67 protein-coding genes, 1 tRNA gene and 1 pseudogene (2 of these 69 only partly in view) are annotated in these 53,927 nt (G+C 53.5%); 23 read left to right on the forward strand and 46 right to left on the reverse strand.

The annotated features are described in order from the left end of the window. The 20 genes from RT120_RS04750 to RT120_RS04845 form a co-directional block, all read right to left on the reverse strand. Positions 1-59, reverse strand: partial view of a hypothetical protein gene (locus tag RT120_RS04750; RefSeq protein ID WP_312980068.1) — the 5' end (the start) only. 109 nt of this gene lie to the left of the window's left edge; the window shows 59 of its 168 coding nt (coding positions 1-59); the start codon lies at positions 57-59; the stop codon falls past the left edge of the window. A gap of 14 nt (positions 60-73) precedes the next feature. Continuing rightward, positions 74-727: a DUF6246 family protein gene (locus RT120_RS04755; protein ID WP_312980070.1), complete on the reverse strand. Its 654-nt coding sequence runs from the start codon at positions 725-727 to the stop codon at positions 74-76. Positions 728-758: 31 nt separating this feature from the next. Beyond that, the gene (locus RT120_RS04760; RefSeq protein WP_312980072.1) at positions 759-1,493 is read right to left on the reverse strand and encodes a phage tail tube protein; all 735 of its coding nucleotides are present in this window, start codon (positions 1,491-1,493) and stop codon (positions 759-761) included. 15 nt (positions 1,494-1,508) lie between these two features. Then, the gene (locus RT120_RS04765) at positions 1,509-1,895 is read right to left on the reverse strand and encodes a hypothetical protein (RefSeq protein WP_312980074.1); all 387 of its coding nucleotides are present in this window, start codon (positions 1,893-1,895) and stop codon (positions 1,509-1,511) included. Next, positions 1,892-2,287, reverse strand: coding sequence for a hypothetical protein (locus RT120_RS04770; protein ID WP_312980076.1), 396 nt, complete (start codon positions 2,285-2,287; stop codon positions 1,892-1,894). Before RT120_RS04770 ends, RT120_RS04765 begins: the two co-directional genes overlap by 4 nt. Before the next feature lie 20 nt (positions 2,288-2,307). Beyond that, on the reverse strand, positions 2,308-2,694 hold the full coding sequence (locus RT120_RS04775) for a hypothetical protein (RefSeq protein WP_312980078.1): 387 nt from the start codon (positions 2,692-2,694) through the stop codon (positions 2,308-2,310). After that, on the reverse strand, positions 2,691-2,864 hold the full coding sequence (locus RT120_RS04780) for a hypothetical protein (RefSeq protein WP_167509321.1): 174 nt from the start codon (positions 2,862-2,864) through the stop codon (positions 2,691-2,693). Before RT120_RS04780 ends, RT120_RS04775 begins: the two co-directional genes overlap by 4 nt. Continuing rightward, entirely contained in the window at positions 2,864-3,268 is a 405-nt protein-coding gene (locus tag RT120_RS04785) for a hypothetical protein (RefSeq protein WP_312980080.1), read from the reverse strand. Before RT120_RS04785 ends, RT120_RS04780 begins: the two co-directional genes overlap by 1 nt. A gap of 63 nt (positions 3,269-3,331) precedes the next feature. Beyond that, positions 3,332-3,625 (reverse strand): hypothetical protein, encoded by a 294-nt coding sequence (locus RT120_RS04790; protein ID WP_312980082.1) that lies wholly within the window; start codon positions 3,623-3,625, stop codon positions 3,332-3,334. Positions 3,626-3,634: 9 nt separating this feature from the next. Beyond that, positions 3,635-4,738: a major capsid protein gene (locus RT120_RS04795; protein ID WP_312980084.1), complete on the reverse strand. Its 1,104-nt coding sequence runs from the start codon at positions 4,736-4,738 to the stop codon at positions 3,635-3,637. Between the two features lie 11 nt (positions 4,739-4,749). Then, a complete protein-coding gene (locus RT120_RS04800) occupies positions 4,750-5,190 on the reverse strand; it encodes a hypothetical protein (protein WP_312980086.1) in 441 nt (146 codons plus the stop codon). Between the two features lie 11 nt (positions 5,191-5,201). Beyond that, entirely contained in the window at positions 5,202-6,467 is a 1,266-nt protein-coding gene (locus RT120_RS04805) for a hypothetical protein (protein ID WP_312980088.1), read from the reverse strand. Positions 6,468-6,482: 15 nt separating this feature from the next. Further along, entirely contained in the window at positions 6,483-7,436 is a 954-nt protein-coding gene (locus RT120_RS04810) for a phage minor head protein (RefSeq protein ID WP_312980091.1), read from the reverse strand. Further along, positions 7,390-8,739, reverse strand: a complete 1,350-nt coding sequence (locus tag RT120_RS04815; protein WP_312980093.1) for an anti-CBASS protein Acb1 family protein — start codon at positions 8,737-8,739, stop codon at positions 7,390-7,392. The genes RT120_RS04810 and RT120_RS04815 overlap by 47 nt, the downstream gene beginning before the upstream one ends. Before the next feature lie 14 nt (positions 8,740-8,753). Continuing rightward, positions 8,754-10,232, reverse strand: a complete 1,479-nt coding sequence (locus RT120_RS04820; protein ID WP_312980096.1) for a DNA-packaging protein — start codon at positions 10,230-10,232, stop codon at positions 8,754-8,756. Next, complete coding sequence (locus RT120_RS04825) at positions 10,219-10,698, reverse strand: DUF2280 domain-containing protein (RefSeq protein WP_312980099.1); 480 nt, start codon at positions 10,696-10,698, stop codon at positions 10,219-10,221. The genes RT120_RS04820 and RT120_RS04825 overlap by 14 nt, the downstream gene beginning before the upstream one ends. Positions 10,699-10,730: 32 nt before the next feature. After that, complete coding sequence (locus RT120_RS04830; RefSeq protein ID WP_312980102.1) at positions 10,731-11,369, reverse strand: putative metallopeptidase; 639 nt, start codon at positions 11,367-11,369, stop codon at positions 10,731-10,733. Between the two features lie 3 nt (positions 11,370-11,372). Next, complete coding sequence (locus RT120_RS04835; protein WP_312980105.1) at positions 11,373-11,561, reverse strand: hypothetical protein; 189 nt, start codon at positions 11,559-11,561, stop codon at positions 11,373-11,375. An 80-nt stretch (positions 11,562-11,641) separates the two neighbouring features. Further along, positions 11,642-11,887 (reverse strand): hypothetical protein, encoded by a 246-nt coding sequence (locus tag RT120_RS04840; protein WP_312980107.1) that lies wholly within the window; start codon positions 11,885-11,887, stop codon positions 11,642-11,644. Positions 11,888-12,002: 115 nt separating this feature from the next. Next, on the reverse strand, positions 12,003-12,146 hold the full coding sequence (locus RT120_RS04845; RefSeq protein ID WP_312980109.1) for a hypothetical protein: 144 nt from the start codon (positions 12,144-12,146) through the stop codon (positions 12,003-12,005). Positions 12,147-12,963: 817 nt separating this feature from the next. Here RT120_RS04845 and RT120_RS04850 point away from each other — a divergent pair. Further along, complete coding sequence (locus RT120_RS04850) at positions 12,964-13,167, forward strand: glycogen synthesis protein GlgS (protein WP_312980110.1); 204 nt, start codon at positions 12,964-12,966, stop codon at positions 13,165-13,167. Between the two features lie 153 nt (positions 13,168-13,320). On the opposite strand, the gene RT120_RS04855 is transcribed toward RT120_RS04850, so the two are convergent. The 10 genes from RT120_RS04855 to RT120_RS04900 all read right to left on the reverse strand — a co-directional run bounded on the left by RT120_RS04855 (position 13,321) and on the right by RT120_RS04900 (position 18,707). Further along, complete coding sequence (locus tag RT120_RS04855) at positions 13,321-13,671, reverse strand: hypothetical protein (protein ID WP_312980112.1); 351 nt, start codon at positions 13,669-13,671, stop codon at positions 13,321-13,323. Next, positions 13,668-14,294, reverse strand: a complete 627-nt coding sequence (locus RT120_RS04860) for a glycoside hydrolase family 19 protein (RefSeq protein WP_312980114.1) — start codon at positions 14,292-14,294, stop codon at positions 13,668-13,670. Before RT120_RS04860 ends, RT120_RS04855 begins: the two co-directional genes overlap by 4 nt. After that, positions 14,291-14,575 carry a phage holin family protein gene (locus RT120_RS04865; protein ID WP_312980115.1) on the reverse strand — a complete coding sequence of 95 codons (285 nt, stop codon included), beginning with the start codon at positions 14,573-14,575 and terminating at the stop codon, positions 14,291-14,293. Before RT120_RS04865 ends, RT120_RS04860 begins: the two co-directional genes overlap by 4 nt. After that, on the reverse strand, positions 14,565-14,942 hold the full coding sequence (locus RT120_RS04870; RefSeq protein WP_312980117.1) for a phage holin family protein: 378 nt from the start codon (positions 14,940-14,942) through the stop codon (positions 14,565-14,567). Before RT120_RS04870 ends, RT120_RS04865 begins: the two co-directional genes overlap by 11 nt. Before the next feature lie 99 nt (positions 14,943-15,041). After that, complete coding sequence (locus tag RT120_RS04875; protein ID WP_312980119.1) at positions 15,042-15,764, reverse strand: hypothetical protein; 723 nt, start codon at positions 15,762-15,764, stop codon at positions 15,042-15,044. Between the two features lie 168 nt (positions 15,765-15,932). Next, positions 15,933-16,730 (reverse strand): antitermination protein, encoded by a 798-nt coding sequence (locus tag RT120_RS04880; RefSeq protein WP_312980121.1) that lies wholly within the window; start codon positions 16,728-16,730, stop codon positions 15,933-15,935. Further along, positions 16,727-16,846 (reverse strand): YlcG family protein, encoded by a 120-nt coding sequence (locus RT120_RS04885; RefSeq protein ID WP_312318317.1) that lies wholly within the window; start codon positions 16,844-16,846, stop codon positions 16,727-16,729. Before RT120_RS04885 ends, RT120_RS04880 begins: the two co-directional genes overlap by 4 nt. 109 nt (positions 16,847-16,955) lie before the next feature. Next, complete coding sequence (locus RT120_RS04890; protein ID WP_312980124.1) at positions 16,956-17,555, reverse strand: recombination protein NinG; 600 nt, start codon at positions 17,553-17,555, stop codon at positions 16,956-16,958. A 2-nt stretch (positions 17,556-17,557) separates the two neighbouring features. Continuing rightward, positions 17,558-18,157, reverse strand: coding sequence for a DUF1367 family protein (locus RT120_RS04895; RefSeq protein ID WP_312980126.1), 600 nt, complete (start codon positions 18,155-18,157; stop codon positions 17,558-17,560). 325 nt (positions 18,158-18,482) lie between these two features. After that, complete coding sequence (locus RT120_RS04900; RefSeq protein ID WP_312980129.1) at positions 18,483-18,707, reverse strand: DinI-like family protein; 225 nt, start codon at positions 18,705-18,707, stop codon at positions 18,483-18,485. A 280-nt stretch (positions 18,708-18,987) separates the two neighbouring features. Between RT120_RS04900 and RT120_RS04905 the strand changes: the two genes are divergently transcribed. Further along, complete coding sequence (locus tag RT120_RS04905) at positions 18,988-19,167, forward strand: general stress protein (protein ID WP_125293529.1); 180 nt, start codon at positions 18,988-18,990, stop codon at positions 19,165-19,167. Between the two features lie 72 nt (positions 19,168-19,239). Here RT120_RS04905 and RT120_RS04910 read toward each other — a convergent pair whose 3' ends face one another. From RT120_RS04910 to RT120_RS04945, 8 genes and pseudogenes are all read right to left on the reverse strand, one after another. Continuing rightward, a complete protein-coding gene (locus tag RT120_RS04910) occupies positions 19,240-21,210 on the reverse strand; it encodes a DNA cytosine methyltransferase (protein ID WP_312980131.1) in 1,971 nt (656 codons plus the stop codon). Positions 21,211-21,488: 278 nt separating this feature from the next. Beyond that, positions 21,489-21,956: pseudogene (locus RT120_RS04915) on the reverse strand (class I SAM-dependent methyltransferase); the annotation flags it as partial. After that, positions 21,949-22,413: a hypothetical protein gene (locus RT120_RS04920; protein ID WP_312980133.1), complete on the reverse strand. Its 465-nt coding sequence runs from the start codon at positions 22,411-22,413 to the stop codon at positions 21,949-21,951. The pseudogene RT120_RS04915 and the gene RT120_RS04920, both read right to left, overlap by 8 nt. After that, positions 22,410-22,730: a hypothetical protein gene (locus tag RT120_RS04925; protein WP_312980135.1), complete on the reverse strand. Its 321-nt coding sequence runs from the start codon at positions 22,728-22,730 to the stop codon at positions 22,410-22,412. The genes RT120_RS04920 and RT120_RS04925 overlap by 4 nt, the downstream gene beginning before the upstream one ends. A 2-nt stretch (positions 22,731-22,732) precedes the next feature. After that, complete coding sequence (locus RT120_RS04930) at positions 22,733-23,476, reverse strand: replication protein P (RefSeq protein ID WP_312980137.1); 744 nt, start codon at positions 23,474-23,476, stop codon at positions 22,733-22,735. Continuing rightward, positions 23,460-24,440: a replication protein gene (locus RT120_RS04935; protein ID WP_312980405.1), complete on the reverse strand. Its 981-nt coding sequence runs from the start codon at positions 24,438-24,440 to the stop codon at positions 23,460-23,462. Before RT120_RS04935 ends, RT120_RS04930 begins: the two co-directional genes overlap by 17 nt. 187 nt (positions 24,441-24,627) lie before the next feature. Continuing rightward, positions 24,628-25,194: a hypothetical protein gene (locus tag RT120_RS04940; RefSeq protein ID WP_312980140.1), complete on the reverse strand. Its 567-nt coding sequence runs from the start codon at positions 25,192-25,194 to the stop codon at positions 24,628-24,630. 11 nt (positions 25,195-25,205) lie between these two features. Beyond that, the gene (locus RT120_RS04945) at positions 25,206-25,424 is read right to left on the reverse strand and encodes a YdaS family helix-turn-helix protein (protein WP_312980142.1); all 219 of its coding nucleotides are present in this window, start codon (positions 25,422-25,424) and stop codon (positions 25,206-25,208) included. Positions 25,425-25,496: 72 nt separating this feature from the next. Here RT120_RS04945 and RT120_RS04950 point away from each other — a divergent pair, with 72 nt between their 5' ends. The 3 genes from RT120_RS04950 to RT120_RS04960 all read left to right on the forward strand — a co-directional run bounded on the left by RT120_RS04950 (position 25,497) and on the right by RT120_RS04960 (position 27,574). Further along, positions 25,497-25,910 (forward strand): helix-turn-helix domain-containing protein, encoded by a 414-nt coding sequence (locus RT120_RS04950; RefSeq protein ID WP_312980145.1) that lies wholly within the window; start codon positions 25,497-25,499, stop codon positions 25,908-25,910. Positions 25,911-26,072: 162 nt separating this feature from the next. Next, positions 26,073-26,660 (forward strand): DUF6932 family protein, encoded by a 588-nt coding sequence (locus RT120_RS04955; protein WP_312980147.1) that lies wholly within the window; start codon positions 26,073-26,075, stop codon positions 26,658-26,660. After that, positions 26,657-27,574: a hypothetical protein gene (locus RT120_RS04960; protein ID WP_312980149.1), complete on the forward strand. Its 918-nt coding sequence runs from the start codon at positions 26,657-26,659 to the stop codon at positions 27,572-27,574. Before RT120_RS04955 ends, RT120_RS04960 begins: the two co-directional genes overlap by 4 nt. A 613-nt stretch (positions 27,575-28,187) precedes the next feature. On the opposite strand, the gene RT120_RS04965 is transcribed toward RT120_RS04960, so the two are convergent. After that, positions 28,188-28,481 (reverse strand): hypothetical protein, encoded by a 294-nt coding sequence (locus RT120_RS04965; protein ID WP_312980151.1) that lies wholly within the window; start codon positions 28,479-28,481, stop codon positions 28,188-28,190. A 282-nt stretch (positions 28,482-28,763) separates the two neighbouring features. Here RT120_RS04965 and RT120_RS04970 point away from each other — a divergent pair, with 282 nt between their 5' ends. The 7 genes from RT120_RS04970 to RT120_RS05000 all read left to right on the forward strand — a co-directional run bounded on the left by RT120_RS04970 (position 28,764) and on the right by RT120_RS05000 (position 35,658). After that, entirely contained in the window at positions 28,764-28,943 is a 180-nt protein-coding gene (locus tag RT120_RS04970; protein ID WP_312980408.1) for a YdaE family protein, read from the forward strand. Between the two features lie 136 nt (positions 28,944-29,079). Next, positions 29,080-32,511 (forward strand): RecE family exodeoxyribonuclease, encoded by a 3,432-nt coding sequence (locus RT120_RS04975; RefSeq protein ID WP_312980154.1) that lies wholly within the window; start codon positions 29,080-29,082, stop codon positions 32,509-32,511. Between the two features lie 12 nt (positions 32,512-32,523). Next, positions 32,524-33,600: a RecT family recombinase gene (locus RT120_RS04980; protein WP_312980157.1), complete on the forward strand. Its 1,077-nt coding sequence runs from the start codon at positions 32,524-32,526 to the stop codon at positions 33,598-33,600. A gap of 33 nt (positions 33,601-33,633) precedes the next feature. Further along, positions 33,634-33,894, forward strand: a complete 261-nt coding sequence (locus RT120_RS04985; RefSeq protein ID WP_312980159.1) for a DUF4060 family protein — start codon at positions 33,634-33,636, stop codon at positions 33,892-33,894. Continuing rightward, a complete protein-coding gene (locus RT120_RS04990; RefSeq protein WP_312980162.1) occupies positions 33,891-34,238 on the forward strand; it encodes a hypothetical protein in 348 nt (115 codons plus the stop codon). Before RT120_RS04985 ends, RT120_RS04990 begins: the two co-directional genes overlap by 4 nt. 44 nt (positions 34,239-34,282) lie before the next feature. Then, on the forward strand, positions 34,283-34,618 hold the full coding sequence (locus RT120_RS04995) for a helix-turn-helix domain-containing protein (RefSeq protein WP_312980165.1): 336 nt from the start codon (positions 34,283-34,285) through the stop codon (positions 34,616-34,618). Next, positions 34,501-35,658 carry a site-specific integrase gene (locus RT120_RS05000; protein ID WP_312980411.1) on the forward strand — a complete coding sequence of 386 codons (1,158 nt, stop codon included), beginning with the start codon at positions 34,501-34,503 and terminating at the stop codon, positions 35,656-35,658. Before RT120_RS04995 ends, RT120_RS05000 begins: the two co-directional genes overlap by 118 nt. A 15-nt stretch (positions 35,659-35,673) precedes the next feature. On the opposite strand, the gene RT120_RS05005 is transcribed toward RT120_RS05000, so the two are convergent. After that, positions 35,674-35,750, reverse strand: a tRNA-Arg gene (locus RT120_RS05005). A 214-nt stretch (positions 35,751-35,964) separates the two neighbouring features. Between RT120_RS05005 and folD the strand changes: the two genes are divergently transcribed. Then, on the forward strand, positions 35,965-36,831 hold the full coding sequence (folD, locus tag RT120_RS05010; RefSeq protein WP_312980168.1) for a bifunctional methylenetetrahydrofolate dehydrogenase/methenyltetrahydrofolate cyclohydrolase FolD: 867 nt from the start codon (positions 35,965-35,967) through the stop codon (positions 36,829-36,831). 1 nt (position 36,832) lies between these two features. Then, positions 36,833-37,045: a ribosome-associated protein YbcJ gene (ybcJ, locus tag RT120_RS05015; RefSeq protein ID WP_312980171.1), complete on the forward strand. Its 213-nt coding sequence runs from the start codon at positions 36,833-36,835 to the stop codon at positions 37,043-37,045. A gap of 41 nt (positions 37,046-37,086) precedes the next feature. Here the strand turns inward: ybcJ and RT120_RS05020 are convergent, their stop codons facing one another. Both RT120_RS05020 and RT120_RS05025 read right to left on the reverse strand, forming a co-directional pair. Then, positions 37,087-38,799: an FKBP-type peptidyl-prolyl cis-trans isomerase gene (locus tag RT120_RS05020; RefSeq protein ID WP_312980174.1), complete on the reverse strand. Its 1,713-nt coding sequence runs from the start codon at positions 38,797-38,799 to the stop codon at positions 37,087-37,089. 327 nt (positions 38,800-39,126) lie between these two features. Continuing rightward, entirely contained in the window at positions 39,127-39,627 is a 501-nt protein-coding gene (locus RT120_RS05025) for a hypothetical protein (RefSeq protein WP_312980176.1), read from the reverse strand. Between the two features lie 452 nt (positions 39,628-40,079). On the opposite strand from RT120_RS05025, the gene RT120_RS05030 reads away from it, so the two are divergent. Next, the gene (locus RT120_RS05030; RefSeq protein WP_312980179.1) at positions 40,080-41,579 is read left to right on the forward strand and encodes a PTS transporter subunit EIIC; all 1,500 of its coding nucleotides are present in this window, start codon (positions 40,080-40,082) and stop codon (positions 41,577-41,579) included. A gap of 81 nt (positions 41,580-41,660) precedes the next feature. Further along, positions 41,661-42,674 carry a substrate-binding domain-containing protein gene (locus RT120_RS05035; protein WP_312980181.1) on the forward strand — a complete coding sequence of 338 codons (1,014 nt, stop codon included), beginning with the start codon at positions 41,661-41,663 and terminating at the stop codon, positions 42,672-42,674. A 4-nt stretch (positions 42,675-42,678) separates the two neighbouring features. Here RT120_RS05035 and RT120_RS05040 read toward each other — a convergent pair whose 3' ends face one another. Further along, positions 42,679-43,443 (reverse strand): SDR family oxidoreductase, encoded by a 765-nt coding sequence (locus RT120_RS05040; protein ID WP_312980184.1) that lies wholly within the window; start codon positions 43,441-43,443, stop codon positions 42,679-42,681. Positions 43,444-43,707: 264 nt separating this feature from the next. On the opposite strand from RT120_RS05040, the gene RT120_RS05045 reads away from it, so the two are divergent. Further along, entirely contained in the window at positions 43,708-44,232 is a 525-nt protein-coding gene (locus RT120_RS05045) for a metal-dependent hydrolase (protein ID WP_312980413.1), read from the forward strand. Positions 44,233-44,276: 44 nt separating this feature from the next. On the opposite strand, the gene cysS is transcribed toward RT120_RS05045, so the two are convergent. Then, positions 44,277-45,662 carry a cysteine--tRNA ligase gene (gene cysS, locus RT120_RS05050; RefSeq protein WP_312980186.1) on the reverse strand — a complete coding sequence of 462 codons (1,386 nt, stop codon included), beginning with the start codon at positions 45,660-45,662 and terminating at the stop codon, positions 44,277-44,279. A gap of 177 nt (positions 45,663-45,839) precedes the next feature. On the opposite strand from cysS, the gene ppiB reads away from it, so the two are divergent. From ppiB to yahO, 3 genes are all read left to right on the forward strand, one after another. Beyond that, entirely contained in the window at positions 45,840-46,334 is a 495-nt protein-coding gene (ppiB, locus tag RT120_RS05055) for a peptidylprolyl isomerase B (protein WP_312980189.1), read from the forward strand. Positions 46,335-46,337: 3 nt separating this feature from the next. Further along, positions 46,338-47,060: a UDP-2,3-diacylglucosamine diphosphatase gene (gene lpxH / locus RT120_RS05060; RefSeq protein ID WP_312980193.1), complete on the forward strand. Its 723-nt coding sequence runs from the start codon at positions 46,338-46,340 to the stop codon at positions 47,058-47,060. A 159-nt stretch (positions 47,061-47,219) separates the two neighbouring features. Then, complete coding sequence (gene yahO, locus RT120_RS05065; RefSeq protein WP_312980195.1) at positions 47,220-47,495, forward strand: DUF1471 family periplasmic protein YahO; 276 nt, start codon at positions 47,220-47,222, stop codon at positions 47,493-47,495. 226 nt (positions 47,496-47,721) lie between these two features. Here yahO and RT120_RS05070 read toward each other — a convergent pair whose 3' ends face one another. After that, positions 47,722-49,698, reverse strand: coding sequence for an alkyl sulfatase dimerization domain-containing protein (locus RT120_RS05070; protein ID WP_312980198.1), 1,977 nt, complete (start codon positions 49,696-49,698; stop codon positions 47,722-47,724). Positions 49,699-50,039: 341 nt separating this feature from the next. On the opposite strand from RT120_RS05070, the gene purE reads away from it, so the two are divergent. From purE to mnmH, 3 genes are all read left to right on the forward strand, one after another. After that, complete coding sequence (gene purE / locus RT120_RS05075; protein WP_312980201.1) at positions 50,040-50,549, forward strand: 5-(carboxyamino)imidazole ribonucleotide mutase; 510 nt, start codon at positions 50,040-50,042, stop codon at positions 50,547-50,549. Next, positions 50,546-51,613 carry a 5-(carboxyamino)imidazole ribonucleotide synthase gene (gene purK, locus RT120_RS05080; protein WP_312980204.1) on the forward strand — a complete coding sequence of 356 codons (1,068 nt, stop codon included), beginning with the start codon at positions 50,546-50,548 and terminating at the stop codon, positions 51,611-51,613. The genes purE and purK overlap by 4 nt, the downstream gene beginning before the upstream one ends. A 129-nt stretch (positions 51,614-51,742) precedes the next feature. Continuing rightward, the gene (gene mnmH, locus RT120_RS05085) at positions 51,743-52,882 is read left to right on the forward strand and encodes a tRNA 2-selenouridine(34) synthase MnmH (protein WP_312980206.1); all 1,140 of its coding nucleotides are present in this window, start codon (positions 51,743-51,745) and stop codon (positions 52,880-52,882) included. Here mnmH and ybbP read toward each other — a convergent pair. After that, a protein-coding gene (ybbP, locus tag RT120_RS05090) for a putative ABC transporter permease subunit YbbP (protein ID WP_312980208.1) crosses the window boundary here: on the reverse strand, positions 52,869-53,927 show its end. The gene runs 1,359 nt beyond the window's last position; only the last 1,059 of its 2,418 coding nucleotides appear in the window; its start codon lies beyond the right edge, outside the window — the gene reads right to left on this strand; its stop codon occupies positions 52,869-52,871. The genes mnmH and ybbP overlap by 14 nt on opposite strands.

A 53,927-nucleotide genomic window follows, 5' to 3' on the forward strand; every position in this document is an offset into this window, starting at 1 on the left:
ATTGCAAGCGCATCCGCTGCAGCGTTTTGTACTGATTCTGGTAATTCATACATTTTCATTAAATTTTCCTCTGTTAATGCAGCCCGTTGCGCTGCGCATCGAGTGCGAACATCTTCTCTGCCCAGTCCATAGCCTCATCGTAATGCTGCTCGGTAGGGATTTTTGCGGCTTCCTTCTGCGGATATTTGGCGCTCATGGCCGCCCTGAAGCTGGTCATGGTCATGTTCCAGGCATCGGATTCACTCATGCCCAGGTGTGCCACCGCCAGATAAACGAAAGACCGGGCATCGAATTTTCCCGAGTATTCGCCCTCACCTTTGCTGGCGGCTTCCTGCGGCTGGTCGCCCACCACCCCATGGCGAATAAGATGCCGCGCCAGCTGGATAATGTGTGATACCGGCAGCAGGCCGGGACGATACGAAAGCTTGCCTTTCGGTGTCACAGAACAGACACCAATAACCTGGCGGAGATCATCATCACTGGCCGCCTGCACCACCTTCGCTGCGGTAGCAACCATGTCAGCAAAACAGCGCGCCTGGATGCTGCGCATCACTTCAACATCGCTGATCCGGTGCTCAGGGTAATGTCCGCCGTGCACCGTCACGAACGCCCCGACAATCTCTTCCGGCGTGCCAATCCGCGACATCGCAAGAAACGAAGGATTGAGGAATATTCTACGGCCACCGACGCGGATCTCCGCCTGGCCGATATCGGTAATTGCCTGCATAAAACCTCAAAGGGGCTTTCGCCCCTGTCAGTTAAGACGCGTTGACCACAACCGTTGCCGGGCTCGTGGTGACGGTACCGGCGGTGGGCGATGAAATCTGGCAGGTGTAAGAGCCGGCATCCCCCGCAACTGCGCTGGCTTTGGTGTAGGTAGCAGCCGTGGCGCCGCTGATATCCGTGCCGTTCTTCTTCCACTGATACGTCAGCGCTGAACCATCCGTCACGGTCGCCGCTGTGGTAAGCGTCAGCGTGCTGCCGGTGGTGATGGTGCGGTTCTGCGGCTGGGAGGTGATGTTAATGACCGCGCCGACGTCGCGGACATCCACCAGCCCGGCGCTGGAGGCTTCAATCGACCACGTGGCCACGTCATCATGCGGTGATTCATCCTGCCAGCTCGTTACCAGGAACGGGCCTTCCGTGATATCGAACGGCGAGATGATTTTCAGCCACACGTAAGGCTGGTTGCTGGTTTCCCCTGGCGGGTTATAAACATGGCGTTTCATTTCCTTCTGGCCGTAGATAGCTTCCTTGCGACTTACGCCGTCGCCGGAGAAGGATACGTTTTTATACGTGACCAGATTCTCCTGGGTATATGCCGCGCTCTGGTCAGCCGTGGCGTCTGCGGTTTCCCATTCAACGCCGGTTGTTTTGCCACGCATCATGCCGAGGCGCTTGTACTGGCTCAGCGTGGGCTGAACCTCCGGGCAACCAATCGCAAAATAAACGACGACGTCGCGCCCCGTGAATGCACCTGATTCACAAGTCATATGTGTTACTCCGTATTATCGGGAAATAATGGTCTGGAAGTTAATTTCGAAGGCGCAGCGGCCCTCTTCGGTGCGGAAGGCGGGAACGCCCCCGACTGGCTGCATTGAGATGATGCATTCGGTGTGGTGGTCATCGAGCATGGCCTGGCGGATGGCGTCGGCGGTGTTCTCCACCGCATCAACATCAGCGTCGTTCTGCCCGGTCAGCAGGATGAAGCGGAAGTAGTCACGAGTGATGGCTTCTTCTGCCGCGCCACCGCCCTGTTGCTGGATAACGAGATAGCGATCGTTCTGTGAATCTTCCACCTCGACCCAGAACCGCTTTTGTACGCGGTAGCCGGTATCAAAACCGTGGCCCTGCAGCCAGGCGCGTAACGCGTCAAAAACCTCGCTTCGCGTCATAATTTGTAGCCTCGTTGTATGGTGGCTTTGATGTCGGCTATGCCGTCGCGCTCAAACCCTTTACGCAGGAAATCTGGCTCAGCGTCCGGGTCCCAGTAATTACCGCTGCCGTCCGGGCGCGGTTTGCCTTTTAACGTGCCACCGGCCGCATTCACCCGCGCGGCATAATTCGCGGTATAGCCCACCCGTCCGGTCATTCCGCGTGGTTCTGGCTTCAGTTCGCGATACATGCTGTTCACCAGCGTGGAGGTGTGAATCGGGGTTATCTGCGCTGCGTAACCGGAGCCGACGATCATGACTTCGGTGATCACCTTTTCTGTCACTGCCCCGGTGATGTTTCCAATCACGTTACCCATGTTTAACTGAACACGTTTGATACCTTTAACGGGCATAGCGTTGTCTCCTGGGGTTATCAGGCGCCGAGGGCGTTACGGTTAGATGTCAGGATTTTGTAGTCGGGCTCCTCGTCGAAAAACGACATATCCCACATCTTGACCGCCCGGATCACATCACCTTTCGCCTTTACCGGGTCAGACTCAGCGGTTGTGTCACCCACTGCGACATAGTCGTTACGCAGCGGTTTACGGACATCAGCGCCGTTGTGCTTCAGCTCGGTGGATATAATCAGGTTGGTGGTGAACTCGGTACCGGCATCATCGATCGCCTGTTCCTGGTTTATCTCCCATGTGCAGTCGATGAGATACGGCGTGCCGGTTAGCCAGGTGCCTTTCCAGTCATCGTACGTACGCGGGTAGATAGTCGCGAGGTTGGTATATACCCAGTTCGCTGTCGCGCTCATGGCTCCTCCCAGCGGATCACTTCAGGCTTCCCGGCTGCAACCTCACGGCAAAAGATGAACCATTCACCGTTACCTTTGATGTAGCCGGTGGCCTTCCTGCCGCTGTCTGTCATCACCCAGACCTTAACGAACGGCTCCGGAAGTCGCTGCTTTACCGATACCCAGGCCATTACCGGCCCCCGTTGCACATGCAACCGCCCTTACCAACCCAAATCCCCGCAAATGCTGGCGCAGCAGTCGGATCGGGTGGAATAAGCGCCGTCGCGCAACCGTGTTTGTCCAGCCCACGCAGCAGGCTCAGCGCCCCTTTCCAGCGGTCAGAAAACGACTGATACCGGAATGAACGCGAAGCGCCGTTAGGCGCGGTCTGGCTGGAGAGGTATTTATCGCCCTGCCCGAGCCCCATCAGCGCCAGCAGGTAAAGCTGGATAAGCAGCGCTGTTGATGCCGGATAATGAAGTGTCAGGCATTCCTCTAGACCGTTGACCTGGTCAATCAGCGCCGCCAGCACGAAGTCGGGTAAAGCGATGCCCTGCCCGTTCAGGTACTGCTGCGCCTGTTCCTGTGAGACCATGACAGACTCCTGAAATAAAACGCCCCGCCGGAACGGGGCATAAAAAAACCGCTTTCGCGGCGGTTATTCAGCAGGGAACAGGTTTTCAAGCTCGCCAGGTGGCAGCAGCTCAGAAAGCTTTTCCGCACCCAGGTTGCCTTTGAACTCGATCCCCAGTTCTTTCAGACGTTCAGCAATGATTTCTTTTCGGGATTTCACATCAGTGCCCGCGCCCGGTGTTGCCGGGGTAATTTCACCACCCGCTTCCCCCTGCATCAGGCGAAGATGAGATTCCAGCGCCGGATGAACTTTATCCAGAACCAGCACATCCCCAACCTTAACGCCATGCCAGCCACGTACGACTTCAAACTTCGGCATAAATTCTCCTTAGTCCAGGTCAGCACCGTAGACAACACCAGACAGGCCATCGTCATCCCGTTTAATCTGCAAACCTTCTGCAGACATGATCTGGAAGTTATAGTTGCTCTGCGGCATCGGACGAGGCAACGGAACCACCCCAACCGCCATCCCTACCAGCGGCGTGATCACATCCTGACGACGTTCATACGCCAGGAATTCATTACCGGTTAGTGCATAGGTCTGGCGGATATCTTTCACTGGCATAAATTTACGGATGGCGTCCAGGACATTGCCGCTGAGAAGCGCATTACCGCCAGTGCCGACTTCAATGGTGTACGGCTTCGACAGGTTCGCCATGATTTCAGCACTCAGCCACAGCACATCGTACGCAGTGACTTTGTTAGCGCGGGCGGTAATGCCAAACGCCCCGGTTGGCCCGAAGAACTCCAGAAGCTGCGCTGGCGTTGCCGTCGTCAGGTCGATGCTTACACCGCCAGCACCGGAACCGAGGTTAATCTTGGCGGTGTTACGATGGTTGCGCATGCCCTGGGCCGGATAGTTCTGCACCTGAATGGTCGGGTTACCGTCGAGATAGCCTTTAACGCGACGTTTATGGAACTTGCGCATCTTCGCCAGTTGCGAATCCAGCACCAGGTCAATACCGACGGTATTGAGGCCCGCAGCAAGACGCCAGTTCACACCATAACCTGCGGTGTAAACCGGGATCGGGTCACCGTCGCTGCCGTATTCGGTGTGGTCAAAAGAAAACGGTGGCTGACCGTCCAGACTAACCAGGACATCATCGGCGATGTCACCAACGACGTTATACAGCTTGGCAGTCTTGCCAATCGGCAATACCGTCTGTACACCCATCAGATCGTTGACGATTTCCATCCCGATTTCCTGATCGCGCAGCTGGATGACCTGTCGGTCGATTTCAGCCCAGAATTCACGACCGAGACCGTCACCAGCCAGGGCATTCGCCGCCAGCATTTCAGGCGTCATGAGATTACGGTTTACCGCCATCATGGCGCGGTGCTGGGCATCCCACATGTTACGGTTAGCCCACAGCTCATTCCAGTGCGTGCGCAGGCGGCTGTTGGTCGCCAGTGTTTCAGCAGAAAAATACATTGATGCTCTCCTTAAGCAACGGTCACGCTGGAAGCGCGCGCGCGGATGCGGATGAAGTCAACCGCCGTGGTGGTGACGTCATCCTGGCAGTAACCGATGACCTGATAGGTGCCCGCAGCAGTAGGCACGGCAGCGGCCTGACCTGCAACAACCGTAATTGGCTGGTCTTTTTTATAGGCACCTGCAGCGACACGAACAGCGAATTCACGCCCTTCTTCCAGGTAATTACCCACACCCGAATGACCGGACGGGATCGGATCGGTAATGCCCAGCCCTTCGTGATAAGCGCAGTCCAGCACATACATGCGTCCCACAAGTGCAGAGGCCTGCGAAAAAAGATTGCTGGCATTGATGACAACAAACGTACCCGGGTTCAGGGTCGCTGCGAGTTTTCGGGTTTCCGTCTTGTAGAGCGATTCCCCGTCGATATTAACGCGACGATAACGTGGCATTGGCGTTTCCCTTATTTGAAGTAAGTGGCCGGGTCAGGTGCGCCGGTTTCGGTTTGCGCCTGTGCGGAGTTAGTGCCCAGCGGTGCGGCTTCGCCCAGGTTTTTGAACATCGCATCCAGTGCGTCACCTGACAGCGCGTTCGCAACGATCTCGCCGTGAACTTTTGCAACCGCCGCACGCTTCGTTGCTTCTTCGGCACGGGAGTTAGCGGTCAGGGTCTCAGCGAGCTGCTGCTGGTTAGTCTGAATTGCTGCAATGCTTTCGCTCAGTGGCTTAATGGTCGCGTCGTTATTAGCGGCGATGGCCTCACCAACGATTTTGCGAAGCAGTTCTGTATCTTCAGTGGTTAAAGGCATGTCGCCCTCCGTTTGATGGTTGGTTGCAGGCTTATCCTGCGGTGTGAAAAGGGATTTAACTTTGTTGGCCACGACGGTGACCCACGACTCCTGGCGGGCAACCGGCGTTCCGGTGTCGTCAAAGGTGATTTTTCCGCCGTCAGAGGTGTAGCCGTAAACCTGCGCGCTACCGCCATTGCGGATAATCACCACCTGCGACTCGGTGAAGTCAGCCACCCAGGCGTATTCGTTCTCGCCGGGGGCGAACTTTGCTTTTGCAGCCCGGTCGAGGCGTTGTTCACGTTCCCGGAAGGATTCGCCCACCAGCGCGCCAGAGTTGGCTTTTAGTGGCGTGGCAAGATCGGCATTCACCATCAGGCCAACGCCCTGCTCGGGTGTGGCAGCGCCGACTTCATGCAGCAGAATGGCGTCGTGATCCATGCCGTGGATTTTTGCCACCCACTCAGCGCCCAGCGCCTTCTGTTCTTCATTAGGTTCGAGCTGGTCAAGAAACACCGCCACACTGGTGTGAATTGGCGGCACATCCTCGCCGCGCTCAATGGCTGCCACGCGCTCGAGGAGTTCCCGTCCACCTTCAGATTCGCTGGCCTTGTTCACATCCACCCATTTCTCCAGGTAGATACGATTCCCGGCTTTTTTAACGTTGCGGTTCCACGCGCCGACGAACCCGACATTCAGCCCTTCAGGCGAGAAGGCCGACACAAACTGGCCGTTTACCTGAGGATGACCGAGCGGTGCCAGCGTCCCCTCGAGGCCCGCATAGTGCGCATCGATTTCGCTGGCAGAATAAAGACCGCCGTTCATAACGACATTGGCCGGCAGCGTGTAACTGGGCAGGATCAGATGATCGCGCCCGTTGTGAACTTCCCGGCGGATGGACTGGCTGTTCACGCGGGTAGTGACGTTTACTTGCATGGTCATGATGGTGTCTCGCGGTTACGCGGCTCTGTGGTGGCCGCAGTCGCAGTGGTTGGCGATGAGTCCGGCTTTCTGCGCTTTCTCCAGGCGCTTCTTCGCCATATCAACAACATTGGGGTTAAGCGGCTGACCGCTGGCGTTAACAAGCACAGCAACCTGCGTGCACTTACAGTTAATCGCGTTACCGTCGACGCTGTACCAGTCGCGAACCTCTTCGGTGGTGTAGAGATGTCCGTGGCGAAGCGCATGCTTACGCCGCGTTGTCGGGCTGAACGCTGAAAGGTGCAAAAGACGTGTTGTAATGCCGTATTGTGCTTCGGCATCATCCGTTTCATCCCACCGGGCACGGCGCAGCGCCGTCGGTATTTCCGTGCGAGAAATACGCTTAGCCCGGCTGAGTTCAATTCCGGTCTGGCTGGTGAGACGTTTCGCAATTTCCCGTGGGTTCTGCCCCCGTCCCATGCCATCGGTCAGAATGCGCGCCATGTCCGATTTCATGCGCGCACTGAGGTTTTTCATCTCCTCAAATACCCGGGCTCTTACCAGCAGCAGGCGGCGCTGGTAGGTATCGCTCAGCAATAACTGCTGGAGACTTTCACGCCCGGCGGCATAGACAGGCGACTGCTGCGACAGGCTGGCAAATTCCTGGGCCGTACCGCGCTGATATCCCTGCCTGACGTAATCCCGCCAGAACCAGAAATCGGTCTCGCTGCTACCAAAGAGGATTTCATCAACCATCACCGAGGCGTTGCTGAGAAGCATGGATAACAGTGAGGTGTCCAGATCAAATGCGTAGCGAAGGTTTACAGCGGGTGATGCGGGAATACGGTCGAGAATGTCCTGGTATGCTTTTGTGATGCGTCTTATCCGTTTGCCGAATTCGTTAATCGCACCACGCTCGAGACGGTCTGCACCAGTGGGATCGTTAAGGTTTCCCGGCAGAATCGGAGGTTTCGTTTTCCTCTTCTTCATCGTCTTCCCCCAGCGGTGCAGGCGAGCCCTCATACCCGGCAGCAACGCGTATTTCTTCACCGGTGAATGGCTGTTCGCCAGTGGCGATTGAGGCGCTGTTAATTTCCGCCATGGTCTTGGCTGCTGCCAGCTTCTCGGTGTCAGTGCTGGCGTTCAGGTCATCCCAGATAACCGCTTTCTGCCCTACCGCGTCGAGGATGCCCAAATCCACCAGCTTGTCGCACAGGTCTTCAATATCGAATGACAAATCACCCCGGCGAGACTGGCAGCGCGCGTTGAAGTAACGCTGGTCTTCAGTACTGGCACGCTCGCCTGTCTGCATGCCAACGAGGATTTTGGTCGGGATATCCAGCGCGGCGGCGGCTGTCTGGAGGTTGACGTCGTAGGTCGGGCCGGGGTCAGCCACAGATGTCACCAGCGGCGTTACAGCTGCGCCCTGCGTGGTGAGTAGCGCATCGTTGCCACGGTTAATCTCCACAGCGACTTCATTGAACTTGTCCTGCAGTTCTGCAACGCTCACGTCATAGAGCGAGGCCAGATTGGTGAAATCGATTTTTTCGTCGAAGTTAATGCTCAGCTGGCGGGCTGCGTTCTTCAGGAAGGATTCACCGGAACCACCCTCCACCTTCTCCAGGCTGACGAAAGCGTTATAGGCAGGCTCCAGAAACCCAATAGCATCGGGAGAATAATCACCCAGGATAAACACGCGATCCGGATGCACGTCCACGCGCCGGATGGCACCGTTCGCCAGTTGCTCGATGTACTGCCACATTTTCGGCTGGCCGTAGGTGCGGGAGTTAAGACCTGTATCCCAGTCCTTAACCTTAATTGTTCCCGCCCAGGCAACGGTAATTTTCTCCAGCCCTCTCCCTCTGGTTACAGGCAGGTTCCAGTCTTTGCCGTCCCGTACATGCAGCAGAATGCCGGAGTAACGCCCAACCAGCCGACGTAAATCAGCCTCGGCAAACGAACGCCAGAATCGATGGGTTAATACGGACTTAGCCTTGCGTTCCCAGGCCGTTTCCTTGCGGGTTTCGTCCTGTTTATCACCTTCGATAATTTCCGGGTTGCTTTGCCAGCACGCGCCGATCAGCTTTTTGACCGCGCCATGGGCAATACCGCCGCGCCGATACAGGCTGTAGAGATCATCGAAGGTAATGTCGTCCTTGAATCCGTACTCGCACCACGCTGAATTGCGCTTTGAATCCAGTCCCATGGTTGGGTTAGCGGCCATCATACGGGCGCGCGCAAGCCTGGCATCGTTCAACGCATGGTTGACGGCCGGTTGAAGATTTTTATTCATGCAGGGTCCGTAAATTATCTGAGGCGTTTCGGGATCATCATGCCAATTGCCTGCGCCCCGCCAAGTTCGGTCAGCGCATACACAGCGGCATCCAGTCGGTCAGGCGACTTTTTGGCAGTAGCTGGCACATACTCCATCAACTGGTTTTCGAGAAGATAGAGATTGCCGTGATGAGCTACGCGCCCCTGTTCGTAGAGCGCGGAAATCGGTTCGGCGCGTGCGAACTTTCCTTTGTTAGCATGAACACGAATAATGCGGCCTTTGAACCCGGCGTTACGCAGTGTTTCCTCCGCCATATCGCCGCCCTGGTTCGTTTCGATAACGATGGCATCAGCGCCATGTTCCTCATAGGCCCACATAGCCTTTTTAGCCCAGCCAGCTGGTGAGTATTTGGCACTGTAATCGCCATCCACAGAGAACTGTTTTTTATCACCAGCACCGTATGCGCTGGCGGCCACAATCCCGGTTTCATCGCTTTCATCGCTGTTCGTGGCCTGCGGGTCAATCGCAATAACCGTACGAACCTTATCAAAGCGGATCTGCAGGTCGCGCGCGGCACTAATCATCGCCTCAGTCCACAGTGCGCCCTCCGCGTTAAATTTGCGGGGCTTCTGCATGTACTGAGCCTCGGCAGTTCGGCGGTGAGAGAACAGTGATACGCGGTGAGACTCGTTGTGCTTGAACGGCCAGAGCCAGCCATCAGGCAGACCATGATCAATCGGTATGGCGTGAGAGTGCTCCGGGTATTGCGCCGAATACGCCTGGCTGTTATCGATAATCACCGGCAGATTCAGGTGATGCCACATTTCACCGGAGCCACCGCGCAGGAGGTATCCACTGAGGTCGTGATAGTGGATACGCTGCATAATCACAATCATCGGCGTTGTTTCGACGGCCAGGCGTGATTTGATGGTTTCGTTAAAGCGGTTATTCACGCCATCTCGAACAGTCTCGCTGTAGGCATCATCTGGTTTTACCGGGTCATCGATAATCAGCGCGCCCTGCCAGCCTGGCTCCATGTGTCCGGCACGAAAGCCGGTAACCTGCCCGGCAGCTGACGACGCGTAAACCCCGCCACCATATTCGTTCCACCACATCGCCTTACTGTCCGCATCGTCACGCAACGCCATCGGCCACATTGACTGATAGGCCTGCGATTTGACCATGCCGCGTGCAGTCGATGAGCTCAGTAGCGCCAGCTGGTGGGAGTACGATAGATGCATAAAACGGGCGCGCCGGTTCAGCGCCAGCCCCCGGCCCATCATGTTAATGGTTGCCAGTTCTGTTTTGGTGTAACCAGGCGGAACGTTAATGACCAGGCGCTTTATCTCACCATCTATAACGCGGTTCAGCGTCTGCTGAATAATTTTGTGATGCGGTGCGACAATCATCTTGCCGCCGGTGCGCTGTTTGAAGAAATAACGCGCGTAGTACAACCCATCCTCTTCGCATTCGACCTTACGGGCAAATGCCTTTTGCTCAGCAGTCGTCATCCTCCATCATCTCCTGCCTTGCGGATTTGTATTCCTCTTTGCTCATGGTGAGCGTCTGGATAGCGCCACCGTTCGGCCCGGAATGCTCGAATTTATGTTTGTTGGTGTAAGTATCACCACACTCTTTGGCGGCCTGCTCAATCAGTGACGCTGCCAGTGCCATATTCCGCATTGTCTCAGCCTTCGTCATCATTCGGTCAAGCGCACGTAGCCGATAGGCTTTGTTAGCGATCGGGATGTCGGCAATTTCGTTCTGGAAGCGAGTGCGGGTAGTGTTGAACATTTCCACCCACCGGACAGCTAACGCCTTGCCACTGGCTTTCGTGGGGTCGTAGGATTCGACCTGCTGGCGGGTAATCTTCACCTGAAATTCAGCCTGGACAGACTCGACAACCTGAGAGGGGGTATCGAAGCACGCAAGCGCCTGAACTATGTAGGCTTTCACATCATTTTTTAGAGCCGCCATAATTCACCATTCGTCCAGGTCAGTCCAGGTAATCAAGCCAGTTTCAGCATGCACGTCCCGCACACTCTGGCGATATCAAGGTGAGCCACTTCCGCAGGCCTGTTCGCTGCGTCCACCAGCTGTTGCACATCGTGACTGGCTCCATAGCGGCGAACGACGCCCACGAACTCTTCCACATCGTGGCCACGTAGCTTCAGTTTGGGTAATCCACTATCCCGGTAGAATTTCGGCGCACCGAATTCATCGGTTTCCTGTGCAATGTGGTAAAGCTCATGTTCCACCAGCGCGCAGAACTCCAGGTCGGAACATTGGGCACAGTAATCAGCGGCCAGGGTGATGATGAACTCCGGGATGCGTCCGAACCATTCATACATTTGCTGTTCCACTCTGGCTTTTTGCCAGCCACCAGCGCGCATCATTACCTCTTCGCACTGGCCAAGCACCGTTCGCCCATTCTTCGCGAACGCATTCGACGCCCACATGAATACGATGTCAGCTTCCAGCAAATGGAAATGGTCGGGGTTATGCAGGGTTCCTTCTTCACTCAGTATCTCGGCATGTATCCACTCGAGGACACCATCCGCCGGGACAAGGCGAATGTAAGGTTTAAAGTCCGGGTTATCGATAAAAAGGGCGGGAGGAAATGGCCTGAGCTTGTCATTATTCGTCATGGATTAATTCGCCGGTTCCTCTGCTGATTCAACCTTTAGCTTTTGGCTGATGCCATGCTTTGCGATGAATGCGGATACCTTTTCGTAATCCGGTTCGCGGTGGGTCATTAGACAGAAAAGCATCAAAGTTTTGATATAGACCGGCAACCACCATCTGCATTTTACTTCAACTGTCAGGGTGCAAATTGCCATGTTTAGCTCCGGTGTCTGTTACGCAATAAAAAGCCCCGCGTAAGCGAGGCCAGGGAATTAATCATTTAGTAATACGTGAACTACGAAACGGGCGCAGGCTGATATTTCATAATGGCCCACTCGATATCTGAAAGAGACGGTTCGATAACCGGAAATCCAATCCAGTAATTTTTACCGTTGAATGATCGGTACTCAAAAATAGAGAAAGCGGCTTTGCGAAAGCGCTGATCGTTTTCTTCGGGGGTATAGTAAAAACGATGCACCCCGTCTGCCACTTTCTCTACTTCACCGTTCCAGCCCTCACCAAAGAGCATAACGTCACGCATAAAGCTTCTCGTTTGTAGATATCCTTTAACGTCATTATAACAGGCACTCAGTGAACACCTGCTGTCATGTCCAGCGTGATGGCAATAAAAACCGCCCGTAGGCGGTTAACTTTTATTATGGCTGTTTATCACCAGATTCCGGTGCTGAGCCAGTATCCTCTTTCTGGTCTCTACCGGCTTGCCCTGGCTGGTCGTTTTTGACGTTATCAGGAACAGGGCTGTAATCAGGATGGTCCCCTTCGACTGGGCGATCGGTCATACAAACCTCCTTTCTGGTTAGGAAGTCTTAAGTGTAGACAATCAGTGAACCCTATCTGCAGAAAGGGGAGTAATCATCTATAAGCATATATAAAATAAGTGAAATTTATTACGGCTTCGCTTATGGGATACATCCCATATCCGGTTAGCGGTACATTGCTAAAGTTAACAGGTAACGAAAATGCATTTGCATGCCCTCAGAAGAATTTGGATTTCCTTCCCACGGGGGTTATTTTTCGTTATTCAACGGACCGGCCCATCTAAGATTAGTCCCAATACCCCCGCTTACGCTTGTTAACGAAAGCTTAACAATCATAATCAGGTTTCCTGCCACGACAGGAACTGAAGAACCAACGTAAGATCCTTGCCATTGAGAAAAGAATAAGAGTACGAAGTACTGTCAGCTTTACTCCGACTCGCCCTCCTACCCGGGGGCTTTTTTTTGACCGAGTAAATCCACAAACGTAAATATCGCTCAAGCGTGATATTTCGTCAAAAGTCACCGCTTACGCTTGTTAACATTATTAATCCGTCCATACTCAGCCTTCCTGCCGCACCAGGAACCAGTCCTACCATTTGGTCCTATTATTGAAACAATAAAAAGTGCGATACGCACGCGCCAGACAATCCCTCTAGCCCTCTTGATGAGGGCTTTTTTTCACTTCCAGCCATCACAAATAATCCTGCAAAACATCCGTTTGAGCAGGAGCAACGATTTCTGCCTTTCAGGGATGAAATCATTCCCGACTACTGGTTTCTGAGCCATACTTTCAACAACACATCTTCCCTTTTTGGATTGTCCAACAGAGGAGGAATGTATGCAGGTAGTGAGTAAAAAGTGTGTTGTATCTTCCCGGGATTTAGATTTTCTTGCCTACAGCTTTGCCCGGATGCGTTTCCATGGTCGACATCTGTGTACTAATGCTATAACCGGTAATATGGATGAAGACTGCAGGATGTGGTTTCTGAAGCGTTATGACTTTTACTTTGAACAGCTAAATGAAAAGGAGCTGACTGAGTAACCATAAGCCGGGTGGCAATAGCTGCCCGGCGTACTGTTTTAAAGCAACGCGTTATACCAGGCCTGCCAGCGGTACTTGTCGAGTCGCAGCTGGCGCAGGCATTCTGCCGTTTCGATATCCGCCTGCAGGTCTGCGTCGCTGTCTGCACCAGCATTACTTGCCCTGCACGGTTCCTGCATCAAATCCGCTGATGGAGTTGGCAGCGTCGATGGCACGCTGGCGCAGCCGCACAGACTCATTATCAAAATCACACCTGGTACGGTCTGGAGACTGAACATATTTCACCACGTCGCGGGTTATTGTTTTGTAGATAACCTTCCCTTCGGCGGTAGCCGTAGCGGCTTTATTCTCTACCGGCTGGATGGCTCTCTCGGCCTTTTGCTTTTTGTCCGCCGCCAGTGCGTTGATATGGTCGGCGTGGGCATTCCATCCAGAACGCCATGAAATCAGCGCGGTGGCGGAGATTGCGACCACCAGCACCAGAAGTACAAATCGCAGCTTCATACCAGCGCACTCCGCGCCCGGTTGTAACGCTGTCGACGGTCTTCAAGCCCGTTTTGTCCGCCGTTAATGATTTGCGTGACGCGGGCCAGGTCGCCGGAGTAAAGCAAACAACCGCTGGTTGAGTAGAACCATGCCGCCGAACGCGCCGCGTTGCGGTCCTGCTCAAGCAGTTCCGGGCTGGTAACCAGATCGAGTTTTAGCGCGGTACCGCATTTGGTGTAATTTGCCTGCCCGGTGATCTGAATCAGGCCGCGACCGCGATACTTCCAGCCATCACCCGGGGCTTTGTTGCCCAGGCGTTTGCTGTACACAAGATTGGCGATGGCGCGCTGCCGTTCCAGTGGCAGCACCTTTTCATACGAGCGACGGCCCAGCGCGTTTGCCTGGTCCTGTGTGAGCCGCCCGGCGCGGACGAAATTCGCCAGGCCTGCCACGCTGTAATTCATGCTTTCCACCAGCCGGGAAAAACTCACGGACTCATGCCCCGTCTGGGCGATAAACATCGCCTGGTCTGCTGGCGCGGTGATGCCGAATTCTTTCATGGCCGCATCGATGTGCGGAAACCAGCGCGCAGATAATCCGGCGCTTATACCAGCCGCCAGCTGAAATTGTGATTGCTTCATTCAGACCTCAGGACATAGAAGAGCCGCGCCACATTACCCCGTGCCCTGAACACGGCGGCGCAGATAATCAGGTTGATTGTCACGGTTGCCCAGTGGGTATGCAGGTAGGAGTCAAACAGGTACCGGAACGGCACCGACGCATACGCCAGAATTATCAGGTAGGCCAGCCATGACGCCCATGGATTGTGTTTCCCGCCAGGCTTACGGAACATCATCAGGCGCAGAACAATGGCGGCACAGGCCACCACGTTTGTCAGCACCAGCGGATCGTTAATTACCATTAGCTCCCCCTCTCCAGCGTGCCAGCAGCTTTAGCGGGTCCTGTTCACTGAAAAATGTCAGTGTCTTGATTGCCACGGCAGACAGCATTACCGCGCCGAGCGCGTCCAGCGGTTTATCGGCATAGCCGGTTATGCTCGCCAGCCACGAACCCACCAGCCCGGAGCCATACACGCCAGCAAAATACGACACAACGAAATACGCAGAACGGCGGAAAATCGTCAGGTCGGCAGCGGTGGCCACGTAGAACACGGCCCCGGCAAACGCGCCGAACACAACGCCGTAATCAGTGCCGGTAAGCAGTCCATAAATGCTGGCGCCGGTCAGCGCGCTACCTGCGGCTGCGGTACCGGAAAAAGGTTCGGACATTACGCCCCCTCGTTAGTGGTGAGTCCTCTCAGGAATGAGGGGAAATAAAAAGGCCCGTCGGAGTGGGCCTTTTGTTCATCTATTTAAGTTTTATAAATTTTACTTTTCAGCTTTTCGAAACTGCGTTGATTTTGATAAGTGTTCAAGAGCCTCATTAAACGAGGTTTTATTTTCAGAAAAAGCCAAATTAAAAAAAGTTGTTCCGGAGCTAGTGGCATAAGGTATGTCTGGCTGGAGTTTATTTTCTCTTTCAACTAAATCACACCAAACAACCTCTTGAACAGCATCTGAAAAATTTAATCGAAGCATATCTGTGATTTGTAAAATAATCGCATGGATTTTTGAGCAAAACTCAAAAGCCTCTTCACATGTAGGAATCCAACCTTTATGAATTACTTTATTTCGGAACTTTGCAAGATCATTGTCATGTTTAAACATCTCTCCAGTCTCTGTGAGATAAAGCGTCAAAAATGCTCCCAGCTGTCTTTCTGACTGATTCGACATTTGTTTAAACAATAGGTTAAATGCCTCAGCAGCCATCCCACGGTTAATCATAAATACACGTATAGCAAATTCGTAACAGCGTTCCAGAGCCGAGTAAAATGTTGCACATGCTTCTAAGGAGAAATCATTAAGTAGCGCTATCGCACCTGACTCCATTAGCACTTCAAACTTTTGACTTTGTAAAAGTAATTGAGTGGTATGTCCACGCGAACATTTAACGTAACCAATACGATCTTCGAAATAAGGTATAGTGAAAAAATCCAAATCGGGAGACCCAGATTCCATAATACATTGCAAACAACAACCGTGAATTTTCATACTTACCCCAAATGTTAAATTTTGTATATAAAGGTACATATGCTGACGGTATGCTGTAAACAAAAAAACCCCGCCGTAGCGAGGTTCTTAATCTTGTAAACGTCATGGGCGTAATATCCCATCGTTGAAGCGAGATTAGCCAAATTCCGCCACGTTTGCAACAGCTTCTTAATGCGTCACCCTGCTTAATGCTGTCTGAGCCTGTGACTCCTCTATGTGGCACTGTTCAACAAGGCGATCGAACAGCAATTTGTAGTTTCGCCGCCAGGTGGTTTCAGTAACACCGAGCGCCTTAAACACCTCGGTATCTTTCAGTCGGGGGAATCCGCGCCCTTTGCATCTGGGGCACTGTTTGTAAACCGGCACACCTTGTAATTGCGATTTCTTTTTATCGAGTACTTCTCCGCGCCCACGGCAACGGCATTCGTTCTTCACCTTCCCTTTCCCGTTGCAGGGCTGGCAAATCACCCGCACCTGCTCGCGTACTGATTTCCATACTTCCCAGTCGGAGGGAGAAATCCCTTTTGTGGTACTGACCCACTTCGGCGGTTTGCCGTCAGGCCAGGTAACCTTGTTGGTAAAGACTTCTGCATCAATAAAGCCCGCCCCTGCGCAACTCTGGCACGTCACCAGGCTTGCCGCGCTCAGTGAATAATCGCGGAATACGAAACCGGCAAGAATACGCAGGAAATCTTCTCTCGCGGCTACAGTCATTTTCTGAATCGACTGGTTACGGCTGGCACGCCGTTCTGCCAGCCGGGTTAAGAACGCAATTATGTTATCCGGTGCCAGCACCCCGGCTTTAGCCAGATACAGCTCGATACCGACAGATGCTTTTGAATTCGCCAGACCCAGCGCTGCCATTACATCGGTTATTGATAATGCGTCACCGCTCGTCCCACATGAAACGGTGCCGGGAACCATTGATTTCGGCGCAAAGTACTTCGGTAATGACTCCAGATTCATCCGGCAACCCTCATTGCTGTCTTAATGTAATTTCTTAATATGCGGTAATCCGTTACAACCGATCCGCGAAAGCGGTAAATTCGCAGACGTTGCCAGCGGAGGCGGATAACGTCCATTTTGTAGTTTTCTCTGTTCACCACTTTCCCCCTCTCGTTTCGAACCAGTCCCGTACGTACACGAGCGCCAACAGGGCGGCCCAGCCAATCTGGTAATAATTTTCGGTAGTCATGCGGCCTCCTGCTGTTTGAGTTGTCTGAGCTTTGAGCGGTATTCATCGCGGATCCGGATGTAGTCGTCGCGTTTCCATTTCCGTAATTCGTGCGGGCCCATCAGGGCATCAAAGCGGGCCTGTCCGATTTTGGCGATTAGCGCCGGACGGTAGGCCGTCAGGTTGCCGGAGAGGTGGTTATTGCATGGGGCACACTGGCGATGGCAATTGTCCTCATTGAAGCGCAGCTCCGGATTGGCACCGGTCGTACGGTAATGCCCGGCGTGATATTGCCCGTCATGGTAGCGGCCGCAGCTGATGCACGGCATGTGACGATCCCGGTACCGGATGAACTCGTTAAAAGCCTGCTGGGCCTGTTTGATGAAATAACTGAGCGGCTTAACTGCCTGTCGCCGTTCCGCCTGGCGTGCCCGCTGCTCTTTCTCCTCTTCGCGCTGGCGCTTCTTCTCAGCACGCATAGCGTCGGCCTGGTTCTTTGCGGTCTGCACTTTGCCTACAGCGCTGGCGCATTCGAATGAGCAAACGACCTGCTCGTTCCGTATCGGGTGAAACCACTCCCTGCAGTGGATACATTTTCGACGAGGTTTTTTAGCCATATTCACCCCGCAAAATTCATCAGCTGCGCGGCGGCGTTCTCAGCCTCGCGCTGGTCCCTGAATGCCCTGGACAATATCCAGCGCCACAGCACATCTAACGCGGCCCTGTAGAGCTGCTGAAACTCGGTCTCGTCCATATTTGCGAAGGCGATGCTGCGAGGATGTTTCCGGAGTGTGCCGTCAGGCAACTGGATAGTGTCGAAATGACCTGACTCGATGGTGACCCAGGCACGATAGGCATCGAAGGATTTGCACAGGCTGATGCCATTGGTAATGCGGCGGCTGGCCACCTGTTCCAGATATTGCTCAGCGGCATCCATCAGCGCGCTTTCGTTCCCGCCAAAGGCGGCAAGGTATCTGGCGTAACCGTTAACCAGCCTGCGTTCGTTGGAAGATATCGCGCCGCCGGTTGGCTCCCAGTATTCGAAGCCGAGATTCAGCAGAGCAAAGAAACGACGGTGAAAGGCCGGGTTACGGACCTGTTTGAACTCAGCTTCAAGTACCGCACCGAGCTTACATTTTGAATGTAGAAAATCGCTGGTCTCCGGCGTGGCGGGGATCAGGATTCCTGAGGACTGCTTGATGAGTTGTAACTGCGCCATGGTGTTCTCCGTGGCGCATCAGGTCAACGGGTGTTCAGTCCGTTGATATCATAATATCAGAGGGTTGATTGACGTGGTAGCCGAGGCGGCGAAGAAAACGGGTTCCGGACGACAGATTGAAGACCCCTTCATCCTCCAGCAACGGGCGGCATGACACAAGCCCATTTCTGGTGTAAACGAGACATCGGCTTTCGAACGGCATAGAACCAATAACCTTGCCATCTGAACGCCTGATAATGTCATACCAGTCAGGCTCAGATGATTTTGAAACACACTCTTGCACAGCATCCCCCTGTTCAGCCTCAGGATATAGTTCAGTACTCAATCAGTTGAACCACTCGTCAGCACTTTCCCAGGTTTCCTGCAGAATATTAGCCACTTCATCTTTATCGCCACCAATAACGCTAAGCCCGTCATTAGGTGCCCGGCGCACAGTAAGCTTGCAACCCTCGAAGCGTTTGTTTAATCGTTTTAAGAGTTCGTTTTCCAGCGCCGGGATCGCGCCATCAGGTAGTTTTTTTGTACGTTCGATAGTGACTTCAACCTTCATGATCATCCCTCTCATAAAAATACTGTATAAATAAACAGTACACCCATACGGAAGAATGATCAACTTGATAAGCGCACAAATTGCGACACAAGTTTGAAAAGTTAAATGACTGTAACTCGTTGATTAAAAAGCCTGCGAATCACAGGAATTCTAAGGACATATATAATGCTTTAGCATCAAAGGCCCTTTGGAGGTTCGCTTCTATAATTCATTAATTGCGTATCAAAACAGGTATGCAATTTCTGTCCCTGTCCATATAAATTTTTACGGTGAGGTGATTATGACCCAGCGGCGTGGTGGTTCTGGAAACTTCGCGGAAAATCGGGAAAGAGCATCGGAAGCGGGTCGTAAAGGAGGCCAGGTAAGCGGCGGTAATTTCAAAAATGACCCGCAACGCGCATCTGAAGCAGGTAAAAAAGGGGGAAGAAACAGCCATCGCAGCGATAGCAAGCCGGAATAATTTCAGGTTTGTTTGCACCCTCCCGATGTTCCTACCCGGGAGGGTTTTAAAGTCCAGTTGCATCCGATTTAGTTATGCTGCCTCAACTTTGAAACCACACAACTCCGGCAAGTTCGCCCTTACCAGCGCCTCGGCGAACGGCGGCGGTACCGCATTGCCGCATCTAGCAACCTGTTTATCTTTGGCATACTTCACGCCGCGATAGTCCCGGTCAATGATGTACCACTCCGGGAAGCCCTGGGCGGCGTACAGCTCGCGGGGTTGCAGCATGCGCATGCCAATATCGACGATGCGGTAAACGATGCCATCCACGGTTACCAGTCCGTCGCTGTCTTTGCCGCAATACTCCCGCAGGAACGCCAGCGCCTGGGCTGCGCGCTGCTCGTCGTAGCCCTCTGTCGCCAGGCTGGTCTCAACGTTACCGACATGCAGGCCGCCCGCGGTTAACCCCGGCGCTGGCGCATCAACCACCCGGCCATCCCGGCAGGTGCCGCGCAGCATTACCAGGTGCGACATGACCGCAGCGTGGTGATTACCCGTTGTGACAGTATGCGCAGGTTGATCAGCAGCACCGCCAGGGTGCCCAGTGTTATTAACCATCAGGTGCGCGGCGACGACAGCATGGTGATCGACGGTGGTGACCGAATGTGCAGGTTCGTCCAGGCTGACGCCCGGGCCGGAGTAGTTCCCGCCGTAGTGCTTCGCGAGGAATGCGCTCACCGTTGCGAATTTATTGCCGCCAGCCGTGACAGTGCCCAGCGGGTTATTCATCTGCAGTACGCGAGGTGCCTGGCCGGGGCGCTCGCCATACCCCATCTGGATTAGGGTTGGCGTCACCAGCTGCGACTTCCCGCCGCCGCCTGCCGTAACCGTAGCACTCGGCTCGTCCGCGCGGTGGCCGACGCTGGCACCGAACTGGCGTGCGACAAACGGCGCGAGCTCCGCTTCAACCAGCCCAAGTGCGTGACCATTGCCGCCCGGGCGCGCCGACGTGCCTGCGGTTACGGTTGGTACCGGATCTGTAACTGTCTGCCCCGTTGCGCCGGTACGGAATTTCGTCAGATGGGGTACCGCGATCGCATAGCCGTGCGTTTTGGTGATTGTCTGCAGCGGCTCCGCCAGCGACTGCCCCCGGAAGCAGTCGTATTTCGTCTGGTTGCTGGTATGGTTGCACTTCACGATAAACGGCGAAGCGCTTTCCAGCACAAAGCGCTGAATGCCGCGCGCTATGCGTTTGAGGGTGTTTTCTGCCAGTGCCTTTTTGCGGTCAAAAATCGACGGAGCCGGGATTGACCAGTCGATACATTCCGCCGCGGTACGCCAGGCTTTCAGCTTCCCGCTCTGCACTGCTGGTGATTTCGGGTCCCCATGTGTCGGCTCAGGCCAGCTCACCGGCACGCCGTCGCAGCGCATTACCATGAAGAACCGCTTCCGGATGGTCGGCGCGCCAAAGTCGCAGGCGCGCAGCTCCCGATAATCGACGGCGTAACCGAGCCCGGTTACCAGCTGCCGCGCCAGCTCACCATCGGCAGTAATACCCAAAAACTCGCAGCACTCCGCCAGCGCCGGATGCCCGGCAGGTATCCCGCCGGACAGCATCCCGCAGAACGCCTCAAAGGTTTCGCCGGAGCGAGCCGGATCAGGACGCATCTCCGCCGCCAGCAGAGGCCCCCACGTTTTGAACTCCTCCACGTTCTCCAGCATCATCACGCGCGGGCGCACTGCCAGCGCCCAGCGGATGACGATCCACGCCAAGCCTCGAATCTCTTTCTCTACCGGCTTTGAGCCTTTGGCCTTCGAGAAGTGGCGGCAGTCCGGTGAGAACCATGCCAGCCCCACCGGACGACCTGCAGTCGCCGCCACCGGGTTAACATCAAATACCGATTCGCAGTAGTGCAATGTATCCGGGTGGTTGGTTGTATGCATCGCGACGGCGTTCTCGTCGTGGTTGATGGCAATATCCACGCTGCGACCAATCGCCAGCTCAATACCGGTAGACGCCCCGCCGCCACCGGCAAAATTATCAACGATGATTTCTCTCACGCGTATTTCTCCATGGCAGCAGCCAGCGAACGGGCCGCAGTGACTATCGCCGGTACCGGCATTTTTTCCAGCCACATGCGGTTGATGTGGTGCTTCAGGCGACGCTGGTGGTGCGCCGGCAGATCCCCGGCGATTTCTACCTGTGAATAGACCATGCCTACTTCAGCGGGCCATACTGTTTCCGGCACTTCCACCAGCAGCAGGTTTTCCAGCTCAACGATACGGTTGGTTGCGTATTGCATCAGGTGATCATGCTCTGCTCGCTCAGATACTCCATTCTTAACAAAACTAATCCAGTGCGTTTTGTCATTTTTCCCGGTACGTTGCCACACTGCTGGTTTTTCATCGGTAAGGTCCAGTATCTGGCTAACGGGGATCTGCACCTCACTCCATTTAAAAATTAAAACGCCGTGAGGCCTCAGGACGCGAAACGCCTCAGCAAACCCAATACGCAAATCATCTCGCCAGGTTTCCCGGTTCAATTTTCCGTACTTTTTACCCTGCCAGCCATTGGGGCCAACACGTTCAAGATGCGGCGGATCGAACACCACCACCGGAAACGTAGCGTCGGCGAACGGCAGCGCGCGGAAATCAGCGATAACATCCGGGCTAATTACCAGGCGGCGCTCATCGCAAAGAACGTGCTCCTCAGCGCGAATATCGCAAAAGACGGCGCGCGGGTCGGTTTTGTCGAGCCAGAACATACGTGAGCCGCAGCACATGTCGAGGATTACGTGCTCAGTCATTCCAGGCCTCCAGCTCGTTCTCAATCTCCTCGTCAACTTCATCAGTGGTAGCCTCCGCCGGCGCTGGCGGCACGGTGTATAACGCAGTTCCCGCTGGCAGAGCTTTATCAATCGTCGACGTGTCGTTTCCCGCTCGACTTGAGAGGACCTTCGCCACCGGCTCCCCCTTCATTTCGCCATTCTCAACCGCCAGAGCATCCCGCCCGGCTATCAGCTTTTCAATCGCCAGAACTACATCACCAACCCCGTCTTCACCAACAGCCTGCATCATGGCTTTTTCCCACTCGATTTCGGCTCTGACAGAAGCGTCACGCTCCATGCAGGCAGTTCGAGCCGCTGCAAGTGCGCCGTCCAGTCGCCCCGCCAGCTCGGTCAGCAGCTGCGCCGTCTGCGCGCTTTCAAGTTTTGCAACCACATATGCGGCGCGGATTAACTGCTCATTGCTCATGTCTTTCATGCGCGGGCACTCCCGAAAAGTTTATGAATCTTATAGCCCTGCCAGTTCTGGCGGCATACTGACGCTACGGACGGCGCTGCAGGTTTAGATTTCTTAGCCCTGGGTGAGCTAATTTTTGCCTGCCAGCGTTGAACAAGTCGGTATTCAGGGTGCGCTGGCTTACCAATATTTTTCACGATGCCAAGACGAACCAGCCGCCCCAGAATTGCGTGGGTGTGTTTGTTGGTCCAACCGAGCTTTCGTTCCAGCCGACGTGGCGTGGCGGTTTTCTCCTGTTCGAGAAAGGTGATTATTGCAATCTGATCTTTGCTGCGCATGATTAAACCCTCCCGCCTTTAAGCCCAAATTTCGCCCGGATTTCCTGAATTTTCGCCATTCCCTGCTCACGGGTAACAGGCTTGCTCCCCAGCACAGGCAGGCGCGCAACCGGCTCAGGAATCACTTCACCAGCGCGAATGCGTTTCACCATTTTCGCCAGCTCCTCGCCAGCCTTGCGGTTAAGTTCCATGTCAGTGAGCCCGTATGAGCGCATCAGCTGGTACAGGGTTGTGACCAGCCAGTAGCTGGCGCGGTATTTCACGGTGCGTGGGGTGATGTCGTTGTCAGGCCACGGATACGACTCGGCATCGCTGTAACGGCTGCGGTTGCGGCAGTATTCGTAAACCAGCTTTACCAGCTCGTTCTGGTCAGGCAGACCCACAGCGGCGCTTTCCTCGGCGCGGCACCATGCTACGAACTGACCGGGCGACGGCAGGAACGGCTTCTCCTGGCGGCGGGCAACGCGCATTCCGGCATCCACCTGCGCCATGTTGACGATACCGGCTTCGCCCAGCGCCAGCAGCCACTGGCGACGGATTTCATCGAACTCGTCCTGGGTACGGATGGTGGCTACTGCTGCCGGGAACGCGGCGCGCAGCTGGGCGAACAGAGAGTTGAAAATCACGGCCACCTGCTCGGCCTGTTGAACCTGGTGCCTTGCGTCCTGCACTTCGGGCATTCCTTGCGCTACACGGCGGAAGTTCTCGCGATCGTAGTTCTGCATGCTTTCAGCGAAGGTTTTCATCGAATACCCCTTCAATCCAGTCTGTGTTGTTGAAATCGATTTTTGGTCTGATGACAGACTCTCCGGTCCGCATCTTCGAGCGCTTGATATCGAGCTGAAGCCATTTCTCCCGCAGTGTTGCCGGGCAAAGCACATTGCCCTTCCAGAAGCTGTCGCTACATGCCCACTGGAAAAGCTGCGCGATTTCGCGATGGGTGCGCAGGTCACGCTCACGCATCAGGCGAACGTCATTAGCCCAGGCGGCATAGTTTGGTTTTCTGGCAGAAGGAGCGATGCTCTGAACTACAGAGAAAAGCCATTCCGCGCAGCGAAGGTCTTCAGAGTTTCCCCACTTGGCAGCGTTGGGGGTGTAAATCGCTGCTTCAGGATGTGCTGATAAAAACTTTTTCAGACGGGTGTCGGAGGATTCGCCAGAATTCTCAGACGAAGATCTTTTAATGTTTTTATTGTTGTTATTACCTTGTTGTTCATGATGCGCGGGTTTAAGCGCGGCTATTTGCGCGGGGTTATGCGCGGCATCACCTTCCAGACCCGCGCCATTACTGGGTTTGTTATGCTCGGGGTAATGCTCGCCGTTATGCTCGGCTTTATGCGCGGGCAAATTGTCTATTTTTTGAGCGTACAGTGCATAATTTGTGATGGTTATCACAGTGCCTTTCCGACGTTCACCGGCGGTGGAAATCATGCCTTCTTTCTCAAAAAATGAGAGCATCCGATCCACCGCATGGCGGCTCGCTGGCTCTCCGTTACGGTCGCACAGATTCAGCCCCAGATCGGCTGAGGTGGTCACCAGTTGTCCGGTTTGCAGTGGCCATTGACGCCCCTTAAAACTCGCTGTGTACGGCTGTCGGGCGGCGTTCAGCAGAAGGTTGTCCCACAGCGTTCGCAGGAAAACATCTTTAGACCAGGGTTGTTTGAGAACACTCCGGTACAACGGGATGAATCCGGTCTTCTGGTTTTCCATCCGGTTGCTCCTGGCGGCGGAATGCGCCGCGAAATTGGCGTAGGCGACATTCGACATTGCTATGCCCCTTTCGCCTGGTGTTTTGTACATGCATTTGCCATAATGACCTCGCATTTACGTCCCGTATTTGCACCAGAAAGCCGTTGGTGTTCGAGCACCGCGGCTTTCGTCTTTTGGATACCTGTCATTACAGAACTCCCTGAACTACGGTGATAAAACCTCCCAATACCTGACCCCAGGATTCCTTCGGTATCAGATTCATGATCGACTCGACCGCCTCGCGCCCTTCCTTCACGATGACGTTCACCGGCGCGCCAAGTGCCCTTACCTGATGAAGCTCGCCACACTCCTTGATGCAGCTGGCTAAATTCTCAGCCCCGGTTTTTTCAACCAATCCGAACTCACGCGCCACCTTCTCGTTATCGCGAGCCATAACGTCTACGATTACCGGGATAAGGGTTTCGAGGTATTTGTCGTACTTCGGCCCGGGCGTGTTAATCATCCGGAAGAAGTTAACCTTGGTGCCGTGCACAGAACCGGCCAGCAACAGGCCGCGCCCGCCACGCGCTATCCACTCCTTCGCGACCAGCTGCGAGATGTAGTTTTGTGCATCACCGGGCGTTGCCTTGTTCCAGGCTTTTACAGCCTCCCGGATGTTCGAGAGTTTGCATGATTTTCGCGGAAGCTCTTGATATTTCGATATCACCGACCCAGGAGACGGGCTGCTATCATGTTTAAAAGTTCGTATTTGCATTGCTGGCACTCCTACTTTGGTAAACCGTCGGTTGGGTTTGGGTAGAGATCTGGGCGCAGTTCGTGGGGAGTTACGCCGGTCATTTTGAAAATGGGAAAGATGTAGTTTGGTGGGACGACCCCATGGTCACGATTTTTCCAATGACTCACAGACATACTTGTCACACCAAGTGCCAGGCTGAGCTTTCTGGCTGAGCCAGCGGCTTTGATTGCTTTATCGAGTGCGGACATGTGCTTCTCCTGCTTATTAACAGCAAGAGTAAACCACAGATTTACATTTCATGCAAACTTTGGATTTATTGCGTGTGTAAACCAAATATTTACAATGTCGATATGAGAAAAGAAGAACCCAACCTCGTTCTGGTAGAACGCCTCACCGAGATCACTGATCGCGGCCTTACCAAAGCAGACATGGCACGCATAGCTGGAGTCACCCCTCAGGCGGTAAATGGCTGGTTCAAAAAAGGTGTGATCAGTAAAAAATCGGCACTGGCCATAGCCGATGCTGTTGGCATTTCCGTCGCCTGGCTACTCGGTGAAGATGTAGGCGAGAAGGACGGCCTAAAGCCGGACGAACAGCGCCTTCTTGAGCTCTACCGCCAACTGCCGGAAGAAGAGCAACAGAACATGCTCCGCATCTTCGCGATTCGCTTGAAAGAGCTGGATGAGATGTATGAGAAGTACATGAAGGGTCGAATCCGGTCGCAAGGGGAATGAGGCAAGCAATAAGTTTATGGAATCGCTGCTGAAGCTTTCAGTGGATGGCTCTGATTAGGCTAATGAGAGAAGTCATATTGATAAAGCAATAAGTAAATCAATGGCTCTTTAGAAAGTAATGACATTTTTTCTTACAACCAATAAGAAATTTAAGGCCGCAGCATGGTGATTCAGGAAATTCCTAACTGGAATGAAATTGGTGTAATCCCACCGATGGATATGGAGCATCCAACCAGCGCTTATCGCTCCCCATATAAGACAAATATATTAAAAATCGTAGAACGGTACGCTACGAGTCCGCAAAGGATCGCGATCTTACTCGGTTTCATAAAATTTCGTAATGAAATTAATAAAACTGGTTTAACTGATGGTTTTCAATGGATCGATGGCAGCTTCATTGAAGATGTTGAACTCATTGAAAAACGCCCGCCAAATGACATCGATGTTGTGACTTTTTTTAATTTAGCACCTAACGAAACGCAGCAAGATGTCGTTATGCGGAACCCGAATCTGTTTATGCCACATATGGGAAAGTGGAGAAAGCAAGAGTTTAAAGTTGATTCTTACTTCCAGTCACTAGGGGTTTCTAAGGAGCAGCTTGTAGAAAGAACTGTATATTGGTACAGTATGTGGTCTCACAGAAGGGATCTTACGTGGAAGGGATTCTTGCAGATTCCTCTAGATGCTACACTGGATCAGCAGGCATTAATCATTTTAGAAACAATGCTATCAGAAGGAGGTGAGCAATGAATCGTGACGATTACTTGTTCGTTCTAAGCGAGCGGGACTCTATCCTGTCTCTTTTAGAAACCACTACTGATGATGACATCATTGGCAAAATGAGCCTTGAAAGTAGGCTCTATGAGCTAAATGACGAGATTTCTCATATTGTTATCGATGAGCATCCGCCAGTTAAAGCAACTTTAACATTTAGAGGGGCTGCTGTACTTGGTACCTATGGCATAGCTGCAAATTTCGGAACAAAAATAGTTAACGCCTTTAACGATGCGGTTTCTCATGTTGCATCTTCATTTTCAGGGAAATTACCAGCCAAAGGTAAGATTCCAAACCTTGAAAATAATTTGCTAATGATTACTGGAACAGCCAAAGGTTCATTTGGATTTACACTTGAAGAATTTAGGCCTGATGCTCCACTTAATTTTGATGAGGAATCTTCTGTTCAAAAAGCTCTGAACCAAACTCATTCTATCCTTCAAATGAGTATCAGAGGAGACGATGATGGTTTAGCTGAGGCGATTAGTGATTTGGATGACCGAGCCTTAGATAAAATACGTGGGTTTATACAAATACTCTTTGATAATAAAGCGACTTTTACTTTAAGGCATAACAACCAGGCGCTTGTTGCTAACAACATCAATGATATTGAAAGAGCTGCGTTCAAACTAAGTAAAGATAGCGTTAAAGAAGATTTGCAATTATTAGAAGTTAGCTTCATGGGGGCCCTTCCTCATAAACGTCAATGCGAGTTTATTATGGAGCATGATGAATCTAAATCAATTTTCGTGGCGAAAATAAGTAATTACATAGACAATCCAGATATTATCAACGATCACCGCGGAAAAAAAGTTATTGCAAAATTCCTCTGCACTCAGGTTGGGAATGGAAAGCCTAAGTATTCTTTACGCGAGCTCCCGAACTGGTAGTAGATGTTAACCCGGCCACCGAGCCGGGTTTTTTATGCCCCCTTCCAACTCAGCCACCCGGCTCCACCCCGAACACTTCGATCCCGACCATAGCGTCGGGATTTTTTTGCCTGCAATCCGGCATAGCCCTCACAAAACACATCTATATAAACCAGCGATTTACAATTAACATTAACCTTGAGTTGACATGACTATAAACCAGTGATTTAATCTCTATCACCAAGACGCACCACGAACCACCCAGGCATGGAGCCCACGAAGTAGCCGCCGACGGCATACGAATAGTCGGATGAGGTGGAGTGATTAACGCGCATCAGGTTTTAGAAACGTTCCGCCAGCCTGGCGATAAGGGCAGAGGATGAGATGAAAGGTAACACGAAGAAAACAGGTATGTACGGGTTTGCGGCTTTCTGGGTGCGTCAAGCTGAATCACGCCAGAAGCCCTTACAGCTTCCAAGCTCCCGGCAGGACGGTGACAAATGGTCCAACAGCAAGGAAGAGAAACACTGGCCTCACCTTCGCCGAAAGATGAATCGCACAGGCGGAATTCCTCGTGGCAAAGCCTACGCGAAAGTCTTCCGCCTTGGTTATCGAAGCGAGAGTCGAAAAGATTTTAGTCGAGCGACTCAATAGCTTTCAAATTCACAGGCTGATCTTGCTCAGGGAAATAACGCATTTTTACCAGCGCTTTCAGTCGGTTTTTTACAGATGGATCTGCGCTTGTAATGACGAGGTCGTTTATTTGCTCGGAAAGCAAAAACCAACCGTGCTCATCGCAGATATAACAGACCGATGGAACCTCACGGATAGTAGGCGGTTGTGTTTTCAGATTAACCACCTGATTTACATGGTTAAAAGACACGGCATCTTCACCGCAAATAGGGCATGGCTTAGTAACTGATTTCATAGTTCTTCCTTGCTGGCTGTGTGAGAGCTTCCAGCATACCACCGAGCCTGAAGTGGTTAAAAGACAGGCGAAACAAAGGGGGAGAGGATGATTAATCAACACTACGGCACGATGCACATCATTCGCCAGTGTGTGGCACCGGGAATGCTGGCAAAGCACGACGGGCACACCTGGAATGTGTCAGCGGTTCGCGGCAAATACGTTTACCTGCGAACCATGCGCGGCGCTACACGTATTAACGATTGTCTTGTGGAAGTTTTATTGAATGGCTGGGGTGATCCGATGATTCACGGACAGAAAAGTACCGCCGCGAAATGCGCCTACTGCAAAAGCCCTATTCAGCCAGGCGACGAAGTGAACAGCACCCTGCTTTTACTGCGCGGCAACATGCTTGCCCGCGAAGAACGGCAGTACTGCTCCAGGCAGTGCGCCGAGCACGACCAGATGGCTCACGAGCCATAAACGCAAAAACCCGCCGAAGCGGGTTCTACGTCCAGCGGACCGACCAAAGCACGCTGGAAATATGGAAAACCAGAATAACACCCAATGGGCGCTATCAATGGCCCGGGGATTTTAACACCCAAAAATGAGGAACAGTATGGAATTCTTCAATCTCATAAAGGCCAGCCAGAAGTCGAAAAAGCCAAACGGCATTTTCTGGTTCACCGCCAAAACCGAGGCACGCGCTAAACTTCAGGCGCAAGTTATTCTCGAAGATGCTGAAATCGAAGTGGGCCGCGGCCATGATTACCAGCTTCCTGTCCTGACTGATTTCCCTGTGGTAAATGATCTGCCGGAAGAAGGCGTCGTCGACTTCACCTGGTGTGATCGTTACGAACTGCAGGAAGACGGGCGTACCTGGCTACCAAAAGCGAAACCGGCTGAATCCGTAAATATCCAGGACGAACGCGCGCAGTTGGCGGGCGCTGCCGATAATGCCAGTACGCCGGCTGCTGAAGTCTCTGCACTGCTCCGCCCGGTAGCGCGCCTGCGCCTGCCGCAGCGCCTGATTGCTCACCTGCTTAACGACACTGAAGTGAAAGAAATCAGTGAGGCTATGCACGTGCAAATCGGCGCAACTGAGGCCGATGAAAGCAATCTCTATATCCAGAATTTGCTGCAGGCCTGCCGGGATGTACCAGGCATTCATGAACTGTCTGTGCATGTTGAGTGGAAACTCATTCAGGCTGTAAAAGAATTATTCCCTCTGGATCAGAACCACGAAGTAAGCGCCATTAACGGCTTTATTGCAGCCTGGGTGGAAGCTGAACCGGGAGAACGCTCCCAGCTCGTTAAAGAGTGGGCTGACCTCGTTCAGGACTGGCCTGAAATTAATAACACCAGCGACACCACCTCTGAAATCGTCCAGGAATTCCGTGACGCTGACGTGCCGGCGCTTATCACCGTGGCCACTCTGCCATTCCGTCAGCGTCTGCTTGCCCAGCTCATTTCTGAAGAAGAGTACGCCTATCACATCAGCCCGGAGCAGAAGAAAGAAGTTATTAAGCTGGAAATGGATGTCGATAACTCGTACGTCCAGAACCTGCTGCTGGCTGCCGAAAACGCGCCTGCTCTGAAAGACGTCAAAGAATACGACCTGTGGAAACTGACCGAGGCGGTCAGGCAAGTGTTCCCGCAGGACCGTAAAACACCCGAGCTGGGCGTAATGCTGCAGTTCCTGAAGGCATGGAGCGAAACCGCGTATATCGACAAAGGTCTGCTGGTTAAAGAGTGGACCAAAGGCAACCGCGTGGCCGCTATCCAGCGCACCGACACCGGCACAAACGCTGGCGGCGGCATCGCCACAGATCGCAGTCAGGATTATGCACATACTCTGGATACGCTGGATATTGAAATTGCAGCCGCGACACTGCCGATGGATTTCGATATTTACAACATGCCTGTATCCATTCACCGCCGCGCCAGCGAAATCATTGAGAAAAAAGAAAGCCCGTTCAGGGAATGGTCAGCAGCGCTGCGCAAAACAGCGGGCATCCTGGACTATTCACGCGCTGCTATTTTCGCCTTAATCCGTGGTGCCGCTGAGAACGTCCATCACTTCCCGGTCAGCCTGCAAACCTACATCAGCGCGAACCTGAAAGAACACCAGCATGCCAAGCCAGATGCTGCAACTGTGGAGGCTGCGCAATTTAGCCGTGAAACCCTGGACAAACAACTGGCCGCTGACCGCGGCGAATATGTTGAGGGTATCAGCGACCCGGCGGATCCGAAATGGGATAAAACGCCGCGTAAAACTTTCTGTACTCACGAAGAGAATCTGCAGCGCGTCCGGGAAGAAGGGGCGCGCCGCCGGGCTGAAGAAGCAGCCGCACAGCCGAAGGTAGAAAGCCTCGGCGCTGGAGTGTTCTCCATCGAAGGGCTGACCGGTAACACCCCGGTTACTCCGGACAATGGCCCGGTAATGGGCGACGCCACTTATCAGGAAATGGCCGAAGGCCTACGCGAAGAACTGGAGATTATCGAAGATGTGCAGATGGAAACGGCTGTCAGTAACGAAATCCCGGCTGGTACACCGGTTTCAGCAGGCGAAAGCGCTGATGCAGATCATCCGCAGGCAGATGCCGTAACGCCGTCAGAAATTTTCGCGGCCGCAGCGCCGAACCTGGCTAACCACATTGAGCCGGAAACGAACCAGGAATCTGTTAAACCGCACCAGTCTGAACCGGATCAGCAACAAAGCGAGCCATCTTCGCCAAAAACTGAACCAGAAGCTATTGAGTACCCGGCTTTCTTCGAACCAGGCCGTTATGAAGGGTTGCCGAACAACGTTTACCACGCCGCGAACGGTATCAGCTCCACCATGGTAAAAGATGCCCGCGTATCGCTGATGTATTTCAATGCCCGCCATGTTGAAAAGACCATTTCCCGCGAGCAGTCCAAAGTGCTGGATATGGGTAACCTGGTGCATGCGCTGGCCCTGCAACCGGAAAACCTGCACGCAGAATTCAGTATTGAACCTGAAATCCCGGAAGGTGCATTCACCACCACGGCAACGCTGCGCACTTTCATCGACGCACATAACGCCAGCCTGGCGCCGCAACTCAGCGCTGAAGATATCAAAGCGCTGCTGGAGGCGCACAACGTCACCCTGCCCGCCCCGGTGCCGCTGGGCGGTTCCCTGGAAGAGACAGCGCAAAGCTATATGGCTCTGCCTGCTGATTATCAGCGTATTGAGCCTGACCAGAAGCAGACGGCGACCGCAATGAAAGCCTGTATCAAAGAATACAACGCCACCCTGCCCGCTCCGGTAAAAACCAGTGGCAGCCGTGATGCGCTCCTCGAACAACTGGCAATCATCAATCCTGACCTGGTGGCACAAGAAGCGCAGAAGCCGCAACCGCTGAAAGTATCCGGTACCAAAGCTGACCTGATACAGGCGGTGAAGACCGTCAAACCGGATGCGGTGTTTGCAGACGAACTGCTGGATGCCTGGCGCGAAAACCCGGAGGACAAAATTCTGGTAACGCGCCAGCAGCTGGCGACCGCCCGGGCCATTCAGTCGGCGTTACTGGCCCACCCGACCGCCGGCAAGTTCCTGACGCACCCGGGGCGTGCTGTAGAAGTCAGCTATTTCGGTATCGACGAAGAGACCGGCCTGGAAATCCGTGTACGTCCTGACCTTGAAATAGATATGAACGGCATCCGCATCGGGGTTGATCTCAAGACGATAAGCATGTGGAACATCAAGCAGTCAGGCCTGCGTGCCCGGCTCCATCGCGAAATCATTGACCGCGATTATCACCTGAGCGCGGCCATGTATACCGAAACAGCAGCACTGGACCAGTTCTTCTGGATTTTCGTCAACAAAGACGAAGGTTATCACTGGATAGCTATCGTCGAAGCCAGCCAGGAACTGCTGGAGCTGGGTGCGCTTGAGTACCGCACTACCATGCGGGCAATCGCAAACGCATTCGATACCGGTGAATGGCCAGCACCGATTGTTGACGATTATACCGACGAACTGAACGACTACGATATGCGCCGCCTCGATGCGCTGCGCACGGCTTAAGGGGAAACACAGATGCAAAACTCAAACGTAGCAGTCGCTGATCAAACAGCTGTCGTTAACTCCAACATTGCGCTTTTTGATTCGCAGTACCTTAACGCAATTAATGCCTTCGCCCAGATGATGGCTCAGGGCTCCGCAACGGTACCGCGTCACCTTCAGGGTAATCCGGCAGACTGCATGGCCGTCGCTATGCAGGCAGCGCAGTGGCAGATGAACCCCTTTGCGGTCGCTCAGAAAACCCACCTGATTAACGGCGTGCTGGGCTATGAAGCTCAGCTGGTTAATGCCGTCATCTCGCGCAGCGGCGTGCTGGCCACCCGCTTTGAATATGAATGGTATGGCCCCTGGGAAAATGTGATAGGTAAATTCAACATCAAAAAAGGCGAGAAAGGTGAATACCGGGTACCGGGCTGGACGATGGCTGACGAAACCGGGATCGGCATTATCATCCGCGCACGGCTGAAAGGTGAAGACGAACCGCGAGAACTTGACCTCCTACTGGCTCAGGCGCGTGTTCGCAACTCCACGCTTTGGGCAGACGATCCCCGCCAGCAACTTGCTTATCTGGCTGTTAAACGTTGGTCCCGGCTGTACTGCCCTGACGTCATTCTGGGTGTTTACACCCCCGACGAACTTGAAGAACGCCAGGAGAAGGTTATTAACCCGGAACCCGCTCCACGCATGAGCGTTCAGGAAATTACCAGCGATGTGTGTGTCACCAGCGCACAGGAACCCTCTTCGAGCATTGATACCCTGGCCGATAATTTCCGCAACCGCATTGAATCTGCTAAAGACGTCGATAGCGCTAAAGCGGTACGTGTGGATATCGAAGCAGCGAAAGCCTCGCTGGGCACCGCCCTGTTTACTGAACTGAAAAACAAAGCCGTTAAGCGCTATTACTTGGTGGACGCGCGCAACAAAGTCGAAGCGGCGATCAACTCCCTGCCAAAGCCGGATGAACCGGAGGCTGCTGAACGGTTTGCGAAGGCTGAGCAAACCCTGACGGCGGCAAAACGCCACCTGGGCGATGAGCTGTACGAGAAGTTCAGCATCACGCTGCTGGATATGAAACCTGAGTATGTCGGCTAAGGGAGGCGGGAGGGTTCGCCCTCCCGGTTAACGATGAGACTAATTAACAGAGGCAGCAAACAATCTCCAATCGCCCGGCAGGCGTGCGCCGCTGCGCTCCAGGAACATTACGAGCGTTTTGGAGATTACGGCATAACAGGCAAAAGCGTGGATTACATGATCCGGGTTGACGGAACCAAACTTCGTGTCGAGATCAGGAACTGCCAGCAAAGTTACATCGCGACACCGATGGATAAACCGCGCCGGTTACGTGCTCTGGCAAGCACTGTGATGGGTTCAAGGGGAAAACCATGATCTGTTGTTTTAAAGAGTTACCGAAAGCGCAGTGGCCGCAAAAACTCCACGATCCCAGCAGGACCAACGTCTGGATAAACCCGCGCTTTCTGGTGCAAGAATTTCAGGAAGAAGGGGGCGTGATCCGTCTGTCCATTAATACAAGAGAGTTGGGTTTAGCTGGACGCTGGAGAGACGGCATAAGCTGGGAAGCACTTCAGGAAATCAAAAACGCCGTTGGATATGGGGATCGTGACGCTGTCGAGATTTACCCGGCCGAGCGCGACGTGGTCAACGTGGCGAATATACGCCACCTGTGGATTTTGCCTGAACCGTTGCCATTTGCATGGCGTCGAGACAGCTGATAACGAATTATCAACGGCCCCGGCTGGGGCCAGTGGAGAGAAGTATGGCATCAGACAAACCGATTACAGCGCAGCAGGCGGCGGAGTTGCTGATTGTCTCCCCCCGGGTTATCTACCGGCTGATTGACTCCGGCGAGCTGGCTGGCCGCAAAGTTGGCAACAAATACCGCACAACCGAGGCGGCCTGTATTGCGTATTTATCTGCCCCGCATGAGACTAAGAAGGCGAACGCGGGTGATCATAAAGGAGAGGATTTATGTCAATCACCCTCAGAGGCGGAGTTTGGCACTGTCATTTCTTTACGCCGACAGGAAAGAGAGTTAGGCGCTCTCTTGGTACGGGGGACAAAAAACAAGCTCAGGAGCTCCACGACAAGTTAAAGGCGGAAGCCTGGCGCGTTGACCAGATCGGCGATCTGCCGGCGCGCACTTTCGAGGAATGCTGCATCCGCTGGATACAGGAAAAGGAGCACAAAAAATCGCTCGACGACGACAAAACGAAAATCGAGTTTTTCCTGAATCATTTCGCCGGCCGGGATATTTCTACCCTCACGGCTGACGAGATTTATAACGCAGTCGGGAAGATGACTAACAGGAAGCATTATCAGAACTGGGAGAGCAGAAGGGATCGCGCGCAACGGCTCGGGAAGGAGCCGCCTGTGTATACGCCCAAAGCGGTCAGCCTGGCCACTAAAAGCCAGCACCTGTCGTTTATCCGCTCCCTGTTGCGCGCGGCGGCCAATGACTGGCACTGGATAAAGTCGGCACCGACCATTAAAACGCGCAAGCCGGTAAGTAAGCGCATTCGCTGGCTGACCAGGGAGGAGGCAGCACGGCTGATCGACCGCATGCCGGTGAGCATCAAACCAGTAGTGATATTCGCGCTGGCGACCGGCCTGCGCCGCTCTAACATTATCGATCTGGAATGGCAGCAGGTGGATATGCAAAGGAAGGTTGCATGGGTAAACCCGGAGAACGCTAAAGCGGGCAAGGCTATCGGCGTGGCTCTGAATGATACCGCATGCAGGGTTCTGAGAGAGCAGATTGGGAAACACTCCCGCTATGTGTTCGCGCACATGAAAGCGGCATATCGCCCGGACGGCACCCTGACGCCAGCGATCCGCAAAATGCGAGTCGATGATAATAATGCCTGGTATGCAGGACTCAAGAAAGCGGGCATTGAGGATTTCCGTTTTCATGACCTCCGGCACACCTGGGCGAGCTGGCTGGTTCAGTCTGGCGTTCCGTTATCGGCGCTGCAGGAAATGGGAGGATGGGAAAGCATTCAGATGGTGCAGCGTTATGCACATCTGGCACCCAACCACCTGACTGAGCACGCGCGCAAAATTGACGCCATTTTCGAGCTTAACGACACAAATACGACACAAGGAGAGAATCAGGCTGGACTTAGAATAGCGTAAGCTATTGATAATACATGGCGCGCCCTGCAGGACTCGAACCTGCGACCCACGGCTTAGAAGGCCGTTGCTCTATCCAGCTGAGCTAAGGGCGCCTTGAAGGCATTCACACAGGCATCCTGTGATAAAAAACAAGGCGCTGCGAAACGCGTGGAATTATACGGTGAGTGCCTTGTGAGTCAATGGCTTTTCCGCTGTCTGCCTGCCTTTTAAGCATAAACCGCTATTGGTGACTGACAGCACGCCGCGCTTCTGACAAAATATCAACATCCCCTCTCCTTTTAGACTACAGATGGAATTCTCTCTCTGATGGCAGCAAAGATTATTGACGGTAAAACGATTGCGCAGCAGGTACGGCTTGAAGTCGCGCAAAAAGTGAAAGCGCGCCTGGACGCCGGAAAACGCGCACCTGGGCTTGCGGTAGTACTGGTCGGCCAGAACCCCGCCTCGCAAATTTATGTCGGCAGCAAACGTAAAGCGTGTGAAGAGGTTGGCTTCGTTTCCCGCTCTTTCGATCTGCCGGAAACCACCTCTGAAGCCGAACTGCTGGGACTTATCGACAAATTAAACGCCGATAAATCCATTGACGGTATTCTGGTACAGTTGCCGCTACCTGCCGGTATCGACAATGTCAAAGTGCTGGAGCGTATCGCGCCGGATAAAGATGTTGATGGGTTCCATCCTTACAACATAGGCCGTCTGTGCCAGCGTGCGCCGCGTCTGCGCCCCTGTACCCCACGCGGCATTGTGACGCTGCTTGAGCGTTATAATATCGACCTGTATGGGCTAAATGCGGTCGTGATCGGCGCATCCAATATTGTTGGTCGCCCTATGAGCATGGAATTGCTGTTATCCGGCTGCACCACTACCGTGACTCACCGCTTTACTAAAAACCTGCGCCAGCACGTCGAAAACGCCGATCTGCTGATCGTTGCCGTGGGTAAACCTGGCTTTATTCCAGGCGAGTGGATTAAAGAAGGCGCGATTGTGATTGATGTGGGCATTAACCGCCTGGAAAGCGGCAAAGTCGTCGGCGATGTGATTTTTGAAGAAGCTGCGGCGCGCGCTTCGTATATCACCCCGGTGCCGGGCGGCGTGGGACCGATGACCGTGGCCACGCTGATTCAGAATACGCTACAGGCCTGTGAAGAGTACCACGACGTGGAGGAGGCATAAGATGGCGACATTTTCTCTCGGTAAACATCCCCACGTTGAGCTGTGTGACCTGCTGAAATTAGAAGGCTGGAGCGAAAGCGGCGCCCAGGCCAAAATCGCCATCAGCGAAGGCCTGGTAAAGGTGGATGGTGCAGTGGAAACCCGTAAGCGCTGCAAGATTGTCGCCGGTCAGACGGTCAATTTTGATGGTCAAAGCGTCACCGTAACTGCGTAATATAAAAAAGGCCGAATCATCGGCCCTTTTTACTTTCATTCTCAACCTGCTGGCTTTTTAACGCCAGGCGACACATCGACAATTTTGATGTCATAAATCATGGTTGAGTTCGGTGGGATCTCCGGCATGCTGCCCTTTTCACCGTAAGCCAGTTCAGGCGGCACGACAATACGCAGTTCACCGTGATTGCTCACCTGAGCAATCGCCGATTTAAACAGCGGCGGGAACTGGTTTAACGGTAAGGCCAGCACAGTGCCTTTTTGGCTCATATCGTTAATAATTTTGCCATTGGTCAGGCTCTCACGCATTGTGACCGCAACCGTATCGCTGTTTTTAATTTTTCCTGCACCCTTATCTACGACCAGATAGTAATAGCCTAACGATGCACGTTTAACACCCGCTTTCTTACGGAACTGCGCAAGGTATTTACTGCCTTCTGAAGTCGCGGTAGTTGAAATAGTGTTTTCCTGATTGGCAGAGTTTTGATCCAGCTCTTTCAGGACATCAACCAACTTGTCCTTCGGGACTTTCAGTTGATTATTGATTTCATCTGTTACCCCGTTCAGCACCTGTTGCTGCGCAATACGGTAGCCGTAACCTTCTTTACTTTTGATCATACTGAGAATTTCATGAGCCCAGTAAGCCCCGAGCGCATAATCGCGTATTTCATCTTTAGTCGTGGGTTTTGCTTCCACCGGGACAGCGGGCTTCGCCTTTTGTAACTCAGCAAGCTGCTTCGATTGCGTCTCGAGTTGTTTTCCCGCTTCCAGCCACTTCGCTTTCAGCCCTTCGCTGTCTTTCTGACTTGCCGCCAGGCTTTGCTGTAGTGTATTCAGCGTCTTGTCTTTAGTCGCCTGGGCAACCGTTAAATCCGCGAGTTGTTTCTCAAGCGTAGCCACCTTATTGCGGCTCTCAACGAGGGAGTTTTGCGTTTCATCCGCCGTTGTCTTGTTGGATTTGGACGTCGCAGTCAGCGCGGCGATTTGTTGTTGGAAGGTTGCCACCTGAGCCTTGCTTTCCGCGAGGCTTTTCTGAAGTTGAACAGTCTGCTGTGTTTTTTCATCCTGGGTACCGGTCAGGATTTTGACCTGAGCGGTTAATCCCTGTACGGCTTTTTCACGATTCGCCAGTTGCTGTTGCAGATCGTTCAGCGCTTTGGCTTTTGCCGTCTGGTCGCTGGTTAACGCGGCAATTTGCTTCTGACTTTCCGCAAGCGTTTTCTGGAGTTGAACAGCCTGCTGCGTTTTTTCGTCCTGGGTACCGGTCAGGGTTTTGACCTGGGCGGTTAATCCCTGTACGGCTTTTTCACGATCCGCCAGTTGCTGTTGCAGATCGCTCAGCGCTTTGGCTTTTGCCGTCCGATCGCTGGTTAAACCGGCAATCTGCTGCTGGCTTTCCGCGAGCGTTTTCTGGAGTTGAACAGCCTGCTGCGTTTTTTCGTCCTGGGTACCGGTCAGGGTTTTGACCTGGGCGGTTAATCCCTGCAACGCTTTTTCACGATCAGCCAGTTGCTGTTGCAGATCGGTCAGCGCTTTGGCTTTTGCCACCTGCTCGCTGGTTAACGCGGCGAGCTGTTTTTGATAGTCCGCTGCCTGTTTTTGGCTTGTCTCAAGAGATTTTTGCAACTGGAGGTTAGGGGAGGATTTTTCTTCTTCAGCATCAGCATTTACTCGGATCCGCGCGCTTAGCGCCTCTATCGCTTTTTCGCGTTCATTCAGTTGCTGCTGCAAATCCGCTGCCTGTTTCTGTATCACATCGAGTCTTTCTTCCAGCTCGGCTTTTTCTTTAGCCCAGGGAAATCTTAATTGCGTTGCCTGATTTGGACTGGAAACTGTGCTTTCTGCGGGGGGGGTACGACAGAACGGCTATGCTTTTTTGGCCTCTCTGGATGGAGGGCCGTTGGCTCCGGCATAAGTATCGGTTTCACCAATAACAATTCAGGAATACCGCTCGACTGAGCGGTGATTGAATCCAGAGATTCCAGCGTCTTACTATTATTGGTTGACTGGGCATCCTGCGCTGCAATGGCGCTGGTGGTTATTGGCAATATAAAAAAAAAAGGCTTTTCAACGTAGATCGGGTCATTTCACATTCTCTCCCCGCGCAATTAATGAATCATTAATAGCCTGCTCAATATCATTACAAATTTTTTGCGTTTTATATTTATAAAGCGTGTCCATAATGTCTTTGGTGTCAGGGTTTACATCATTACGAACGGTGGAATATACCGAAGCGCTTTTGAGCAGGTTATCAAAAACAACTTTCTGCGCTGCATATTTTGCCGGGTTGATTTTCGATAATGCTGCCAGTTCGCGTTGACACACCGTCGCCGCGCCGTTGGAGGAGGAACTTTCCTGATACGGATCGTTATTGACGGTAGAGGGCGTTTGAGATTCTAACTTCGCAGAGGGTAACCGCGTAGAAACGCTTTTTCCCGGCTGAGTAGGCTGCACATTTTCGGTTGTTGTATCAGGCGGCGCGGATTCATTAAGATGGCACCCACCGGTTATCAACAATCCTGTTAAAGGCAAACCCAGGAGCAACCTCATCATCCATGTATTTAATTTATCTGAATAACCCACAATATAACCTCAATGAATATTTCTCGGGTTGATTACCCTTCACCCCGGACACTATATAAAATAAGAAATGAATTATCCTAAATAGCAAAATAAAAACAAACACGAAAGAATCCTAAAAAGGATAAATAAACGCCACTTCACTATAAAATCTCAAATGATATTTAATTGTTATTTTTATTACGTGTAACCATTGCATCAGCGTGTAGCATTTAATTCATCATACCCGCTTCGTTTTTCGCGGTAAGGCTTGTGCATCCCTCGATTCTTCTCCCTCCGGCTCCGCTGTCCTGTTTTCTGACGCGGTTCAAAAAATAAGAATTTACTTTGACCAGGCGTTAAATTTCTGTTGCGAGCCTGATGCGACCTGAACAATCATAAGTAGAACGTTCTACTATAACGTTCTACTTACATAAAACAGGGCATAAGCCTGGTCTACTTCGGGGGAAATCAGCATGAGTCTGATGTCAGGGTTGGTTAAATCGCTTTCAAAGCTTTCCATGATAGGCCGCGCGTTAATGCTGCCTATTTCACTGTTGCCTGCGGCAGGTTTGTTACTGGCGTTTGGTGACAAATTCCACTTACCGTTAATGATGAACGCGGGCGGCGTTATCTTTGACAATCTGCCCATGCTGTTTGCCATCGGCTCTGCTGTCGGGCTGGCGTCAGAATCCGGGATCGCGGCGCTGTCGGCGGCGGTGTCGGTATTTATTACCAACATTACTATCGGCACGGTACTGGGTATTACGCCGGAAATGGCGGCCAGCGGCGGGAAATACGCAATGGTGGTGGGTATTCCCACCCTTCAGATGGGCGTATTCGGCGGCCTGATCTGCGGTATCCTTGCCGCGTGGTGCTATAACCGCTTCCATACCATGCAATTGCCGGAGTTTTTAGGCTTCTTCTCCGGTAAACGATTTGTCGCCATCGCCACCGCGTTGTTGTCGTTTTTGCTTGGTCTTGCCCTGCCCTACGTCTGGCAGCATATTCAGGCGGGTATCGATGCACTGTCGCTGGTCGTGAACGGTGATAACCAGGCGGCATCGACCTTTATTTTTGGTCTGGTCGAACGTGCGCTTATCCCGCTGGGCCTGCATCACATCTGGTATCCGTCGTTCTGGTATTCGTTTGGCGATTACACCACCGCCACCGGCCAGGTGATCCATGGCGACCAGACAATCTGGTTCAAAATGCTGGAAGAAGGCGTGAAAAGCTTCAGCAGCGATACTTACCACAACGCAGGCAAGTTCATGCAGGGTGAATTCCCGCTGATGCTGTTCGCGCTGCCAGCCGCTTGTCTTGCTATGTATCACGAAGCCAATACCAAAAACAAAAAAATCGCCTCCGGTATTCTGTTCTCGGCGGCGCTAACCTGCTTCTTAACCGGGATCACCGAGCCGGTTGAGTTCACCTTTATTTTCGTCGCACCGATACTGTATGTGTTTAACGCCGTGATGGCGGGTCTTTCTTATATGTGCATGTACTTACTCCACGCGCATATCGCCAAATCTTTCTCGGCTGGGCTTATCGACTACATTTCATTCGGGATTTTGCCGTCGTTTAACGGTTATCAAACCAATTTCCTGAATGCCGTGATCGTCGGCGTACCGATGGGGCTGATTTATTACTTCACCTTCCGCTACGTGATTCGTCGCTTTGATGTCAAAACACCGGGCCGCGCGGAAATCGCAGTGAATGCCGATGATAAAACTGATACCGAACTCGCGACCGATATCATTAATTTGCTGGGCGGCGCTGAGAATATCGACAGCGTAGGCTCGTGCATTACGCGTTTGCGTCTGGAAGTCGATAAAGCTTCGCTGGTGGATCGCGATGGGTTAAACAGCGTGGGCGCGCGCGGTGTGGTTTTTGTTGGGGATAGCGGGGTACAGGTGATTTTCGGTGCCCGGGCGCAGTTTATTGCCCAAACCATTTCCACCATGATTGGTAAGTGATCGCGATTTTCTGCTGCGCCTCCTGTATGTTACAGGAGGCGTTGTTATCTCGCAGAAAGAAAAGGACTTGTCAGGAGAGCGATGAAAAAGGTCAGCATTATTGATGTGGCAAAGCGGGCGGAAGTCTCCGTCTCTACCGTCTCATTGGTGTTACGCCAGAAAGGGAAAATATCTCAGGCCACCATCGAAAAGGTGCAAGCCGCTATCGATGAACTGGGCTATGTCCATAACATGGCTGCCGCGAATCTCCGCGCAAACACCTCTAATCTCATCGGCCTTATTCTTCACGATTTTAACGATCCTTTCGCCATTCGCGTCACGTCCAGCATTGTGCATGAACTGGAACTCCAGGGTTTTATGGTGGTGTTGGCCCAGCCGCAGGGCAACATTGAAAAGCTGGAACAGTGCCTGCTGGCGTTTACCCGCCAGGGCGTAGCGGGCGTGATTTATTTAGACGCGGAATCAAAAACCGACAGCGTACCCACCGCGATTAGCGAAAACCCGTTGCCGATGGTGGTGGTTTCCCAGTCGCCGCTCAACTGCACGCGGGACGTGGTGATGCGTGATAATCGCCAGGCCGGAAGTCTCGCTACGCGCTATCTGATTGAGCGCGGGCATCGCAGCATTGCTTATATCGGTGGCGATGCGCGCTGTTTAATCCGCCATGAACGGCTTTCTGGCTACCGGGCCGCACTGACTCAATATGGGTTATTCCCGCGTGAGGATTTTACCCCTGCCTGCCGTGAAGATACCCAGGCCGCCAGCGCCGTGGTGCGCGAGCTTCTGGAGAGCAATAATAAAATCACCGCCCTGCTGTGCCATTCACCCAATGCCATCATTGGCTGTATCGACGCCATTAATCAGGTGGGGCGCACCGTGGGTAAAGATGTGTTCCTTACCCAACAGGTGTCGCTGATCGGTTTTGAAGACTTGATGATTAATCTGACTACGCCGTCGTTCACCTATGTTTCTTCCGCCAGTGAAGAAACCGGGCGGCAGGCGGCGCAGTTGATGGTACGTAAGCTAAAAACCGCCGACTTGCCGGTTCAACGAATTACGCTGTCCGGGCAACTGGTTATTCGCGGTTCTGCCTGATGCGTTACGCCTGCGGCGGCTGGCCGTTCGATGCCGTGATCCCGCCGTCCACCGGCAGATTAACGCCGGTAATGTACCGCGCGTCGTCGCTGGCGATAAACGCGATGGCATCGGCGATATCCTCTGGCTCCCCGGCGCGTTTAAGCGGAATACGTTCGTAGAATTTTTGCAGCAGCGGCTTATTTTCCTTCATCTCTTCCGTGAGTTCAGTAAAGGTAAAACCGGGGCAAATGGCGTTGATGCGCACACCGTCGGCACCGTAATCCATCGCCAGTGCGCGGGTAAAGTTAGTGATTGCGCCTTTCGCCGCGTTGTACACGCTCATCCCCCAGTCGCCGCCCAGCCCCGATACGGAAGAGATATTCACCACGTTGCCTTTGGTTTTTAACAATTCCGGCATGAAATAGTGGGTGCAGTAAAATACGCCGTTCAGGTCTGTTCCCATTAGCGTTTCCCAGTCATTCAGCGTGATTTCATGAATGCGGCCCTGCACGATAACGCCCGCGTTATTGACCAGCACGTCCACGCGGCCATATTCATCCACTACGCGTTGCGCGAGGTTTTGCACCTCATCCGCTTTCGATACGTCGCAAGGCACGACCAGATGTTTACCCTGCGGCAGCTTAGCCGCCACTTTTTCCAGTTTTTCCGGTGTGCGGCCTACCAGTACAACGCTGGCCCCTTCGCTGGCGAAGCGCTTCGCCGTACCTTCACCAATGCCGGAACCTGCACCCGTGATCACCACCACTTTCTGCTGAAAACGTGTCATGTCACCTCCTGTTTATGTTGCGATGTTGAGTTAAGCGACTGATTTAAGACTGGCAGTCTGTGGGCACATCGCAAGCCTCTAAGCAGAATTGGCAACTAACTGACTGATTTTAAGCAAGATAAAAAAGTTTAAAATTGTGATTAAACGCACTGTCTGGAAGGTGTGACTACTCGTTCGCCGCGCGTGCGTTTCAGAAAATCCCCTGCTCGCGCCCGCTTGCCGTTGGGCTATAGTTTGCCGCAATCCCTCACACCGGAAGTTTCTATGCCCACCATCGTGACTCATGCTGCCGTACCGCTGTGCCTCGGGCTCGGCCTGGGCAGCAAAACCATTCCGCGCCGTCTGTTATTCACCGGCGTCGCGCTCGCTATGCTGCCCGATGCAGATGTTCTCTCTTTTTATCTGGGAGTCGATTATGGAAATATGTTTGGTCATCGCGGCTTTACCCACTCGCTGCTGTTCGCATTCGTGGTGCCGCTGCTGTGCGTACTGATTGCCCGGCGATGGTTTCAGGCCGGGCTGGTGCGCAGTTGGCTGTTTTTAACGGTATCGCTACTGTCACACAGCCTGCTGGATTCCGTGACCACCGGCGGGAAAGGCGTGGGCTGGCTGTGGCCGTGGTCAAATGAACGCTTTTTCGCGCCCTGGCAGGTCATTAAAGTCGCGCCGCTGGCGCTGGAAAAATACCTGACGCCGCGCGGGCACCAGGTGATCGTCTCTGAACTGCTGTGGGTGTGGCTGCCGGGTATACTGCTGGCGTTAATCCTCTGGCGATTACGCCGCCGCTAAATCGCGGGCATAAAAAAAGCGGCTTACACCGCTTTTTTTACAGGTTACTTTCTACGCCAGGTGGTGCCCTGCGGACCATCTTCCAGCACGATGCCCATCTCGTTCAACCGGTCGCGGGCTGCGTCCGCCGCCGCCCAGTCTTTGGCTTTACGCGCATCAAGACGCTGTTGGATCAGCGCTTCAATTTCTGCCACTTCGCCGTCATCCGCCTGCGCGCCGCTTTGCAGGAACTGCTCGGGATCCTGCTCCAGCAGGCCCAGTACGCCAGAAAGCTTACGCAAATGCGCCGCCATCTGATTGGCCGCTGTCGCATCAACGGATTTCAGGCGATTAACTTCACGCGCCATATCAAACAGCACCGAATAGGCTTCCGGCGTGTTGAAGTCGTCATCCATCGCTTCTACGAAACGCGCTTCAAACGCTTCGCCACCTGCCGCCTGGGCGTTGACGTCGGTGCCGCGCAGCGCGGTATACAGGCGCTCCAGGGCAGAACGCGCCTGCTTGAGGTTCTCTTCGCTATAGTTCAACTGGCTGCGGTAGTGACCGGACATCAGGAAGTAGCGAATGGTTTCCGGATCGTAGAATTTCAGCACATCGCGCACGGTAAAGAAGTTGCCCAGCGATTTGGACATCTTTTCGCGGTCGACCATTACCATGCCGGAGTGCATCCAGTAATTCACGTATTCGCCATCGTGGGCACAAGTAGATTGTGCGATTTCGTTTTCATGATGCGGGAACATCAAATCGGAACCGCCGCCATGAATATCAAAATGGCAACCCAGCTGTTTGCAGTTCATGGCGGAACATTCGATATGCCAGCCCGGACGCCCTTCGCCCCACGGGGACGGCCAGCTCGGTTCGCCCGGCTTGGACATTTTCCACAGCACAAAATCCATCGGGTTGCGTTTCACGTCCGCCACTTCAACGCGCGCGCCCGCCTGGAGCTGATCCAGATCCTGGCGCGACAGCAGGCCGTAATCCGCGTCGGTGTCTACCGCGAACATCACATCGCCGTTGGTTGCCACATAGGCGTGATCCCGGGCAATCAGTCGTTCAACAATTTCGATGATTTCGTGAATATGTTGGGTCGCGCGCGGCTCGTTATCCGGGCGCAAAATATTCAGCGCGTCGAAATCCTTATGCATTTCAACAATCATGCGATCCACCAGCGCGGTAAAGCTTTCGCCGTTCTCGTTGGCGCGCTTGATGATTTTGTCATCAATATCGGTGATGTTCCGCACGTATTTCAGCTTGTAGCCTAAGAAACGCAGGTAGCGCGCCACGACGTCAAATGCCACAAAGGTACGCCCATGACCAATATGACAGAGGTCGTAAACCGTGATACCACACACGTACATCCCGACTTCCCCGGCATGTATTGGTTTAAATTCCTCTTTTTGGCGGCTAAGGGTATTGAAGATTTTTAACATCAGGCGATTCCGTGTCAGTGTGTGGATAAAGTAAAACGCTTTATATTACCTTGTATTCAAACTTCAGGCAGCACACTTTGCAAGGTGATCGTTCACGGTGAGTTATGCTATAACAACCTCCTCGGTGTGGCCTGAACAGCAGGTTACAGCACCCATTAAACAGAACAGGATGCAAGCATGGTTACTTTTCATACCAATCACGGCGATATCGTAATCAAAACTTTTGATGATAAAGCCCCGGCAACGGTTAAAAACTTCCTGGACTATTGCCGCGAAGGTTTCTACGACAACACCATTTTTCACCGTGTAATCAACGGCTTTATGGTACAGGGCGGCGGTTTTGAACCGGGCATGCACCAGAAACCAACGAAAGATCCTATTCAGAACGAAGCCAACAACGGCCTGAAAAACACCCGTGGCACCCTCGCTATGGCGCGTACTCAGGCTCCGCACTCCGCGACCGCACAGTTCTTTATCAACGTCGTGGATAACGACTTCCTGAACTTCAGCGGCGAAAGCCTGCAGGGTTGGGGCTACTGCGTGTTTGCTGAAGTGTCTGAAGGCATGGACGTGGTCGACAAAATCAAAGCGGTAGCCACTGGCCGCAGCGGCATGCATCAGGACGTTCCAAAAGAAGACGTTATCATCGAGCGCGTGACCGTCGGCGAGTAATCTGTGGCGACGCTGTTTATCGCAGATCTCCATTTAAGTACCGAAGAACCGGCGATTACCGCCGGTTTTCTGCGTTTGTTGGCGGGCGAAGCGCGCGCAGCGGACGCACTGTATATTCTTGGCGATCTGTTTGAAGCCTGGATCGGCGATGACGATCCTAACCCCTTACATACTCAAATCGCTGACGCTATCCATGCATTGGTGAATAGCGGTGTGCCCTGCTACTTCATCCACGGTAATCGTGATTTTCTGATCGGCCAGCGTTTTGCGCGCCAGAGCGGCATGATCCTACTGCCTGAAGAGCAAGTGCTCACACTCTACGGTAAACGCATTCTGATTATGCACGGTGACACGCTGTGTACTGACGATATCGGTTATCTGCGGTTTCGCGCCAAAGTGCATCAGCCCTGGCTGCAAAAGCTGTTTCTTGCCCTGCCGCTGTTTATTCGCCAGCGTATTGCTGCCAAAATGCGCGCCGGCAGCAAAGCGTCCAATCAAACCAAATCTGAAACGATAATGGACGTCAATCCGCAGGCCGTTATCGACGTCATGGCCCGCCATCAGGTTCAACACCTGATCCACGGACATACGCATCGCCCGGCGATCCACGATCTCGTTATTGAGCATCACCCAGCCCGCCGTTACGTGCTCGGCGCATGGCATCATGAAGGTTCGATGATAAAAGTCAGCGATACCGATATCGGGTTGCTGTTTTTCCCGTATTAACGGGCATATCACGTTGCAGCCTTTATGCAGAATAAACAGCGATAAAAAGTAATACGTAAGAAGATGGTTTTTTTGTGGGTTGTCTACCATGCTATTAATACCCGTTTATAGAGGCGGGTTTACTGTTGATAGCCTATCAATTCTGCAAGGAATTCATTTATGAAAAAGATGACAGCTATTCTGCTGGGCTCCGCCGTTCTGTTTGCTTCCAACGCTTTTGCTGCTGAGTTAATGGAAAAAAATGATTTCCAGAAAGTGGAGTCTCAGTATGAAAAAATTGGCAGCATCTCTACCTCCGGGGAACTCTCCGCTTCTGATGCTAAGAAAGAACTTCTTGATAAAGCAGAAGAAAAAGGTGCTGATGTGGTAGTAATCACCTCCGCCAATACCGATAACAAGATCCATGGCACGGCGAACATTTATAAGAAAAAATAATCATTTCTTCCGCCACTCCGGTTAGCCGGAGTGGCGTTGCACATGAGATAAAATGTGGTAAAGCGTTATTTCCTGGGTTACAGGCGAGATACTCTTTATCCACTCCGCTATTTATTCGCAGGCGATTTAATTAATAACCAGAAAGCATTCTGCCGCTGCTCTTTATTGCGGGTTTCCCTTCCGGCTTGAAAAAACGGGCGAATAAATTCGCCCATTCCCTCGCTCATTACGGCGTAACAATATTGAACCAGAACTCAAAATTATCCATATAACCCAATAGTTCATTCAGCTTGTCGGCATTACCGCTAATTTTCACGTCGCCTTTATCGGTGGCTTCTTTCAACGTTTCCTCCTTCAACACGATACGGTTTAACGCATCGCGGGAAAGCGTAATCGTGGCATCGGCATTGGCGTCTTCGCTATTAACGGTATGGTTGAGTACGCCATTTTCCAGTTCAACCTTATATTTGCCCCCATCGCTACCGAAATCGACGTTAAGAATAGCTTTGGCGTCCGCCGCTTTTTCACCGTTGATATGCACCGCCAGATAATCAAAGAACATTTCCGGCGTCATGGCGCGAACCGTATCCGGGCTGGCGGTATTTGGCGTCGGCATTTTTTGCACGCCGTTACGCAGTTCCTGCGCGCCTGTCAGGTAGAAGTTACGCCACGGTCCTGATTCTGCCTGATAGCCTAGTTGCTCCAGCGCGTCGGCTTCGAGGTTACGGGCGTCCTGATTATTAGGATCGGCAAAGACCACTTTGCTGACAACCTGCGCCACCCAACGGTAGTTCCCCTGGTCGAAATCCTGCTTCGCTTTTTGCAAAATCGCGTCCGCGCCGCCCATATATTCCACGTATTTTTTCGCCCCCTCTTCCGGCGGCAGTTCATCCAGGGTGGCCGGGTTGCCGTCAAACCAGCCGAGATAGAGCACGTAAGTCGCTTTGACGTCATGGCTTACCGAACCGTAATAACCCCGGTTAGCCCAGGTATTCGCCAGTGAAGAAGGGAGTGTAAAGTTGGCGGCGATCTCATCGCGTGTCAGGCCCTGGTTGGCCATACGCAGCGTCTGGTCGTTGATGTAACGATACAAATCGCGCTGGCTTTTCAGCAACTTAACCACATTCTCGTTGCCCCACGTCGGCCAGTGGTGCTGGGCAAGAATGATTTCCGCTTTATCGCCCCAGAGATTCAGCGCCTCGTTGATGTATTTAGACCAGGGAAGTGGCTGACGAATTTTTGCACCGCGCAAGGAGTAAGTGTTATGTAATGTATGCGTGACATCTTCTGCCGTTTCGATCAGTTTTTTCTCTTCGATATACCAGAGCATTTCTGATGGGGCTTCCGAGCCAGGTGCCATCAGGAAATCGTAAGTTAACCCGTCAATCACCTCTTTTTGCCCGGTTTCAGTGATGTAATGGGTTGGCGCAATCAAGGTCACCGTACCCGCTGAGGTGGTGGTTCCCAGGCCGGCACCAACCTGGCCTTTTACGTCTGGCTTCAGCAGGTTGCCGTACATATAGCTGGCGCGTCGGCTCATCACATTACCGGCCATAATATTTTCCGAGACCGCCTCTTCCATGAAACCTGCCGGGGCGTAGATTTTCACTTTTCCGGCTTTGACGTCCGCTTCGTCAATCACACCACGCACGCCGCCGTAGTGGTCAACGTGGCTGTGGGTGTAGATCACTGCGACTACCGGTTTGTTGCCACGGTTTTTATAGTAAAGATCCATCCCGACTTTAGCGGTCTCCGCGGATACCAGCGGATCGACCACGGTGATCCCCTCTTTCCCTTCGATAATCGTCATATTCGACAGATCGAGATTACGGATCTGGAAAACCCCTTCGGTGACCTCGAACAGCCCGCTGATATTGATCAGCTGCGCCTGGCGCCACAGGCTGGGGTTAACCGAATCCGGCGCTTTATCACCTTCTTTAATAAAGGAATACTGCTGTGGATTCCAGATAACGTTACCCTGCTCCCCTTTAATCACGTCCTGGGGAATGGGGGCAATAAATCCTTTGTGGGCATCGGTGAAATCTTGCGTATCAGAAAAAGGGAGTTGATTGAAAAGCGCGTTGTTTGCCTGTTGCGTCGAGGCGGTCGCTTCTTTTGGCGCTTCCTGGGCGAGCCCGGGGAGCGTATAAGAAGCAAGAAAACCAGCCAGAGCAAGACCTGCGGCTATCCGATTGAATTTCATTCTTAAAACCTCTCAGTGGAAACAAACGTTGCTGGAATTAACAGCGCGGCCCTGGCTGATCGTTTAAAGGAATGTCATTTGAATTTCAGATATGAAAGAGAAATACGCTTCGTTGGCGTTGATCTAGCTTAGTAAAAAAATACGATATATTGAAATCAGGCCAGCGCGTGATGCTTATCTTTTTTAACCAAAAGTGGCGGGCTATCCTGAAATACCCGCACTAAAAACCCCGACTCCAGGCCGACGCAACCGTTTTCCTTGCGGTTTTTCCATGTTATTCTTTGAGCCCTTCTGAACGACAAGCACCTTGTTTTCGCACACTCACAGGAGTTTTAAGACGCATGTCTTTAAGCCAAAATCCGGCGCGTATCGCCATTGTGATGGGGTCTAAAAGCGACTGGGCCACCATGCAGCATGCCGCTGAAATTCTTGATGCCCTTGATGTTCCGCACCACGTTGAAGTGGTCTCCGCCCACCGCACGCCCGATAAACTGTTCAGCTTCGCCGAAGCCGCGCAGCACAACGGTTATCAGGTGATTATTGCTGGCGCAGGCGGCGCGGCGCATCTGCCAGGCATGATCGCCGCGAAAACCCTGGTGCCGGTGTTAGGCGTGCCGGTGCAAAGCGCGGCGCTGAGCGGTGTAGACAGCCTCTACTCTATTGTGCAAATGCCGCGCGGCATTCCGGTGGGGACGCTGGCAATCGGCAAAGCGGGCGCAGCAAACGCCGCGCTGCTGGCAGCGCAAATCCTCGCCCAGCATGATGATGCATTGCTGGCGCGTCTGGCTGAGTGGCGCAAAACCCAAACGGATGAGGTGCTGGATAACCCGGACCCGCGGGGTGCGGCATGAAACAGGTGTGTGTGCTGGGCAACGGCCAGTTAGGACGTATGCTGCGCCAGGCCGGTGAGCCGTTAGGCATTGCGGTCTGGCCAGTGGGACTGGATGCGGAGCCGGAAGCGGTGCCGTTTCAGCAAAGCGTGATCACCGCTGAAATTGAGCGCTGGCCGGAAACCGCGTTAACCCGCGAGCTGGCGCGCCATCCGGCGTTCGTTAACCGCGATGTGTTTCCGATTATCGCTGACCGTCTGACCCAAAAGCAGCTGTTCGATAAACTCGATTTACCCACCGCGCCGTGGCAGTTGCTTGCCAGCGAAAGCGAATGGCCTGCGGTGTTCGACTCCCTTGGGGAACTGGCGATCGTTAAGCGCCGCACCGGCGGCTATGACGGGCGCGGCCAGTGGCGTTTACGCGCCGATGAGACCACGCAGTTGCCGCAGGAGTGCTACGGCGAGTGCATCGTTGAACAGGGTATTAACTTTTCCGGCGAGGTGTCGCTGGTGGGTGCGCGGGGTCATAACGGCGAGACGGTATTCTATCCGCTGACCCATAACCTCCATCAGGACGGCATCCTGCGTACCAGTGTGGCGTTCCCGCACAGCAATATCGAGCAACAGCAGCAGGCTGAGCAGATGCTCGGTGCCATCATGCACGAACTGGGTTATGTCGGCGTGATGGCAATGGAGTGCTTTATTACCCCAGGCGGATTGCTGATCAACGAACTGGCGCCGCGCGTACACAACAGCGGCCACTGGACGCAGAATGGCGCGTCCATCTGCCAGTTCGAACTGCACCTGCGGGCGATCCTTAACCTGCCGCTACCGCAGCCAGTGATCAACAGCACGTCGGTGATGGTGAACCTGATCGGTAGCGATCTGAATGACGCCTGGCTGCAATTGCCGCTGGTGCATCTGCACTGGTATGACAAAGAAGTGCGACCGGGGCGTAAAGTCGGCCATCTGAATTTATCGGATACCGATACCGGCAGGCTGGACGCGTCGCTGGAAGCGCTGGTCCCGCTGCTGCCACCGGAATACGCCAGCGGTATCGCCTGGGCGCAAGTGAAACTGCGTTAATCCTTCGCTGTTTATTCCGAATCCAGGGCGTCTTATGACGCCCTGTCTTTTCCAGCCGCATGTAGCGCTTACTCACCTTGTGGTCCCAGGGGTACAATGCCAGAGTCTTCGCATCGAAAAGGCTCCGTCATGAAGTATGTTGTAACTATCCGTCCTGATACCCGCGACTGGCGCACGCTGCTGGCCCACGCTATTCCCATCATTGACGTCCGCGCACCGGTGGAATTTGCCCAGGGCGCACTGCCCGCCGCTATTAATCTTCCCCTGATGAATGACCACGAACGTGCGGCAGTGGGCACCTGCTATAAACAGCAGGGCCAGCGGGCGGCGCTGGAATTAGGCCATCAGTTAGTGGCTGGCGATACACGCGCCGCGCGGATTGACGCCTGGCGAGAGGCCTGTTTACGTTATCCGAACGGCTATTTGTGCTGCGCGCGCGGCGGGCTGCGCAGCCAAATCACCCAGCAGTGGCTGCGTGAAGCGGGTGTGGAGTATCCACGGGTGGAAGGCGGTTATAAACAGCTTCGACAGGCAGCGATTGAGGCGATAGATAATCTGTCGTCGCTGCCGATGGTGCTGGTCGGCGGCTTCACCGGCAGCGGTAAAACGCAGCTGGTCAACGAGCAACCGCTGGGCGTCGACCTGGAAGGCCTGGCGCACCATCGCGGATCGTCCTTTGGCCGCACTCTCTCCCCGCAACTTTCCCAGGCCAGCTTTGAGAACGCGCTGGCCGCAACGCTGTTACGCAAGCAAATAACCTGGCAGCATCATCACTACGCCTTCTGGTTGCTGGAAGATGAAGGACAAATGATTGGCTCAAACCATCTGCCGCACACGCTGCGTGAACAGATGAACAACGCGCCAATTGCCGTGGTGGAGGAGCCGATGTCGCACCGTCTGGCGCGGTTGCGCAGCGAATATTTTATCGACATGCAGCAGGCGTTTTGCACGGCTTATGGCGAAGAACAGGGCTGGCAGGCCTATAGCGAGTATCTGCATCATGGCCTGTATGCCATCCGACGTCGGCTTGGGCTGGAACGCTACACACTGCTGGCAGAACGCCAGCGCATTGCGTTTGAGGAACAACAGCGCAGCGGCGAGACCGACGGGCATTTCGCCTGGCTGCTGCCGCTGCTGGAAAACTATTACGATCCGATGTACCGCTATCAACTGGAGAAAAAAGCCGCGAAAATTTGCTTTCGCGGCGATTATCACAGCGTGGCGGCCTGGCTTAACGACCGACGCAGCGGCGGAATTACTGCGCGGTAAACTGGCGGAACAGCGCTTTGCCCTTCAGTAGGCGCACGCCCAGCCAACCGCCGCAAGCGGAAAGCAGCAGCGCACCGCACACCGGCAACACCACCCACAAGCGCCAGTCCGGCTCCCACGGGAAGTCGAACACCCGGGTTTGCAGGAAGCCCAGCGCGGTTTCCGCGCCAATCGCCGCGACTAAACCGGACACCAGCCCCAGCATGGCGAACTCACACCACAGCGTAGCGCGCAACAGGCGTTTTTCCGCGCCCAGCGTACGGTAAACCACCAGCTCCTGATGGCGCTGACGCATCCCCACCTGCACCTGCGCCAACAGCAACAGGACGCCGCAGGCGGTCACCAGCACGACCATCACTTCCAGCGCCCGACTTACCTGTTCCAGCACCTGGCCGACCTGGCGCAAAATCGCGCCGATATCCAGCAGGCTGACCGTCGGGAATTCGCGGTTAAGCTGGGCGATCATTCCGGTATCGCCATTGGCGCGGAAGCTGGTCAGCCAGCTTTGCGGTTGCCCGTCCAGCGCGCCAGGCGGGAAGATAAAGAAAAAGTTCGGACGCAGGCTTTCCCAGTCCACGTGGCGCAGGCTGGTCACTTTGGCGCTGAAGTCCTGGGTATCGCCGGTAAAGGTCAGCGTATCCCCGAGCTTCACGTTTAGCCGCTTCGCCAGTTCCTCTTCCATAGACACTTCACCCGCTTCAGGCGGCCAGCTTCCTGCAACAATCGGATTGTGGGAAGGACGCCGATCCTGCCAGGTGAGATTGAGCTCGCGGTTGAGAGACTCATCCTGGCTGCTGACCGTCGGAACGCCTTTAATCTGGGTTAACCGCGCCCGCACGATGGGGTAGAACGACTCCGGGATAATCTGGTGCTCCGCCAGGAAGCCTTTTACTTCACTGACCTGTTCCGGCGCGATGTTGATCAGGAAGTAGTTCGGGCTTTCCGGCGGTAGTTGCTGTTGCCACCGGTCCAGCAGATCGCCACGCAGCACCAGCAGCAGGGCCAGCAGCATAAACGACAGGGAGAACGCCGCCAGTTGGCTCAA

It is taken from the genome of Atlantibacter sp., assembly GCF_032062175.1.
Taxonomy (GTDB): domain Bacteria; phylum Pseudomonadota; class Gammaproteobacteria; order Enterobacterales; family Enterobacteriaceae; genus Atlantibacter.

Bases quoted from the DNA above. Each gene is read 5' to 3' on its own strand.
- RT120_RS04810 (WP_312980091.1), bottom strand. From the start codon at position 7,436: ATGAAGAAGAGGAAAACGAAACCTCCGATTCTGCCGGGAAACCTTAAC.
- RT120_RS05030 (WP_312980179.1), top strand. From the start codon at position 40,080: ATGAGTCTGATGTCAGGGTTGGTTAAATCGCTTTCAAAGCTTTCCATG.
- RT120_RS04920 (WP_312980133.1), bottom strand. From the start codon at position 22,413: ATGAAAGACATGAGCAATGAGCAGTTAATCCGCGCCGCATATGTGGTT.
- RT120_RS04975 (WP_312980154.1), top strand. From the start codon at position 29,080: ATGGAATTCTTCAATCTCATAAAGGCCAGCCAGAAGTCGAAAAAGCCA.
- RT120_RS04870 (WP_312980117.1), bottom strand. From the start codon at position 14,942: ATGTCCGAACCTTTTTCCGGTACCGCAGCCGCAGGTAGCGCGCTGACC.
- RT120_RS04840 (WP_312980107.1), bottom strand. From the start codon at position 11,887: ATGCGTGACGTTATGCTCTTTGGTGAGGGCTGGAACGGTGAAGTAGAG.
- ppiB (WP_312980189.1), top strand. From the start codon at position 45,840: ATGGTTACTTTTCATACCAATCACGGCGATATCGTAATCAAAACTTTT.
- RT120_RS04890 (WP_312980124.1), bottom strand. From the start codon at position 17,555: ATGGCTAAAAAACCTCGTCGAAAATGTATCCACTGCAGGGAGTGGTTT.
- purK (WP_312980204.1), top strand. From the start codon at position 50,546: ATGAAACAGGTGTGTGTGCTGGGCAACGGCCAGTTAGGACGTATGCTG.
- RT120_RS04935 (WP_312980405.1), bottom strand. From the start codon at position 24,440: ATGGAAAACCAGAAGACCGGATTCATCCCGTTGTACCGGAGTGTTCTC.
- RT120_RS04785 (WP_312980080.1), bottom strand. From the start codon at position 3,268: ATGGTCTCACAGGAACAGGCGCAGCAGTACCTGAACGGGCAGGGCATC.
- RT120_RS04955 (WP_312980147.1), top strand. From the start codon at position 26,073: ATGGTGATTCAGGAAATTCCTAACTGGAATGAAATTGGTGTAATCCCA.
- RT120_RS04990 (WP_312980162.1), top strand. From the start codon at position 33,891: ATGATCTGTTGTTTTAAAGAGTTACCGAAAGCGCAGTGGCCGCAAAAA.
- RT120_RS05070 (WP_312980198.1), bottom strand. From the start codon at position 49,698: ATGAAATTCAATCGGATAGCCGCAGGTCTTGCTCTGGCTGGTTTTCTT.
- yahO (WP_312980195.1), top strand. From the start codon at position 47,220: ATGAAAAAGATGACAGCTATTCTGCTGGGCTCCGCCGTTCTGTTTGCT.
- cysS (WP_312980186.1), bottom strand. From the start codon at position 45,662: ATGTTAAAAATCTTCAATACCCTTAGCCGCCAAAAAGAGGAATTTAAA.
- RT120_RS04765 (WP_312980074.1), bottom strand. From the start codon at position 1,895: ATGACGCGAAGCGAGGTTTTTGACGCGTTACGCGCCTGGCTGCAGGGC.
- RT120_RS04845 (WP_312980109.1), bottom strand. From the start codon at position 12,146: ATGACCGATCGCCCAGTCGAAGGGGACCATCCTGATTACAGCCCTGTT.
- RT120_RS04895 (WP_312980126.1), bottom strand. From the start codon at position 18,157: ATGGCGCAGTTACAACTCATCAAGCAGTCCTCAGGAATCCTGATCCCC.
- RT120_RS04795 (WP_312980084.1), bottom strand. From the start codon at position 4,738: ATGTATTTTTCTGCTGAAACACTGGCGACCAACAGCCGCCTGCGCACG.
- RT120_RS04940 (WP_312980140.1), bottom strand. From the start codon at position 25,194: ATGCAAATACGAACTTTTAAACATGATAGCAGCCCGTCTCCTGGGTCG.
- RT120_RS04805 (WP_312980088.1), bottom strand. From the start codon at position 6,467: ATGACCATGCAAGTAAACGTCACTACCCGCGTGAACAGCCAGTCCATC.
- RT120_RS04970 (WP_312980408.1), top strand. From the start codon at position 28,764: ATGATTCACGGACAGAAAAGTACCGCCGCGAAATGCGCCTACTGCAAA.
- RT120_RS04925 (WP_312980135.1), bottom strand. From the start codon at position 22,730: ATGCGCAGCAAAGATCAGATTGCAATAATCACCTTTCTCGAACAGGAG.
- RT120_RS04965 (WP_312980151.1), bottom strand. From the start codon at position 28,481: ATGAAATCAGTTACTAAGCCATGCCCTATTTGCGGTGAAGATGCCGTG.
- RT120_RS04815 (WP_312980093.1), bottom strand. From the start codon at position 8,739: ATGAATAAAAATCTTCAACCGGCCGTCAACCATGCGTTGAACGATGCC.
- RT120_RS04830 (WP_312980102.1), bottom strand. From the start codon at position 11,369: ATGACGAATAATGACAAGCTCAGGCCATTTCCTCCCGCCCTTTTTATC.
- RT120_RS04945 (WP_312980142.1), bottom strand. From the start codon at position 25,424: ATGTCCGCACTCGATAAAGCAATCAAAGCCGCTGGCTCAGCCAGAAAG.
- RT120_RS05040 (WP_312980184.1), bottom strand. From the start codon at position 43,443: ATGACACGTTTTCAGCAGAAAGTGGTGGTGATCACGGGTGCAGGTTCC.
- RT120_RS04905 (WP_125293529.1), top strand. From the start codon at position 18,988: ATGACCCAGCGGCGTGGTGGTTCTGGAAACTTCGCGGAAAATCGGGAA.
- RT120_RS04855 (WP_312980112.1), bottom strand. From the start codon at position 13,671: ATGAAGCTGCGATTTGTACTTCTGGTGCTGGTGGTCGCAATCTCCGCC.
- RT120_RS04850 (WP_312980110.1), top strand. From the start codon at position 12,964: ATGCAGGTAGTGAGTAAAAAGTGTGTTGTATCTTCCCGGGATTTAGAT.
- RT120_RS05035 (WP_312980181.1), top strand. From the start codon at position 41,661: ATGAAAAAGGTCAGCATTATTGATGTGGCAAAGCGGGCGGAAGTCTCC.
- ybcJ (WP_312980171.1), top strand. From the start codon at position 36,833: ATGGCGACATTTTCTCTCGGTAAACATCCCCACGTTGAGCTGTGTGAC.
- RT120_RS04790 (WP_312980082.1), bottom strand. From the start codon at position 3,625: ATGCCGAAGTTTGAAGTCGTACGTGGCTGGCATGGCGTTAAGGTTGGG.
- RT120_RS04875 (WP_312980119.1), bottom strand. From the start codon at position 15,764: ATGAAAATTCACGGTTGTTGTTTGCAATGTATTATGGAATCTGGGTCT.
- RT120_RS04995 (WP_312980165.1), top strand. From the start codon at position 34,283: ATGGCATCAGACAAACCGATTACAGCGCAGCAGGCGGCGGAGTTGCTG.
- RT120_RS04985 (WP_312980159.1), top strand. From the start codon at position 33,634: ATGAGACTAATTAACAGAGGCAGCAAACAATCTCCAATCGCCCGGCAG.
- RT120_RS04775 (WP_312980078.1), bottom strand. From the start codon at position 2,694: ATGAGCGCGACAGCGAACTGGGTATATACCAACCTCGCGACTATCTAC.
- RT120_RS04755 (WP_312980070.1), bottom strand. From the start codon at position 727: ATGCAGGCAATTACCGATATCGGCCAGGCGGAGATCCGCGTCGGTGGC.
- RT120_RS04825 (WP_312980099.1), bottom strand. From the start codon at position 10,698: ATGGCGGCTCTAAAAAATGATGTGAAAGCCTACATAGTTCAGGCGCTT.
- RT120_RS04960 (WP_312980149.1), top strand. From the start codon at position 26,657: ATGAATCGTGACGATTACTTGTTCGTTCTAAGCGAGCGGGACTCTATC.
- RT120_RS04820 (WP_312980096.1), bottom strand. From the start codon at position 10,232: ATGACGACTGCTGAGCAAAAGGCATTTGCCCGTAAGGTCGAATGCGAA.
- RT120_RS04800 (WP_312980086.1), bottom strand. From the start codon at position 5,190: ATGCCACGTTATCGTCGCGTTAATATCGACGGGGAATCGCTCTACAAG.
- RT120_RS04835 (WP_312980105.1), bottom strand. From the start codon at position 11,561: ATGGCAATTTGCACCCTGACAGTTGAAGTAAAATGCAGATGGTGGTTG.
- RT120_RS04885 (WP_312318317.1), bottom strand. From the start codon at position 16,846: ATGGACGTTATCCGCCTCCGCTGGCAACGTCTGCGAATTTACCGCTTT.
- purE (WP_312980201.1), top strand. From the start codon at position 50,040: ATGTCTTTAAGCCAAAATCCGGCGCGTATCGCCATTGTGATGGGGTCT.
- RT120_RS04930 (WP_312980137.1), bottom strand. From the start codon at position 23,476: ATGAAAACCTTCGCTGAAAGCATGCAGAACTACGATCGCGAGAACTTC.
- RT120_RS04770 (WP_312980076.1), bottom strand. From the start codon at position 2,287: ATGCCCGTTAAAGGTATCAAACGTGTTCAGTTAAACATGGGTAACGTG.
- RT120_RS05045 (WP_312980413.1), top strand. From the start codon at position 43,708: ATGCCCACCATCGTGACTCATGCTGCCGTACCGCTGTGCCTCGGGCTC.
- RT120_RS04780 (WP_167509321.1), bottom strand. From the start codon at position 2,864: ATGGCCTGGGTATCGGTAAAGCAGCGACTTCCGGAGCCGTTCGTTAAG.
- RT120_RS04760 (WP_312980072.1), bottom strand. From the start codon at position 1,493: ATGACTTGTGAATCAGGTGCATTCACGGGGCGCGACGTCGTCGTTTAT.
- RT120_RS04980 (WP_312980157.1), top strand. From the start codon at position 32,524: ATGCAAAACTCAAACGTAGCAGTCGCTGATCAAACAGCTGTCGTTAAC.
- RT120_RS04880 (WP_312980121.1), bottom strand. From the start codon at position 16,730: ATGAATCTGGAGTCATTACCGAAGTACTTTGCGCCGAAATCAATGGTT.
- RT120_RS04865 (WP_312980115.1), bottom strand. From the start codon at position 14,575: ATGGTAATTAACGATCCGCTGGTGCTGACAAACGTGGTGGCCTGTGCC.
- folD (WP_312980168.1), top strand. From the start codon at position 35,965: ATGGCAGCAAAGATTATTGACGGTAAAACGATTGCGCAGCAGGTACGG.
- mnmH (WP_312980206.1), top strand. From the start codon at position 51,743: ATGAAGTATGTTGTAACTATCCGTCCTGATACCCGCGACTGGCGCACG.
- RT120_RS04900 (WP_312980129.1), bottom strand. From the start codon at position 18,707: ATGAAGGTTGAAGTCACTATCGAACGTACAAAAAAACTACCTGATGGC.
- RT120_RS04860 (WP_312980114.1), bottom strand. From the start codon at position 14,294: ATGAAGCAATCACAATTTCAGCTGGCGGCTGGTATAAGCGCCGGATTA.